A 57,671-nucleotide genomic window follows, 5' to 3' on the forward strand; every position below is an offset into this window, starting at 1 on the left:
CCCCGTAGCGGGTTGTCGTCGACCGGCCAGACACCCGCGGCCACCTGATCGATCTCGCCGCGGATCGCGATCATCGCCTCACAGAACGCGTCGATCTCGTCGAGGTTCTCACTTTCGGTGGGCTCCACCATCAGCGTCCCGGCCACCGGGAAACTCATGGTCGGCGCGTGGAATCCGTAGTCGGCGAGGCGTTTCGCGACGTCGTCGACGGTGACACCGGTGGCCTTGGTCAACCCCCGCAGATCGAGGATGCACTCGTGAGCCACCCATCCGCCGACGCTGCCGGTGTCCCCGGACCCGGCTTCGTGCCCGGTGTAGAGCACCGGGTAGTGATCGGCGAGACGGCGCGCGATGTAGTTGGCCGAGGCGATCGCGGTCAGGGTGGCGCGGCGCAGTCCGGCCGCACCCATCATGGCGATGTAGGCGTAGGTGATCGGCAGGATCGACGCCGAACCATAGGGCGCGGCCGAGATGGTCGGACCGCCGGGCAGCTCGGGTGCCAGCGGGTGGCCGGGCAGGAACGCGGCGAGATGCCGGCGCACCGCCACCGGGCCGACACCCGGACCGCCCCCGCCGTGCGGGATGCAGAAGGTCTTGTGCAGGTTCAGATGGCTGACGTCCCCGCCGAACCGACCCGGACGCGCAACCCCCACCAGGGCATTGAGGTTGGCACCGTCGACGTACACCTGCCCGCCGGCGTCGTGCACCGCGGCGCAGATCTCGGCGATGTCGTGCTCGAACACACCGTGCGTCGACGGGTAGGTGATCATGATCGCGGCCAGACGCTCACCGTGCTTGTCGATTTTCGCGCGCAGGTCGTCGACGTCGACGTCGCCGTTGGTCCGGCACGCCACCACCACGACCCGCATCCCGGCCATCACCGCGGATGCCGCGTTGGTGCCGTGCGCGCTCGACGGGATCAGGCAGACGTCGCGGTCGAGGTCACCGCGACTGCGGTGATAGCCGCGGATGGCCAGCAGTCCCGCGTACTCACCCTGCGATCCGGCATTGGGCTGCAGGCTCACCCGGTCGTATCCGGTGATGGCGACCAGCCAGGACTCCAGGGTCGCGATCAGTTCGCGGATGCCCTCGCCGTCCTCGACGGGAGCGAAAGGATGCAGACCGGCAAAACCCGGCCAGGTGATGGGCTCCATCTCGGCCGTCGCGTTGAGCTTCATGGTGCACGACCCGAGCGGGATCATGCTGCGGTCGAGCGCGATGTCCTTGTCGGACAACGCCCGCAGGTAGCGCAGCATCGACGTCTCGGTGCGATGCCGATTGAACGCCGGGTGGGTCAGATACTCCGTGGTGCGCACCTCGATCGGTTGCGCGAAGTCACGGGGCGTGACCTTGCCGGCGTCGAAGGCGCCGAGAACCGCGGTGACATCGGCGTCGGTGGTCGTCTCGTCACAGGCGATCCGGAGCCGATCGTCGTCCACCTGCCACAGATTGACTCCCGCGTGGTGGGCGGCGTCGACGATCCGGCCGGCCTGACCCGGTGCCCGGACCTCGACGGTGTCGAAGAAATCGGCGTGCTCGACCGCGAATCCGGCCGCGGTCAGGCTGTTGGCGATGAGCGCGGCCCGTTCGTGGACGCGGCGGGCGATCGCACGCAGGCCGCTCGGTCCGTGGTAGGCGGCATACATCGCCGCGACGACCGCCAGCAGCACCTGCGCCGTGCAGATGTTGCTGGTCGCCTTCTCCCGGCGGATGTGTTGTTCACGGGTCTGCAACGACAACCGGTAGGCGAGATTGTCGTCGGCGTCCTTGGACACCCCGACCAAGCGGCCCGGCAACTGCCGCGTGTAGCCGGCACGCACGGCGAGGTAACCGGCATGCGGGCCACCGAATCCCATCGGCACACCGAAGCGTTGCGTGGTCCCGAAGGCGACGTCGGCGTCCTGCTCGCCGGGAGGTGTGATGAGCGTGAGGGCCAGCAGGTCGGCGCCCACGGCCACCAGGGCGCCGGCCCCGTGGGCGGCCGCGATGATCGGCGCGACGTCGCGAATCCGGCCCGACGCACCGGGGACTTGGAGGATGACGCCGAAATAGTCGCCGTCGGGCAGTCCGTGCCCGGGCAGATCCGGGTGCAACGACGCCTCGACGATCTCGATGCCCAGCGGCTCGGCGCGGGTGTCGATGAGCGCACGGGTCTGCGGGAACAGATCGACATCGACGACCAGACGAGACGACTTCGACTTGCCGGCCCGCCGCAGCAGAGTCATGGCCTCGGCCGCGGCGGTGGCCTCGTCGAGCATCGACGCATTCGCGACCTCCAGGCCGGTGAGGTCGGCGACCATCGTCTGGAAGTTCAGCAGCGCCTCGAGGCGGCCCTGGCTGATCTCCGGCTGATACGGGGTGTAGGCGGTGTACCAGGCCGGGTTCTCGATCACGTTGCGCAGGATGACCGGGGGCGTGTGGGTGTCGTAGTACCCGAGACCGATCATCGAGCGACGCACGGTGTTGCGGGCGGCGAGTGAGGTGAGTTCGGCGAGGATCTCGGGCTCGGTCCGGGGTGCGGGCAGTGCGTCGAGTCCGTTGTCGCTGAGTCCGTTCTCGCAGAGGCCATTGTCGCCGACGGGATCGGCGATCACCGACGGAACGACGCGCTCACCGAGTTCGTCGAGTGAGGACACGCCGAGGGCCGAGAGGATGCCGGCGGTCTCGGCGTCGTCGGGGCCGACGTGACGGTCGACGAACGCGAGATGATCTGCTGCGGCAGCGGTCACGGGATGGGCGGAACCGGCGGGACGGGTCATGACGGGAGCGACCTCTCGGGGGATCCGGCGTATGCCGGATCGGCTGGGTCCTCCCCCTCTGTCATGCCCCCCGACCGGGGTCGGGCAGCGCCTGAGAGATTCGGTCCGTCGCGGCGTCACCGACGCGTGGGCCTTTCACCGTGGGCGGACGGGAGAACCCGTCACTTTCCAGAGACGCCGTCTTTCATCACGGTCCGGGTGCCTGAGAGTTTGACGAGGAGGTGTTGCTCCTTCGGCGGCCGCCGCTACCCCTCGGGTCCGGCGACGCTCTCCCGTGATGCAGCGACGCGCACACAGTGTACCTTCTGGCGACCTCACCAGCAGTCACCGTCGGCCCACCGCCCGGTGACCGGACCGGCAGGATTCACCCCGCCCGCGTGAGGTGACTATCCGGTCCGGCGGGCGCGGCTCTTGCGACGCGCGGCGAGTTCGTCCTCCGGGGCGGTCTCGGTGACGCCGCCGTCGGCGCGCTCACCGGGGAAGTCGGAGATCGTCCCGGTCAGCTCCCGCATCGCACCGCTGACCGCAATGCCGAAGACACCCTGGCCACCCTGCAGAAGGTCGACGACCTCCTCGGCCGACGTGCATTCGTAGACGGTGGTGCCGTCGGAGAACAGGGTGATCCGGGCGAGGTCCTCGACGCCGCGTTGCCGGAGGTGATCGACGGCGACACGGATGTTCTGCAGCGAGATGCCGGTGTCGAGGAGTCGTTTGACGATCTTGAGGACGAGGACGTCCTTGAACGAGTAGAGCCGCTGACTGCCCGATCCGGCGGCGCCGCGAATCGACGGAACCACCAGCGAGGTCCGGGCCCAGTAGTCGAGCTGGCGATAGGTGATGCCGGCGATCTGGCATGCACTCGGGCCGCGGTAGCCGACCAATTCGTCCGGAACGGTGTCGTTGGGGAAGAGTCCGGGCGCGATGTCCTCGAGGCTCCCCTGAGTCGCCTGCGCTGGGCGTGTCACGTCGCCGGTGCCGGTCGTCGGGTCGCTGTCCAACGGCTGATCGCCCACTGCAGACTCCTCGCCTGGGTATGAACCGGTGGTCGGACGTCGCTCGTCGACCACCTTCGGTGGTCTACCTTACGCGCCCGGGGACCGGTCGATGTCGTTCTCGTCGCCGGTGTCCGGCGACGTTCTCGATAGCGACGGTATGCCGGGGCCGGACCCCGAATCAACGCGACGCGCCCGGGGACCTCGACCTCTACTCGAGATGGAGGCGGACGGAGATCAGACGGTTGCCGTTCCGTGACGTGTCGCTACCCGACAAAACCGGGGCAACCCGTCACGCACCGCCGCTGGCCTTGAAGTCGTCCGGCGAGACGTTGTCGAGGAATTCTTTGAACTTCTCGACCTCGTCCTCCTTCTCGTCGGGTGCCTCATCGGACTCCTCGTCCGGAATCAGCAGTCCCGCCTCGGCGAGGACCTCCTCGTCGGCGATGATCGGTACCTCGGCGCGCATCGCGACCGCGATCGAGTCCGAGGGCCGCGCCGAGACACGCATGTCGTTGGCGAACACCATCTCCGCGTAGAACGTGCCCTCCTGCATGTCGACGATGCGCACCTCGACCAGCGTCTGCCCGAATTCCTCGATGAGGTTCACGATCAGGTCGTGCGTCAGCGGACGCGGGGGTTCGATCCCCTTCTGCTGCAAGGCAATAGAGGCCGCCTCACTTTGCCCGATCCAGATGGGCAGGTAGCGGGCACCGTCGACCTCGCGAAGCAGGAGAACCGGCTGGCTCTGCGGCGGCTCGACCCGGATACCCACCACGCGCATCTCGCTCATTACCTGACACCTCCACGCCTCGACGTCGGACCTTCATGGTTGGTCTCGACGCTACACCGCGGCACGCCGCGGCGACGGTTGTAGTCAGTCGAGCACGTCGCGAACCGCTGCCTTCACCAGCTGGGTGTGCAGCGTCACCGACAACGCGGCGATCTCGCGGATCAATTCCTCGGCCCGGTCACGCGCACCGGTCCCCTTGCCCTTGGCGATCGGGTTCGCGATCTGGGCGACGAGACCGGCCTCCCGATCGGCGGACACCTTGAACGCGCGCAGGTGCCGGGCCTCCACCCCGTAACTCGCCAGGGCGGCCGCCGCCTCGACCAGACGCACCGCGTCCTCGTCGAAGAACCCCGCCGGACCGGCGGTGAGCAGACCGTTGCGCTGCAGTTCGGTGACGAACGCGGCGTCGACGCCGGTCCGTTCGATCAGCACCTCACGGGAGACCCGGCCGCCCCGAGCGCCGAAGTCGGTGGCCGGCGCGACCGACGACCGCGCGGACGACAACAACCGGGGACCGCCACCCCCACCATCACCGTTGTCGATCGCCTCGAGTTGTTCCTTGATGACCTTGAGCGGCAGGTACCGATCACGTTGCGCGGTCAGCACGAATCGCAGTCGTTCACAGTCGGAGGCGGTGAATCGCCGATACCCCGACGGTGCACGCTCCGGGCTGATCAACCCTTCCGATTCCAGGAATCGGATCTTGGAGATCGTGACGTCGGGGAAGTCCTCGCGCAGCAACGCCAGGACCGTGCCGATCGACATCGGTCCGTCGCCGCGCTGTCCCGCAGAGGATGCCGGCACGTGCCTAGGAAGCCGATCCCTCGCGCGGGCCGCTGAGGAACACCAGCCGGAACTTGCCGATCTGGACCTCGTCACCGTTGCTCAACGTCGCGGTGTCGACCGGTTCCCGGTTCACGTAGGTGCCGTTGAGGCTGCCCACGTCGACAACCTGGAATTCCCCGTCGCCGCGCCGGAATTCGGCGTGCCGACGACTGACGGTCACATCATCGAGGAAGATGTCACTGTCGGGATGCCGGCCCGCGGACGTGGTCGGCTGGTCGAGCAGGAACCGCGAGCCCGCGTTGGGTCCGCGCTTGACGACAAGCAGCGCCGTGCCGGGCTGCAGACGCTCCACCCCGGTGTCGGCGGGCTCACTCGAGGTTGCGGCCGCGTCGAGTTCGTTGATGAACTCCTCGCGGAAGACCGATGTGGTCTCCACGGGCGCCTCGAAGCCGTTGTCGTTATCGCTCACTATCTCTCCTTCGTCGTCCGCAATGCTGTCACCTGTCGATCACGACGCCCTCGGCGCGCTCGGTCACCGATCACCGGATCACCCGGCCCCCGGAAACCGTGCGACTTCTCACCGATCTCGGCGTCGCCGGTCGAAACCCAACGTAGTCGAACCCAAGTAGTCGAACCCAACGTATTCACAGGCCTCGGCCGCACGGGGCCAATCGACCCCAACCGCCCGAGAAGGACACCGGTTGATCATAGCCGCCCGGGCAGGGCCGATACGCGGGTTGGGGGCCGTTTCCCGTTCCCTTCTCCGCGCATGCGGCCCACCCGGAACCGATCAGCCCTCGATGACCTGCCGATATCCGTCGGCGTCGAGGAGATCGGCGAGTTGGGCATCGAGCGCCCCAGCATCATCGACCGAGATCTCGACGAGCCACCCCGAATCGTACGGCTCGGAATTCACCAGATCGGGGGTCGACTCGAGTTCCTCGTTGACCGCGGCGATCGTCCCGTTGAGCGGACCGAAGATATCCGAGACACTCTTCGTCGACTCGACCTCGGCGAACGACTCCCCGTTCTCGACCTCCGAACCCACCTCGGGCAGCTGCACGAACACCACGTCGCCGAGCGCGTCCTGGGCGTAGTCGGTGATGCCGATGCGCACCGTCGTCGGTGCCACCTTGCGCACCCATTCGTGTTCGGGGGTGTAGGTCAACTCGGCCGGCACATTGGTATCGGTCACCGGTGCCCCTTTCGTGTCAGTCGGGAACTTCAGGTCAGTCGGGAACTTCAGGTCAGTCGAGACTCTAGCCCGTCGCATCGGGATGCACGTGGCGCAGGGACGGCATCGTCCGCATCACCATGATGGTCTGCACCCAGTACAGGACGAAGGACCACACATACATTCCGACGCCCCAGATCAGAAAGGCCCAGCCGATCGGGTAGCAGATGGTGCCGATCACCGAATCCAGTTGTCCGGCAAGCAACCACGGGAACGCACTCATCAACGCGAAGGTGGCCGCCTTGCCCACGTAGAGGACAGGGAGCGCCACCAGTCCCCGTGATCGGAGCAGCGGCGCGGTCGCGAACAACAGCACATCACGCGCGATGATCACGCCGATCAGCCACCACGGCACGAAGTCCCGCAGCCCGAAGCAGATCGGGATCACGACCACGTACAGACGGTCGGCGGCCGGGTCCAGCAACTCCCCGATCCGCGACGACTGTCCGAGCAGTCGGGCCAGTTTCCCGTCGAGCCAGTCGGAGAAACCGGAGACCATCAGGATCACGAAGGCCCAGCCCTCTGCCTTGACCACCAGCAACACCCACACGAACACCGGGATCAGCGCGAGCCGGAGCACGCTGAGCGCATTGGGGACGGTGAAGAACCCGGCGTCGGTGGCCGGTGCCGAATCGTCGCGCACTCCCCTGGAGGTCACCGGAAGATGCCGATGATTCCCTGCAGCGTCTTGGCACCACCGGAGGCGAAGAGGTTGTCGTGCACCATGTAGGTCCACGTCATCGTCGACCGATGCAGATCGGAGGCGCCGAGGTCGACGCCGTCGGCGGTGATGACGGCATCGCGGAAGGTGGTGCGGGACTTCTCGATCGCACGCTCCGGCAGTTCCCCGAACTCTTCGAGGATGAGCCGGTGGAATTCGTCGAGCGGGCTCTCCCGGCCGATGGCCCGCAGGTGGATACTCGCCCGCACGTCGGAGACGAAGGCCAGATGATCGGCCCACTCACGGTCGAGGTGATAGAGCATGATCTCGCGCGCGGCCTGTTCGAGGACCTTCTCGTCGATCGGTTCGACCGGGGCCCAGTCGGTGCCCTCGATGGCCTCGGTGTCAGAGGCCGACTCGTCGGCCGAAGTGTCAGGGGCCGACTCGTCGGTCGCGGTGTCCTCCGCGATCGCCGTGTCGCCGGTCGACCCGTCCGCGGTCTTCTCGTCCCCGGCCTTGTTCTCGTCCGCGGTCTTCTTCTCGTCCGCGGTCTTCTTCTCGTCCGCGGTCTTCTTCTCGTCCGCGGTCTTCTTCTCGTCCCCGGTCTTCTTCTCGGCGGTACCGGTCAGGACCGCATATCGCTCGGGTTCGAGATCTCGCAGTTCCTTCACCGCGGTATCGGTGGTCAGGATCTCCATGCGCCGCTTCACCACGATCTCGCGCTGCTGGTTGACCAGCTTGTTGTAGCGCCACGTGTTGGCATGCAGTTCGAGCATCACGCCCTCGGCGACGCGTTGCGCCTGTTCGATCAGGTCGATGCCCTTGGCCCCCATGAAGCCGTCCTCGGACTGTGACACCGGATCCCGTTTGAAGGACAGATTGCGGGTGACGACGGGATCCTCGAGGCTGCTGAAGAACACCGAGGTCCCCGGGTCACCCTGCCGTCCCGCGCGCCCACGCAACTGGTTGTCGAGCCGTTCGGTGTCGTGGCGTCCGGTACCCACCACGCACAGGCCGCCCAGTTCGACGATCTCCTCGCGTGCATCCTCGTCGTCGCTGGAACCGCCGAGCCGGATGTCGGTGCCGCGGCCGGCCATCTGCGTCGACACGGTCACCGCATCGCGGGCGCCGGCCTCGGCGATGATCTTGGCCTCCTCCGCGTCGTTCTTCGCGTTGAGGACCACGCACGACACCCCGGCCTTGTCGAGGAAGTAGGCGAGTTCCTCGGACTCGGCGACGTCGTGGGTGCCGATGAGCACCGGCTGCCCGGTCTCGTGGATCTCCTTGACGTAGGCGACGACGGCCTCGACCTTGTTGGCCTTGGTGTCGTAGACGCGGTCGGGCAGATCCTCGCGGACGTTGGGGGTGTTGGGCGGGATCTGGGAGACGCGCAGATCGTAGAACTGCCGGAACTGCTCGCCCGCGGCGATGGCGGTACCGGTCATGCCGCAGACCTTCGGGTAGCGCCCGATGAGTGCCTGCACCGTGATGGTGTCGATGACCTCACCGGAATCGGTCTGTGCCAGACCTTCTTTGACCTCCACCGCGGCCTGCATGCCGTCGGGCCACCGCTGCAACTGGGCGACCCGGCCGCGGGAGGCGTTGATCAGGTGGACGCCGCCGTCGCGCACGATGTAGTGGACGTCGCGCTCGAGCAGGTAATGCGCATGCATCGCGACATTGACGTGGACGAGGGTGGTGCCGACGTGTTCCTCGTCGTAGAGATTGATCCCGCCGAGTTCCTCCTCGACGAAGGCCGCCCCCTCGTCGGTCAGCGACACATTGCGGCCATCGACGTCGACCTCGTAGTGCTTGTTCTTCATGCGTGCCACCACGTCGTGGATGGCGGCGTCGGGGACCTCGACGTCGGTGGAGCCGGCCAGCACGAGCGGGATCAGCGCCTCGTCGACGAGCACCGAGTCGGCCTCGTCGATGATCGCGACGTCGGGGATCGGCGACACCAGCTGATCGGCGGACACGACGAGCTGATCACGCAGCACGTCGAAGCCGATCTCGTTGACCGAGCCGTAGACGACGTCGCCGTCATAGGCGCGCTTGCGCTCGTCCCGGGACGAGTTCTCCGACACCGCGTTCACCACGATGCCGAATGCGTCGAACAGCGGACCCATCCACTCGGCGTCGCGGGTGGCGAGATAGTCGTTCACGGAGATGACGTGGACGCGATGCCCCTCGAGCACGTAGCCCACGGCCGCGATCGCACCCGCAAGGGTCTTGCCCTCACCGGTGGCCATCTCGATGACGTCACCCTCGAGGAGTCGCAGGGCGCCCTGCAGCTGCACGTCGAAGGGACGCATGTCGAGGGTTCGGTCGGCGGCCTCGCGCGCCAGTGCGAGGAACTTGGCCCGGTCGCCGGCGTCGGACCCGATGTCGAGTTTCTCACCCTCGGACCGGAAGTCGGCACTGTCGAGTTCGGCGGCCCACTCGGTGTGGGCATCGGCATCCTTGAGCAGGCCGAGCGACTTGGACTGATTGCGTGAACTCTGGGCTCCCAGCAAACGCCACATGCTGTTGGTCAGCTTTCCCACCGAGCATCTCTCCTGCCACTTGATCTCGAGAAAGAATCGCCGTCCACGGTACGCGGCACCCCTACGGCGGCGAGAGGCGCCGTATCATCTTCGACACCGGTATCCGTCCGGGACCCTTCTCGACCGCCACGCCGCGACCTGCGAGGACTGCGATGAACCGGATCACGGTGCGTGTCATCCGATCGGCGGTCGCCGGTGCGATCCTCGCCATGGGCATCGGTCTGGGTGCGTTCAACCCGTGGTGGGCCGCTCTCGTCGTCGGCGTTCCCCTCGTGATCGCCGGGGTGGCCCTCATCCCGCGCGCCACCCGGACATCCGAACTGCCACTGTTCCGACGAGGCGTCACCAAGGACGCCGTACCCATCGAGGTCTCGGCACTGACCCGCAGCACCCTCGCCGCCGGCGACGACCAGCCCACGCTGGTGACCGCACACATCACGCCGCGCCACGACACCGCATACGACGCCCGCTGGATCTCGGCGATGTCGCGCGCGCATTTCGACGCGGTCGCCGCCGACCCGACGACGACGCTGCCACCCGAGCAGTTGCCGAACCGCAGCGGTGCGACCCCGGGCTTCGCGTCGTCACCCGGCACCCGCGCCCTCCTCTACCCGGCGGTGGCCGCGACCATCGGCGCCGCGGTGCTGTTCGGCATCCCGACCGCGGTCTGGGATGTCGACGCCCCGATCGGATCACCGGGATCGCTGTTGCGCCTCGGCGACGAGACGACCCTGGATCAGCGCCGCGACCGCTTGCTGTCGGCCGTCGCCGCGTCCGGACCGGCGGCGTCGACCAACATCTTGTCGCTGACCTTCGCCGACGGCTCGGATCGGGCCGAGATCTACGACCCGGGCACCGGTGAATCCGTCGGATTGTGGGTCGACGGCGACACGGTGCGGCAGAGCCGTTCGACCACGACCCTGCGCAGCGGCAGCACCTTCGACGCGACCGAGGTCGCCGCGACGAACATGACCGCGATCGCCGACGAGATGGAGCGTCGCACCGAGGCGTTCGCCGGCTCGGTGGACTTCTCCGATCTGCGGGTGGCCCGACCGAGACCCGACGACGGCGTGCTGCTCACCGGTACCTTCGAGAATCCCGAGCAGATCACCGATGACCACGTCATCGAGGCCACGCCGCAGGGCAACGTCGCGTCGTATTTCGAGCCGGGCGACTTCACCCACGCGTTTTCGGTGTTGCGTGCCGCCCTCGCCGATGCCGGGATCCCGACCGATGGGCCGGTGTTCACGAGGTGGGAGATCCGCGGCATCGCCGACAACACGCCGATCATGTACGCCGGGCAGATTCAGAACAGCGGCGGCGCGCTGGCCGAGTTCGCCACCGGCACCACCGACGGGCAGGTGTCGGCGGTACCCGGGCGATTCCCCGAATTGACCACGCGCCCTTCGGATTACCGGCCTCCGGGGTTCGCGATGGACGACGTGACCGCGGCGACCTTCGACTCCGTGCGGCGCCAGGCCATGGTCCGCGGCCGGGTCGAACCGGTCGACCGCAACGCCCTCGACATCCAGGCCACCACCGACTTCCGCTCCGACGGGGTGCCGGTGATCCTGGTCGCGATGGGCGATTCCGACGGATCCGAGGGCACCTACACCCTGCGCGGCGAGTTCCTCCGCGCCGGGTATCACTGACCGTGCGACGCCGGCGGCGCCGTCGCCGTCACCCCCGCGGTGGCATCGAGTTCGGCGACGGCGGCCTGCGGCGGGTGCAGGCTCCCACGATCGATCAGGTCACCGACGATGGTGCGGACGCGGGTGTAGGCATCCTGCGCGTCCTCGGTGTTCTCGCCCCGGGCGTGCCGGTACAGGCGCAGCGCGGTGGTCATGTCGTCCTGGTCGGCGGCCCGCAGATACCTCGTCCCGATGCGCCGGCCGTCGCGTTCACAGGTGACCCAGGCGCGACGCAGGCTTTCCACCGCCCGCTGGTAGGCACCCGCGCGGTCGCGTGACCCCGGATACCGTTCGGTGCGCAGCGCATCCGCGTTCTCCAGCGCGAGTTGGAAGTTCTGCACCTGATCCAGGGTGACGTCGGTGACGGCGGGATAGGCGAGCATCATCGCGGGGTCGGTCTCGTAGTTCCCGTAGGCACGGAGCACGTCGTCGTGTCGCCGGGTGGTCTCCTCCCACAGTCGCCGGGCCGCGTCCTCGCTCCCGGCGTCGACGATCCGTGGCCCGGAGATCACCTCGGAATCCGACGGGCTCACCGGCGAGGCCGATTCGGCCGGCGTGAGGCCCCCGTCGGCCATCCGCGACGGGGTTCCGGGCGCCGCCACCCGGAGACGTTCGACGGCGCGGGCGGCCGCCGGGTCACTGTCGGCGACCACCACACTCCACCGCTCGATATCCTCGTGGCCATCCCCGTCGGCGTCGATGCCGGTAGTGAAGATCATTGTCAGGTAACGCATTCCACCGATCAGCAGGTTGCGGCCGCCGATCTCGGTGCGAGTGGCCACCGGCCCGAGCGTCGCCGACACCAGCTGCGACAGTCCACGGCTGGTGACACCGTGCTCCTCGGTTCCGAAGTACACGCTGTCACCGTCGACGCTGAGCAGCACCGCGCCGCGGGGCAGCATCCGGCTCAGCGCGGTCGCGGCCAGCGACACCACCACCAGGCCCGCGGTCACCCCCGCGGTCACGAGGCCCGACGCACCGAGAGCGGGCATCATCACCAACGCCACCAGACCCGCGACGAGCGAGGCCGCGGCACCATAGGAGCAGACCTGATGCACCCCGCGGACGTACTCGGTTCGAGCGGTCACCGACACCATCCTCGCCACCTCCCACCGTGTTCGACCGCCGTCACTGGACTACCGTGTGTCCCGTGAGCACCGAGGACCCGAACGCGCCCATCGATCGGACTCCACCCACCCTAAATTCGGACACGTCGCAGCGAAACCCCACGCATGGTTCGCGAGTGGTCGGCGCGACGCTGACGATGGCGGCGATTCTCGCTATCACGGTGGCCGCGGTGTCGATCGCCATCGCCGTGGGACCGGATGCCGGCGAGGAACCGGCGGCACCGACACCCCCGCCCGCCGGCTCGTCCTACAGCTCGGTGTCGGTGACCGGGAGACCGATTCCCGGCGGCGGTCCGTTGACCGTCGCGTTCCCCGACACCGGCCGGATCGCGCTCGGCGCCGGATGCAACCGACACATCGGTGCCGTCGACTTCGGCCCGGATTCGGTGACCATCGGTCAACTCGCGTCGACGATGATGGCCTGCCCGCCACCCCGAGACGGCGCCGACGCCTGGCTCTCGGACTTCGCCCGCGGCCCGCTGACCTGGCGGCGTGACGAGACCACCCTGACGCTGTCCGGCCCCGACTCCACCGTGGTCCTCACCGAGACAACACCCAACTGACACCACCCACCTGACACCACGCGCCTGAACCGACCCACACGCCGACCCGACCGAACCACCGACAACCCGCTGGCCATCACTTTCCACCAGAGAAGGACTTCATCATGGCTGAACTCTCCCCCGCCGTCGTCACCGTCACCGGCGCGGCCGGCAGCATCGGCTACGCGTCGCTGTTCCGGATCGCCGCCGGAGCGATGCTCGGACACGACCGCCCCGTCCGGCTGCGTCTGCTCGAACTCCCGCAGGCCGTCACCGCCGCCGAGGGCACCGCGATGGAACTCGAGGACGGCGCCTTCCCGTTGTTGCAGTCGGTCGACATCTTCGACGACGCGCGATCGGCCTTCGACGGCGCACAGTTCGGGCTGCTCATCGGCGCCAAGCCACGCTCGAAGGGCATGGAGCGAGCCGATCTCCTGGCCGCGAACTCGGCGATCTTCGCCGAGCAGGGCAAGGTGATCAATGAGGTTGCAGCACAAGACATCCGCATCATCGTCGTCGGAAATCCGGCCAACACCAACGCCGCCGTCGCCGCGGCGCACGCCCCGGATGTCCCCGCCGAACGGTTCACCGCCCTGACCCGACTGGACCACAACCGTGCCATCGCCCAACTCGCGCGGCACACCGGTGCCCCGGTGCGTGAGATCAGCCGGGTCTCGATCTGGGGCAATCACTCCGCCACCCAGTACCCCGACATCTTCCATGCCCAGGTGGGTGACGTGTCGGGTGCACAGGTCGCCGAGGACGAACGGTGGCTGGTCGACGAGTTCATCCCGACCGTCGCCAAACGCGGTACCGCCATCATCGAGGCGCGGGGTGCGTCGTCGGCGGCCTCGGCCGCCAACGCCACCATCGATCACGTCCACGACTGGGTCCTGGGAACACCGGACGGCGACTGGACATCGGCCGCGCTGCCGTCCACGGGCGCCTACGGCATCCCGGAGGGCATCGTGAGTTCGGTTCCGGTGCGGGCGGTCGACGGTCGGTGGGAAGTGGTGGAAGGGTTGGAGATCAACGACTTCTCTCGTGCCCGGATCGACGCCTCGGTGGCCGAGTTGCAGTCCGAGCTCGACGCGGTGGCCGCGCTGTCGTCGTAGCCGTGGCCACACCCGTCCGAGTGTGACGGGCACGTCGCGCCGTCCCGCACCCACAGAACCCGCGCGCGGCTTATCCTGTCCCCCATGGCAAAGAAGGAGAAGTCGGACAAGACGAAGATCTCCAACAAGGTCTATGAGGCCGAGTTGTTCCGCCTGCAGACCGAGTTGGTGAAGCTCCAGGAGTGGGTCCGCGAGTCCGGCTCGCGCGTGGTGGTCATCTTCGAGGGCCGCGACGCGGCGGGTAAGGGTGGCACCATCAAGCGCATCACCGAGTATCTGAGTCCCCGCGTGGCGCGGGTGGCGGCGCTGCCCGCGCCCACCGATCGGGAACGGGGACAGTGGTACTACCAGCGATACGTGGCCCACCTCCCGGCCCCCGGTGAGATCGTCCTGTTCGATCGGTCCTGGTACAACCGCGCCGGCGTCGAGAAGGTGATGGGGTTCTGCACCCCGGAGGAGCACACCCGGTTCCTGCGCCAGACCCCGATCTTCGAGCAGATGCTGATCGACGACGGAATCCTGTTGCGCAAGTACTGGTTCTCGGTATCCGACGAGGAGCAGTTGCGTCGATTCCGCGGCCGGATGAACGACCCGGTACGGCAGTGGAAGCTGAGTCCGATGGATCTCGAATCGGTCTACCGGTGGGAGGACTACTCGCGGGCCAAGGACGAGATGATGGTCCACACCGACACCTCGATGAGCCCCTGGTACGTGGTCGAGTCCGACGTCAAGAAACACGCACGGCTGAACATGATGTCGCATCTGCTCTCGACCATCGACTATCACGAGGTTCCGCTGCCCAAGGTGTCGCTACCCAAGAAACCGATCGAGACCGGCAATTATCACCGGCCACCGCGATCGCTGTCGAAGTACGTGCCCAACCATGTCTCGACTCTGATGGGCGATGTCTGAGCCGAGAATGTGGATCGGGTTCGCGGAGTTCGACTATCTCCTCGGCGACGTCGGCTCTCTCAAGCACAAACGGTCGGTGATCCGACCCATCATCGCCGAGATCCGGCAGCGCTTCTCGGTGTCGGTCGCCGAGGTGGATCATCGAGATGTCCATCGCCGCACCGTGATCGGCGTGTCGGTGGTGTCCGGCGACCACGCACACGCGGTGGAAGTCCTCGCGGCGGTGGAGCGTTATGCGGCCGCGCGACCCGACGTCCAGTTGCTGTCGGCGCGCATCCGGGTGATCCGCTCCGACGACGTCGAGTGACCCGCCGAATGCCGCTACGTGCGGTTCAGTCGGGCGAGCGCTCGAGGATTCCGGCCTCGACGGCGACCTCCCGATACGCCCGCGCGAGCGAGTCGACGGTTTCGTGGGCGTTGAGTCCGCTCGGATTGGGAACCACCCAGACCGCAGCTCCGTCCCAGTCCGACGGTTGTCTGCCGAGCCGCGCATGTCGGTCACCGAAGGCGTCGCGGTATGCGGTGATGCCGGCGACGGCCACCACCCGGGGCCGGATGCGACGCACCCGATCCCGCAGCGCCGCACCGCCGCTGCGGAGTTCGGCGCGCGTCAACTCCGCGGCGGTGGCGGTCGCCCGCGCCACGACGTTCGTGATACCGATACCGCGGCCGAGCAGCTGCGCCGCGTCGTCGGGGCTCATACCGTCGGACGCGTCGATGACGTGGTCGACGATCCCCGCCCGGGCCAGTGCCGGGAAGAAGCGGTTACCGGGCCGCGCGAAATGCGCACCGGTCGCCGCACTCCAGAGCCCGGGGTTGATCCCGACGAACAGCAACCGGCAGCCCGGGCCGATCAGGTCGTCGATCTCGACACCGCGGTAGGCGAGCAATTCGGATCTGGTGTAGCCCACACACCGACGGTAGCCGGGTGCTTGGATGACAGCATGGTCGCCGACCCAAATGCCGCTCGCCGGGTGCTCGTCGTGGACGCCGCCAATGTGGTGGGGTCGGTGCCCGACGGCTGGTGGCGGGATCGGCGCGGTGCCACCGAGCGTCTGCGCGACGCGCTGGAACCGGTGGCCGTGACCGGACTCGCAGGACTGGCGGGCCCACTCCACGTCGTGCTGGTGGCCGAGGGCCGCGCACGAGGCGTCCACCCGACCGAGGGCGTGGAGGTGATCGATGCGTCGGGATCCGGTGACGACGCCATCGTCGACGTGGTGCGTGGCAATCCCGACGCGGCCGTCACCGTTGTCACCGCGGATCGCGAATTACGCAGGCGAGTAGGCGAATTGGGAGCCTCGGTCCTCGGTCCCTCGGCGGTGCCCCGCTGAAATCGGACACATCGGCCCACGGCGGATGTCTACAGTGGGAAGCACGCCACACACGGACGACCGACGAAGGACGGACACGACATGGCCCGATACGAACTCCCCACCCTCGCGACGCTGCGCGAACTCGGCACGGACCGAGACCATGCGATCACCATCTACGCGGAGACATCCCCGGCGCCCGACGGTCGTGACGGCAGCTATCTGACGGCGAAAAGTGCGTTCGATCGCGCGGTCCGGACACTGCGCGACGACGGAATTCGCCATGCCGCCGAGGAATCCCTGCGTGACCAGTGGGAGAAGGTGCGTACCGATGAGGCGTGGTCGCGACTTTCCCGGTCGGTGGCGATCTTCCTCACACCCGACACCTGGGAGTTGTTCGTCCTGCCCAATCATCTCGAGAACCAGATGCAGGTGGGCTCCCGCTTCGACCTCGGTCAACTGGTCCGCGCGGTGGTGTCGCCGCAGTCGGCTTACGCGCTGACCCTCTCGGCCAACGGGTGGAACCTGTGGGAGGCCACCGCCACCACGGTCGCCACCGAAATGGAACTGACCGGCGACTACGGTACCGACGCCGCCGACGCCACTCATCGCGCCACGATTCGCGACCGTGGACACGTGCGTCGCCTGGTCGGCGACGAGGGCAAGAAGGTGTTACTCGATCAGTATGCGCGGCGGGTCGCCGACGCCGTGAAAACCGAACTCGCCCAGCGGGATCCCGGACGCACCCAGCCGCTGTTCCTCTTCGCGACCGACCCGTTGCTCGATCTGTATCGCAACGCCGAGAGCGCGCGGAATGTGATCGCCGTTCCCGGTGCACCCGACGAACTCCGCGCCGATCAGGTCGACACGGCGATCCGCGCACAGCTACCCGATCTCAACGCGGCCACGAACAATGCACTGCTCGAACGGATCTCGGACGGCACGTCGGCTGGTCTGGTGGCCACCGACCTCGACGACATCAGCCGGGCCGCGTCGAACGGCGCCGTGGCCACCCTCGTCTACGACTTCACCGTCGACGTGCTCGGCTCCGTCGATCCCACCACCGGCGCCCTCACGCGTGCGGAGAACGGATACGACGTGCTGTCCTCCATCGTGATCACCGTCCTCGATCGCGGAGGTGAGGTCGTCGCCGTGCGCGACGCGGAGATCACGAACTCCCTGTGGAACGGCGTCGCCGTTGCCGCGCTCCGTTATCCGCTCTCCTGAGAGGAATTCGATGGCGTCCACCGTCGCTGACAATCTGGTCGAGACCATCAAGGGCTCCGGGGTGACTCGGGTCTACGGAATCCCCGGCGACTCGCTCAACGGTTTCACCGACGCGCTGCGCCGTGACGGCTCGATCGACTGGGTCCACGTCCGCCACGAGGGGGCGGCCGCTTTCGCGGCCTCCGCCGATGCCGCGCTCACCGGTGAGCTCGCGGTCTGCGCCGGCAGTTGCGGGCCGGGCAATCTCCACCTGATCAACGGACTCTACGACGCGCACCGGTCGCGAGTACCGGTGCTCGCGATCGCCGCGCACATCCCGGCACCGGAGATCGGCAGCGGCTACTTCCAGGAAACCCACCCGGAGCGACTGTTCGCCGAATGCAGTTCGTTCTGTGAGATGGTGTCGACGCCCGAGCAGATGCCTCGACTGCTCGACATCGCGTTGCGCACCGCCGTCGAGACCCGCGGTGTCGCCGTGCTGATCGTGCCAGGCGAGATCTTTCTGGCCAAGTCGTCAGGACGCCGGTCCGGTTCCCCGATCCGCGCCATTCCCACCGTTGTCACCCCACCCGAGAACGAACTACGCAGGGTCGCAGGACTTCTCGATCAATCCGAGCGGGTGACGATCCTCGCCGGCGCCGGGGTGGCGGGGGCCCACACCGCTCTGCTGGATTTTGCCCGGACCCTGCAGGCGCCGATCGTGCATGCGTTGCGCGGCAAGGAGTTCGTCGAGTACGACAATCCCTTCGACGTCGGGATGACCGGGTTGCTCGGCTTCTCCTCGGGGTACCGTGCGATCGAGCGATGCGACACCCTGGTGATGCTGGGCACCGACTTCCCCTATCAGCAGTTCTATCCGTCCGAGGCCACCATCATCCAGCTCGATGTGCGGGGTGAGAAGATCGGCCGACGGACCCCCGTCGACGTCCCTCTCGTCGGCACCGTCGCCGACACACTGCCCGCGTTGACTGCCCTGTTGAGCGGCGCCCGATCGTCCGACCACCTGCAGGCGGCACGCGATCACTACCGCAAAACCCGTGCAGCACTGGATGACCTGGCCGTCGATGATGGCAAGACACCGATCCACCCGCAGTACCTGACCACGTTGCTCAGCCGCCACGCGGCGAACGATGCGGTGTTCATCCCCGACGTCGGGTCACCGGTGGTCTGGGCGGCGCGCTACCTGCAGATGAACGGTTCGCGTCGGCTGATCGGTTCGTTCACGCACGGTTCGATGGCCAACGCCCTCTCGCAGGCCATCGGTGCCCAGGCCGCGTTCCCGGGGCGGCAGGTGATCGCGCTCGCCGGCGACGGCGGCCTGACCATGCTCTTGGGCGAGTTGATCACCCTGACCCAGAACCGGTTGCCGGTCAAGGTCGTCGTCTTCGACAACTCGTCACTGAACTTCGTCGAGGTCGAGATGAAGGCCGCCGGATTCGTCAACTACGGAACCGATTTGGAGAACCCGGATTTCGCTGCGATGGCGACATCGATGGGAATCTTCGGACGACGGGTCGAGCAACCCGGCGATCTCGAGGCCGCCGTCGAGGAGTTCCTCGCCCACGACGGACCGGCCGTACTGAACGTGGCCACCGCGCGTCAGGAACTGTCGATTCCGCCGACGGTCACCGCGGCCCAGGCGAAGGGATTCACTCTGTATGCCATCCGTACCGTGCTGTCCGGCCGGGGCGACGAACTCGTCGACCTCGCCGAAACCAACCTGTTCCGGCGGCTATTCGACTGACGGCGCTATTTCGGCACCTTCGACAGATCGCTCTGGACCAGCATGACGTTGTAGTCGCTCCACCGGGATGCGTTGAAGTACAGTTCTTTTCCCGTACCCTTCAAGGCCGGCGATTGGGGCAGCATCATCGGCCCATACAGCACCACCGCGCCCGGCTCCACCAGGGTGAAGGCCGAACTCCATGGCCCTTCGGGCTTGTCGGCGGTGCGAATCCGAATGCCGTTGTCCCCGTCGAGCATGATGTATTTGTTCAGGTAGGGACTCCACGACACCGAGACCTCGGTGACCGGCGGCGGCACGATCTGCGACGTGCCTTCGGGGATCTCGCGGATCGTGTCCACCCATACGTCGCCAGTGCCCGTCCAGTACTGATACTTGTCCAGGTCGAGAATGTCGTCGGGATGGAACCGTGCCAGGAACGCGGCGCCGAAACGGCCGTTCGGCGTGCCCAATTGGTACACCCATTCGCTGTCGGCTCCATGGCCGCGGAAGTATGCGTTCTGCTGGAACTTGCCGTTGTTGGTATCCAGTGGCCGCCAGCCTTCAGGCAACTCGAAGTCGACCGGCGCGTTGATCAGGATGGTGTCCGTGTCGGTGGTCCACGTCTGACCGTTGTCATCGGAGTAGGCGATCGCCGAGAAGTTGGTCACCCAATTCCCGGCCGAGCCCCACGACCGCACCGACATGTAGTTCATGTACTGCCGGAAACCGGGGCCATCGGGTCTCGGCAGCGAGATGGCCGCGGTGGGGATCGTGGTCACCTCGACGCCCTGGAAGCCGACTGCCGAGATCAGCTGCTGGGCGTAGGTCGGCCGGTCGGCGGTCACCACACTGCCCGACGTCGTGGAAGTCGGGTCCGCGTCGGGCACAGTGATCCCGTCCGTCAGGTTCTTGTCGTCGGTGCGCAGCAACACATTGTGCCGCCACTGCTGACCGCTGACCGAGCAGTCGCCGAACGTGTCGCCGAAGGCCATCAGGGTCTGTCCGTAGCCGTTGTCCCAGCTGACCCCGAGATCGGTGCCCGAAATCGTGAAGCGGCTGAATGTCAGGTTCGGACTGCGGGGGCCGGTGACCCAGGCAACGGTGCGTGAGACATTTGTGGCATATATCGGCAACGCACCCTGCGGACCGGTGCTGGGATTCGACGAACTCCCCGACCCCAGGCCCCCCAGTGAACCCAGGTCCAACGATCCACTGGATCCACTCGACCCGGAGGACGCGTTGCCACACGGGGATGCAGCGGCGGTCCCGGTGCCCAGCAGTGACGCGCCGACCATCGTGGCGGACACGGTCAGCGCACACGCCATCACCCGAGTGGGCCTGATCCGCCGTCGAGTCATCCGGTGTCGTCTCCCAGCCCCGACACAGCGGTAGGCCGTGACGGAAGTGATTGATGTTACTGGTGTGACATCAGATCAGATGGAGAACACCAGCCCCGGTCGACGCGGTCACGATTGTGTCTCAGCTTGGAACCAGCTGTGACGGTGCTGCTCACTCGGCCCGCGAGAACTCCGACGCCCGGGCCACCTGTTCGGCCGTCAACGCGACCCCGGTGTACTTCTCGAATTGGGCCGCGGCCTGCAGCGCGATCACCTCGGCACCGGTGATCACTGCCTTGCCGGCTGCGCGTGCGGCGGCGATCAGCGGAGTCTCGGACGGAAAGGCCACCACGTCGAAGACAACCCGCGCGGCTTCGATGACGTCGCCGTCGAAGGCTTGCACCTCCGCGTCGGCACCCCGCATACCCAGTGGCGTGACGTTGACGACGATGTCGGGTCCGGCGACTGGTGCCGGGATGTACCGGTAGCCGTACTTGTCCGCGAGGGCACTGCCTGCGACCTCGTTGCGGGCGGCGACGGTGACATCGGCGAATCCGGCGTTGCGGAATGCTCCGGTCACTGCTTTGGCCATGCCACCGGAACCCTGAACCAGAACCGATGCGTCGGAATCGAGTTCGTGGTCCACGATGAGCGCGGCAATCGCCTCCACATCGGTGTTCGACGCCGACAGGCGCCCGCCGTCGTTGACGATCGTGTTGACCGACTCGATGACCGATGCCGATTCCGCGATGTCGTCGACGAGCGGGATCACGGCCTCTTTGAACGGCATCGACACCGAACACCCGCGGATGCCCAACGCGCGGACCCCGGTGATCGCGCCGGCGATGTCGTCGGTGGTGAACGCCTTGTAGATGTAGTTCAGCCCCAACTCGTCGTACAGGTAGTTGTGGAACCGGGTGCCGATGTTGGACGGCCGCCCGGCCAGGGAGATGCACAGCGTCATGTCCTTGTTCAGGATTGGCACCGACTCAGGCTATCCCAGGAGCGCCGGCGGAAGTCGTGTCCGCCGGGCCGAGCTTGTCCGCCGGGCCGAGCTTGTCGAGGTCGAGGTCCCGTCCCGGTGGTCGAGCCGACCCATTCCGGTGGTCGAGCCGACCGGAGCGCCAGCCGCCGCGTTGAGCCCCGTCGAAACGGAGGTCGTGTCGAGGCCTCGTAAGGCAAGGCTGGAACTCCCCACGGCCACAACATTTCTGTGGCCGTGCGGCCCGGCCAGTACCGGAGGGCGCGCTGGTTCAGGAGGTGTCGAGCCGGTAGTGGAGCCGGGCGGCCAGGACACGTTCGATCCGGCTGTTACGAGGATTCATGCCGATGGCGGCCAGCTCATCAAGCTCACGTTCGATGTTGACGCGGCTGATACGGAATCCGCCATCACGGATGCGACGTTCGCGTGCTTGTTCTTCGGTGGTCTTGTCGCGGAGGCTGATGCGGGTGTGTGAGGCACGTTCGAGCCCGGCAGCGGTGGCAGGGTCGGCAGGATCGCCGGTGATCGGAACACCGTCCCCGTCGAAGACGACCAGGTCGATGTCCCCGGTGTCGGTGACACCAGGTTCGTCGGGCTGCGCATCGCCCGTGGCGTCGGGCCCATCCCACTGGTCGGGCGGTCGAGGCTCGACGGGATCGGATTGAGCTGCGCCCGACTCATGTTCGTCGACACCTGGGTCAGGCTGCTCAGCGACGCCGGACTCGTGATCGGCGTCCTGGTCGACGCTGTCTGCGATATCGATGCTGTCGTCGTTGGTCGAGGAGTCGGCGTCCGGAGCCTGATCGTCCCTCGAAACCCCACGATCGGAAGGGGTTTCGGCCTCGACGGTCGGTGCCGCGTCCTGGTGATCGCTGTCAGAGTTGGGAGCGGCCGGTTCGTCGATGTGGTTGTCGACCGACTCGGACTCACCCTCCACGTCAGCGACTTCGACATCCACCGCTTCGGCAACGGCGGTGTCGGCATCGAGCACATCGGCGTCACTCACCTCGCTGTGTGCGGGTTCGCTTGCGCCGGCACCACTGTCGGTATCGGTGTCACTGTCGGTATCGGTGCCGCTGCTGCTGTGGTCACGGTGGATCTGATCGCGGATCTGGTCGAGCTTCTGCTCGTAGAGGGCGGTGATATCGGGGCGGTCGTTGACGATCTTCGGGTTTTCCGGCATGCCAGGTGCGGCGTTGAGTTGCCACCAACACCGACCGGCGAGCGGGCCGTCTTCGTAGATGCCGGTGGTGTACTGCCCGGGGTTGGGGCCGACCATCCGGTTGTGCGGCCCGCACGCCGGCGCCAAATCGGAGATGTCGGTTTTCCCGCCATCGGCCCAGTCCTCTTTGGCGTGATGCATCTCCGAATGCGAGGCGGGTTGCCCGCAGCCGGGGAAGGAGCACACTTCGCCACCGGTGCGGGAGAACGACGCGATCCGCTGCTCGGTCGACGCCAGGCGGCGGGACCGTCCGAGATACAGGGGCAGGTCGATGGCGTCGGAGAACACCGCCAGGAACTGCTGCACATCGGTGGGATCTTCGATGTCTCCCAACGCACTGAGCAAATCCGGAATGGGAATGGTCGAACCTGAAGCGGTGGTGGCGTATCCGGCGCCGGCCAGTAGATCCGTCACGAACGCTTTCGCGATCAACGCGACCGGCAGGCCTCGGTGGGTTTTGCCGAGGACGCCTTCTTTCATCGCCGACACCAACAACACGTGCATCGCATCAAGATTGCGTTGGGCTTGGCTGCGGTCGTCGCGTTTGACCGCGGCCGCGAGTTGGTCGGGGTCGGCGTCACCAATAGCACCGGTCGGAGATTCCGGATCGTGAAGATTATTCATTCCAGGTTTGGCCCACGCATCCAACATGGTGTCCCACAGAGCCCGGGTCACCGGCGGCAGGTGCCCGTTGAGTTTCGCCATCCCATCGACCCGGGACTGGTTGATCCACAGATTACGGCGCTGTTGGCGTTCCTTCTCCTCCACCAACTGCCCGTCAGGGTCGAGGTGCGCCAAGATCCGGGCACCCATCTTGGTGATGTCGGCGGGGATGTGTTCGGTGGCTTTCTCACCCAAAGTGGCTTCGGCTGCGGCCTTCTTGTCATGCGGGACGGCGCCCGGGATCTTGTCCAGGGCTTCCAACGCCGCCGACAGGTGGGTGTGACCGATCAAGCCCTGCTCATACGCGGTCGACAGGGTCGGGTATTTCGGTTCTTCGGGTTGTCCGGTCAGTCCGTGGAAGCGGGCGGTGGCTTTCATGTGCGCGATGCGCATGGTGGGTTGCGCGATCCGCAGATCGAAGTTCAGAAAGTTCGACAGGCTGACTTTGCCGACCTTGCGGTGCACACTGCGATCAGAGATTTCCAGGATCGCCCGGTCACCTTGGAAGTGGGTGCGCATGGCGATCTGTTCGGACAGTTTCGCTGCTTCGATGACTTCGGTGTCCGAGCAGGCGGTCATCGGAGTCTGGGCCAACTCGTCGAGCAACGCGTTGATCTGGTGCATCAGCTGCAGTGGTTGCGACATGGGAGTGTCGGTGGTGTCTGCCATGCTGATGTCACCTCCCCCGAGAAGGCCGTTGTGGCGTATGTGTTCTATTATAGCCACTTTTTACAAGACTCGCAAGTGTTTTCTATCCACAGGATGTGCATAGGTCAGTGTGGTTGGGGTGGTTGGGTTTTCGCGTCGGCTTGCGTGGTCTCGACACGGGCTCCGCTAGCGCTCCGCCCGGCTCGACCAACGAATTAGGGGCACGACCGACCGGATTGGGACACGACCGACCGGAGTGGGGGCGCTCGACCAGCGGGATTGGGGCACGACCAGCTGGATGTGGGTCTCGCTATCGCGCCGGCAAGCCCGACCGGCCGGCGACCGCCAACGCGGGCTATCGTCGGCCGGCTTGCCCGCCCGTCGGCGGGTCAGCGCGACCGGAGGAGCGGGAGGACGTGGTCACGCAGCAGCGGCGCGAGCGGTGTCTCGCGGTCGACGGGATCGACGGTCAGCCAACGCACTTCGGCGATCTCGGCACCCGGCTCAGCGTCCGGGATCGCCGGATGGGAGAAGAGACTCGCGCGCACCGCGTAGCCTGCCTCGTTGGCAGCGGCAGCGGTGAACTCGCCGAGTGCGGTGAGTTCCTCGGCGTCGAGCCAGACCCCGATCTCCTCACCGCACTCGCGGACGGCGGTCTGCCGAGGCGTTTCGCCTGGTTCCGGTTTGCCGCCGGGCAGCATGAACAATGTGCTGCCCGCCTTGCGCACCGTCAGCAACGCGCCTGCGGCGTCACGGAGCACCACGGCACTGACGACGATCACCTGGTCGTCGTCAACCGGCTCGGCGGGCATCAGATCAACGGCCGAAACCGGCGTCGCGCAACGCCTGTGCCATCGAACCGTTCGGTGCGGACTCGCGCCGACGATCGTTGCCGCCCTGTCCCCCACGTCCGGACTTGCCGCGCCCGTTGCCGTTTCGCTGATCGCGCCGATTCTGCTGTCGCTCACCGGCAGCCTGATTGCCGGACTGCTTGTCGCGGGACTGCGGCGCACCACCGCGACGCGCCTCGCCCTTACCCCCAGACGGACGCGCATCGTCGTTGAGTCGCAGACTCAGCCCGATTCGTTGCCGCTCGACATCGACGTCGACGACCTTGACGCGCACCACCTGGCCCGACTTCACCACCTCATGCGGATCCGAGACAAATCGGTCGGCCATCGCGGACACGTGCACGAGCCCATCCTGATGCACACCCACATCCACGAAGGCACCGAAGGCGGCGACATTGGTGACGACACCCTCGAGCACCATCCCGGGCTTGAGATCGGCGACCTTCTCGACGCCGTCGGCGAACGTCGCGGTGGTGAAGGCGGGACGCGGATCGCGACCGGGCTTCTCGAGTTCGGCGAGGATGTCGGTCACCGTCGGCACGCCGAAGCGATCGTCGGCGAAGTCGACCGGACGCAGGCCACGCAGCGTCCGCTCGTTCCCGATGAGTTCGGTCAGCGTGACCCCGGAGCGGTCGAGGATGCGGCGCACCACCGGGTATGCCTCGGGATGCACACCCGAGGTGTCCAGCGGGTCGTCTCCCCCGCGGATTCGCAGGAACCCGGCGCACTGTTCGAATGCCTTGGGACCCAACCGCGGAACGTTCAGAAGGGCTTTGCGGTTGCGGAACGCGCCGACGCTGTCCCGGTGGGCGACGATGGCCTCGGCGAGAGTGGTGGTCACCCCCGAGACCCGCGACAGCAGCGGAACCGACGCGGTGTTGAGGTCGACACCGACGGCATTCACCGCATCCTCGACCACTGCGTCGAGGCTGCGGGCCAGGGTGCCCGGGGTGATGTCGTGCTGGTACTGGCCGACGCCGATCGACTTCGGCTCGATCTTGACCAATTCGGCCAGGGGATCCTGCAGTCGCCGGGCGATCGAGACGGCACCGCGGAGTGACACGTCGAGCGCCGGCAGTTCGCGGGAGGCGTACTCCGAAGCCGAATAGACCGATGCGCCGGCCTCACTGACCATCGCCCTGGTGGGCGCAGCTGCGCCTGAGCGCTTGATGTCGGCGATGAGTTCGGTTGCCAGAGCGTCGGTTTCGCGGGACGCGGTGCCGTTGCCGATGGCGATCAGATCGACACCGTGACGCGCGACGAGCGCCCCGAGCGTCGCCTTGGCCTGATCCCACTGCTTCTGCGGCTGATGCGGGTAGATCGCGCAGGTGTCGAGGACCTTCCCCGTCGAATCGACCACGGCGACCTTGACTCCGGTGCGGAAACCCGGGTCCAGGCCCAGGGTGGCGCGCTCGCCGGCCGGCGCGGCCAGCAGCAGGTCTTTGAGGTTGGTGGCGAAGACCGCGACCGCGGCCTCCTCGGCCCGTTGCCGCAGACGCACCCGCGCGTCGACGGCGGTGGACACCATCAGTTTGGTCCGCCAGGCCCAGCGCACGGTCTGCGTCAGCCACGGCGTCCCCGGTCCGGGGTGGGAGGTGTCGACACCCAGTGTCGCGGCAACCATCGCCTGATAGGCGTCGTCCTCGCCGCCGTCGAAATCGAGTGAGAGCACCTCCTCCTTCTCACCGCGCAGCACCGCCAGCACGCGGTGCGACGGCATCGTGTCCAGCGGCTCGGAGAAGTCGAAGTAGTCTCGGAACTTCTGTCCCGCAGGCGACGTGGCGGCCTGATCGGATCGCGGGGTGGTCCGCAGCGCCCCGTCGGCCCAGAACTTCTCGCGCACCGCGCCCACCAACTCTGCGTCCTCGGACGCGCGCTCGATCAGGATGTGACGAGCACCCTCGAGTGCGGCGGCAGCATCGGCGACGTCGTCGGAGAGGAAGGCGGTCGCAGCCTCGTCCGGGACGAGCGCGGGATCGGCGAGCAGCCGGTCGGCCAGCGGTTCCAGACCCGCCTCGCGGGCGATCTGAGCCTTGGTGCGCCGCTTGGGTTTGTACGGAAGATAGATGTCCTCGACGCGGGACTTGGTGTCGGCGGCCACCAAGGCGGCGCGGAGCGCGTCGGTGAGTTTGCCCTGTTCCTCGATCGACGACAGAACGGCCGCCCGGCGCTCGTCGAGTTCGCGGAGATACCGCAGCCGCTCGTCGAGGGTGCGCAACTGCGCGTCATCGAGGCTTCCGGTCACCTCCTTGCGATAGCGCGCGATGAACGGGACGGTCGACCCGTCATCGAGCAACCGCACGGCCGCGGCCACCTGGTTCTCGCCGACCGCCAACTCCTCGGCCAGACGCGCGTTGACTGTTTTCACTCCGGGTACTGCTGGTGCGCTCGAACTCACCCGCAGCACCCTACCGAAGACCACCGACAGGCTCGGCGCCCGGCGAGGTGTGTCGGGTTCTCGGGGTCCCCGCCAGAGACTCGAGATCCGCACCGGGGACTCGAGGTCTCACAGACCGTCGCCACCCAGCGCCGCCCGGAACTCCGGAGAGGAGTAGAAAGGCGCGAACTGACGTCGCAGCAGCGGTTCGAGCATGTCCTGCTCGTCCAGGCGGGCCAGAACCACCGGCCCGAACCGCAGTCCCTCCTCGATCAGATCTGCCCGACCGATCCCCAGGTCGGCCAGCAGGTCGGTGAGCGCTACCTCGCCGTACTTGTCGAAGACGTGATCGATGCCCTCGTCGAGCAGGGACCGGAAATAGTCGGTGTCACGGAACGACTTCCAGAACTCGAACGCCACCACCACCAAATCCTCGACATCGCCGGGTTCGAGCACATCACGGAAACGGCCGATCACCTCATCCGAGCGCTGCCGCCAGACATCCCGCGCCGCGGCACCGAGCACGTCGTCCCCATCGCGTTCGGCCATCATCGCCAGACGACGCACACCGATCCGGGCCACTCGCTCCACGCCCGATTCGAGCACCGGAACCGCCGGTGCGGTCACTCGGGTGACGGCACGGATCACCGCCGCACGCACCCCGTCGGTCTCGCCGCCCGCCCGTCGTTCCTCGATCGCGGCATCGACGGTCTGCGTCACGAGCTCCACGCAGGCGTCCATCGCGGCCGGACTCTCGATGATCTGGGTGGCCACACGCCGGACGAGCCCGGTGTCGGTGATCGCGGTGATCAGTGCGTCGAATTCGGCGGGGTCCGCGATGTCGGCGAGTCGGTACTCGTCGTTGGCCCGGTGCCGGTAGATGCGTCCGCCGATCTCGCCGACCAGCTCCGGGATGGACCCCTCCACCGGCATCTGCACCGTGTACTTGTGCGCGACGAGTTTGATGAGCTCGCGGGTGACCACATTGTCGAGGGTCAGTGTCGCCGCGTCGTCGAGGAATGCGTCGACGACCTCCACCACGAGGCTCCCGTACTCGGCGGGCGTCAGCAATTGGCGTCGGGTGAAGGCGATCTGGGCGTCGAGGAGTCGTTGCGCCACGTCATCGCTCATGGGAATCAGGGTGTCACATCCGTCGGTCTGTCGCGATTGCCCACACGCCACCACACGTGCGGCATACCATTTCCACGCAGGGTCGGCACTTGATCACGGAGGTGTTCGGAGTGGGATTTCTGATCGGCTTCTCCCCGTGGATTGTGTACTGGATTCTGGTGGGCAACATGCCGTTTCGGGGAGCTGTGCTGATCGCCCTGGGACTCTCGGCACTTGCCGTGGTGATCAACCGGGTGCTCCGTCGCCCGTGGCATTCCCTCGAGGTGGGTGCGGTCGCGGTGTTCGTCGTACTCTCGGCACTGTCGTTCTCGGTCAGCGACGCCTTCCTGGAACGCTGGCTGCAGCCACTCGGGAATGCCGGAATCTTCCTCGTCGCCCTGGCCGGTCTGCTCGTCGGGCGACCATTCGTCCGCGAGTACGCAACCGCATCGGTCGATTCGGCGACGGCGGCCACCGACGGCTTCCGCGTCATCACCACCGCCATGACCTGGATGTGGACCGCGGTGTTCGGCCTGATGACCGTTGTCTCGCTCATCCCGCCGATCGTGCAGGGCGACGCCACCATTCGCGACGGCGGATCGACACTGTCGATCATCTGTTACTGGGTCCTTCCGTTCACGCTGATGGGGATCGCCGGTACCGCGTCCGGGGTGTTCCCGGCGTGGTTCGACAAGAAGTCGGCACAGATGGCGCGCCGGGACGCGTCGCTGGCGCCGGGAAGCCCGGTGCCCCAGCCACCGGCGCAGGCGGCATCGATCGACCCGCGCCTCGGGGTGGATGTCCCCGAGGACTCCCGCCACGACGAACCATTGACCATTACCCTCGAATCCACCGGCGAGACCGTCGATCTCACCACGACGACCACCGACCTGTACGGCGGGCTGTGGCGCTGGAACACACATGTGAGTGGTTCGGCCGAGATCACGAACGTCCCGATCTGGGCGATGGAGTTCGACGGACCCGCCGATCACGCCGACCTCTTCATCCCGCCGATCGAACCGTGGCTCCTCCGGGTGGAAGCCCGGGCCGGAGATCACCGCACCGCGGTGACGTGCCGACGGCACCCGGTCGCGGCCGGCGTCGAGATCACCGATGTCGTGGTGGACGGGCGGCCTGGGCTACTCGCCTCACCGGCGTCCGCGACCGGGCCGGCAGTGGTGTGTTTCGGCGGCTCGGAGGGCGGGGTGGACTCCCAGCGTGCGATGATCGGCGCCCTGGCTTCCCGCGGTCACACCGCACTCGCGTACGGCTGGCTCGACGACGACCCCGAGGCCGCCCCGGTCAGCGAGATCCCGCTCGAGCGATTCGCCTCGGCGATCTCGTGGCTGAGCGCTCGCAGTGGTTCATCGGTGGCGGCGGTGGGCCTGTCCCGGGGAGCGGAAGGGCTGACCGCGACCCTCTCCCGCCGCCCGGATCTCGATGTGTCCCAAGTGATCCTGCTGAGTCCCAGCAGTGTCGTCTGGCAGGCCATCGGCCCCGACGGGGAGATACCCGGCACGTCGTCGTGGACCCTCGACGCCCGGCCATGCCCATTTGCCGCGGTGCCCACCGGCGCACTGATGCCACAACTGGTGGGCAATGCGTGGCGATTGTCGCGCGACGTCGGCGCCCAGCGACCGACCGTACTTCGACTGCACCCCGCCTACGACGAGGGGCTGCGCAGAGGCATCGACCCCGAGGCCCAGCCGGCATCCGAGCGGATCGTCGGCCCCATGCTGTGCATCAGCGGCTCCGACGATGCGCTCTGGCCGTCCGAACACATGGCCGATGCCCTCCTCGGCCGACGAAACAATCCCTCGGACAAGCACATCCGGTATGAGGGCGCCGGCCACTTCCTTCGCCCGGGACTATTCCCGACGACCGTGCAGTTGGCCGGCGGGATCGACTTGGGCGGGCGTGCGGCAGAGCACGCCTCGGCATGCCTCGCCCTCACCGACGACATCGTCACATTCATTGCCGGGTGACGCGCGTTCGGTGACCGCGTGACCGCGGACCGTCGGTGTCACACGACGTGTAACACGACAATCGTCAGCGCGATGAAGAGGGGGAACGACCACGAGCACGCGTCACCACCACTCGAGAGGACCGATCTATCTCAGCCCCTACGGCACCGCCGGGATCTACTGCTTCACCATCTCGGGCAACCGGTCGGTGACCTACCTACAGCGCGGACCGTTCGGCGATTGGCATTACATGTACCCCTTCGCGCCGAACGCGTACTACATGGAGCTCATCGCGAGCTACCCACCGTCGACGACGAAGCCGTTGCCGCGCTGACGAATTCGCATCGCACCGCGAAACCCTGAGATCAACTCTTCGGCGTCCAGCCCAGTGCCGGCCCCAATCGCTGCGCCATGTCGGTGATGATCTGCGCGTAGTCCTCGGCGGCGAAGCTGAAGGGTAGGGCGAACGCCACCTCGTCGGCGCGCCGAAAACCGGCGTGCGCGTGCAGGATCTGGGCGATCTCCTCGCTGGGCCCGACGAAGTCGGGGGCGAACATCATGCCGCGGGGTCCCTGTGGGGTGAGTGTGCGTTCGAATCGTGATGCGGCGTAGGCCCGGTACCGATCGATCTGATCGGGTGAGGCGGAGTCCGTGGGGATCACCACGAGCCCCTGCGAGACGCGGGCCGCGGCCGGATTCGGATGATGGGCGAGGTAGGCGTCGATGTGCTCGGCCTGAATCGTCGCGAAATCGCGCGACTCGGTGCCCTCGATCGACACCACCGACGACGTCAGGTAGTTCAGTCCCTGCTGCCCGGTCCAGATCGCCGAATCCCGACCACCGCCGTACCAGACCCGATCGGCGAGCCCCGGCGAGTGGGGCTGGACGCGGCGGGAGAACGATTCGATTCCGACGAGCCCTTCGAAGTCGCTGACCGGCTCCCCGCGCAGGCACGTCAGCAGCCGCTGCACACGGTTCTTGGAGAAGTCCTCGATGTCGAAGGTGTCGGGGTACAGGGCCGCCTTGACGTCGTCGTATCGCATCGGCGTCCCCACCGACACACCCGGATTGATGCGTCCACCGGACAGGAGGTCGACGGTGGCGAGATCCTCGGCCAACCGCAGCGGATTCTCCCAGCCGAGTGGGGTGACGGCGGTACCCAACTCGATGCGACGGGTCCGCACGGCCGCTGCCGCCATCATCGCCACCGGCGAGGAGATCCCGTACTGCAGGTGCCGGTGACGTAACCACACGCTGTCGAATCCGAGGTCCTCTGCGCGTTCGATCACCGACAGTGTCTCGAGATGACCCTCTCGGGGGCGGTCGGGATCGAACGATCCGATGGTGAGGAAGCCGAGCTTGCGCAACGGCCGATCCGGGGTGGGCATGACTACGGGTTCCTCTCGTACCGGCGCGGCGTCGTCCCCAACAGTCTCACACCATCGATACGACTCGGTTGCGCCGTCGCCGATTGTGTGGTGTGAGAGTCTGTTTCGCATGACCCCGACATCGAACGACGCCGGTCGGCACACTTTCGCCGGCGACAATCACGCCGGCGTCCACCCCGATGTGCTCGCCGCCATCACGCGGGCCAACCCCGGACACCAACCCGCCTACGGTGGTGACACCCACACCGCCGCGTTGCGCGCGACGATTCGCGACGTCTTCGGTCCCCGAGCCGAGGTGCTGCCTGGTCTTCAACGGAACCTGGCGCCAACGTGGTCGCCCTCACCGCGCTCACCCCCCGGTGGGGAGCGGTCATCACCACCGACACCGCTCACATCGCGACGTCCGAAGGTGCTGCGCCCGAACAGATCTCCGGTATCAAACTGCTGACGGCCCCGACCGCCGACGGAAAACTCACTCCCGATCAGATCATCGAGAAGGCCGCCGCCCGGGGAGATCCGCAGCGCGCCCAGCCGTCCGCGGTGAGCATCACCCAGGTCACCGAGCTCGGCACGGTGTACGCCGTGGACGAGATCGCCGCGATCTGCGAGACCGCACACCACGTCGGTCTGCCGGTGCACCTCGACGGGTCCCGATTATGGAACGCCGCGGCCGCGCTCGGAGAGTCCTTCCGTGCGTTCACGACCGATGTCGGGGTGGATGTACTCAGCCTGGGCGCAACCAAGAACGGTGCGCTCGGCTCCGAGGCGGTGGTCGTCATCGACCCCGATCGCGTCGCGGGTATCGAGTACGTCCGAAAGGCCGCCGCGCAGTTGCCGAGCAAGATGCGGTTCCTGTCGGCGCAACTCGAGGCCATGTTCACCGACGATCTCGGACTGCGCAACGCCCGCCACGCCAATGCCATGACCCGGCGGCTGCGTACCCATCTCGAGGCCGCCATGGCAGACGGCGCGCTGCCCGGTTTCGGTTTCGCCCAGGACAGCCCGGCCAACGCGATCTTCGCCACGCTCCCCACCGACATCGCCGACGCCATCCGCGAGAAGATCCATTTCCATGACTGGGCGCGCGAGCGGGGTGAGGTGCGCTGGATGACATCGTGGGACACCACTCCCGCGGATGTCGATCAGTTCGCCGAGATCATCCGGCAGCAGTTCGCATCCGGGTCGCCGGTTCGGCGGGGCTGATCGAGTACGCCAGTCCCATTCTGCGCGAGGCGACTCCGGCCACGAACCGGCGCGTCCGGCCGATCGTGTGGTTGATGTCGGCGGGAGTCCACCCCGGCGCATACCGCAGGATCGGATCGCGGTCGGTCACCGGTTCGATCAGCGCGATGTCGGCGGCGACCCCGGCCACCTGCCCTGCGTCCAGGACGGTCGTCCGTCGCCGGCACACCGCGTCACGGGTTCCGGCACCGGGCGCAACCAGTGCCGAGGCCGGGCGTGGCGGGGCGCCGCGTCCCGGTCCGCGCCACAGCATGGCGCTGAGCACGAGCCACCGGTCGTCGAGGCACAACATGTCGACGTTGCGGATCTCGGGAACCATCGTCCAGACGACGGGACGGGCGTGGGCACCGATACCCGAGGCGAACGCCCCCGAACCGACCGCCACCGGTACCAGACCCCAGGCATCGGCGAGAGGATCGGCGGGGATGACCGAGATCGGGTCACGGCGCGCGGCCTCGACGGCGTCCGCGCGCACCGGATAGGCGTAGTAGCGACTTGTCATGTCGCACATGGTTGCTGCCGCCGGTCCACAGATCGGCGCCCTCGGTGCGATCTGTGGACACATCCGCCGATATCCACAAGCCGGGCCGTTTCTCCTCGGCAGGCGTCGTCAGTGCGGGATCCCGGTGCGGCATGCCACAGAGTGATCCTGGCCACTACGAGGACCATCAGGGGCCGGCTTCACGCCCACAAGTGTTGCGGGACAACCACTCGCGTCTCCGAGCACCCGGCCGGGACGCGATCGTGATCGCACCCGCGTCCGCGTAGCATCGCGGGGCGAGTCCGCCCGCCCATCCCTGCTCGTCGTGCCCGAAAGGTGTCATGTCTGCTGTGTCCGCCCAGTCAGCGATGCGGAACCCCTCGGTGCGGCACCACCAACCGGGCCTCGCGGTGGGCGCGACGTGGGCGGTGGGTGCACTGGCCTATCTGGTCGCCATCACCAATCGCACCTCGATGTCGGCTCTGGGAATCGATACCGCCCACCACTTCTCGATCGACCCGGCGACACTGTCGCTGTTCGCGGTGATCCAGCTCGGCGTGTACGGCGTCGCGCAGATCCCGGTGGGCATGGCGTTGGATCGGTACGGGTCGCGGGCGGTGCTGACCGTCGGTGTCGGGCTGATGGCGGTGTCGCAGGTGGTGCTGGCGGCGGCACCGAGCGTGTGGATCGCCATTGCGGCACGCGTGCTCCTCGGCGCGGGCGACGCCGCGGTCTTCCCCTGCGTGCTGCGCATCATCGGGATTCGCTTCCCGCGACGGAGCGCGCCACTGATGGTGCAGATCACCGCGGTCATCGGGCAGTTGGGTCAGGTCGTCAGCATCATCCCCTTCGCCCATCTCGTACACGCCAAGGGCTGGCAGTCAGGCTTCTTGCTCCTGGCCGCGACGGCGGTGTTGGTGGCGGTCCTGTCGGCGGTGTTCGTCAGCGACGGTCGACGGCCCACCACCACCGGCGTATCAGGTTCGGCGGTCGGCGCCCGGCTACGCGCGTCGATCACCGAGCCCGGCACCCGGCTGGCGTTCTGGACACATTTCGTCACCCCGTTCTCCGCCAACACCTTCGGGGTGCTGTGGGGCTTTCCCTTCCTGGTGGCGGGCGAGGGCGTTCCCGAGTCGACCGCACGGACGGTCCTGGTCACTTCGGTGTTGGTGGGTGTGGTCGCCGGCCCCGTCCTCGGCCTGATCTCCGCCCGATTCCCCGCTCGGCGTGTTCACCTCGTGGTCGGGCTCGTCGCCGGTCAGGTGCTGGCGTGGGGCGCGGTTCTGCTCTACCCGGGCACGGCACCGCACTGGGTGCTTTATCTGCTCGCGATGGCGATCGGCGCGGGCGGTCCGGCGTCGATCGTCGCCTTCGACTTCGCCCGTGAATACAATCCGGCCGACCGGCTGAGCACGGCCACCGGCATCGTCAACGCCGGCGGGTTCCTGGCCAGTGTGATCGCGATCCTGTTGATCGGTCTGACGCTGAACCTCACGTCGGATTCGCCGGGCGTCTACGATCCGGCATCGTTCCGGGTGGCAATGCTGTGGCAGATCCCGCTGTGGCTCGTGGGCACGACGATGGTGTGTCGGGAGTACCGACGTACTCGCGCGGCGAGGAGTCCGAGTCGAGTGCCGGGCGACTAATCCGACGGGTCGTGCGCCGGCGAGACGCAGAACTGATTGCCGTCCGGGTCGGCGAGTGTCACCCACGCGAAATCGCCGATCGCGTGCTCGGCGATCCTCGTGGCGCCCGCGCCGACAAGGGAATCGACCTCGGCGTCGACATCGGTGGTGGTGAGATCGAGATGGATGCGGTTCTTGCCGGGCGTCGGATTGTCGACCTTCTGAAAACCCAGAACCGGTGCGCCCGGCGCCACCCCGGACACCATGACGAAGAAACCGTCGTTCTCGGCGATGACGGTGCCGCCGATGCGTTCCGACCACCACCGCGCGAGCGGGATCGGATCGGTGGTGTCGACGGTGATCATGCCCAGGGTCAGAGTCATGAGACCCATTGTGGATGGGTGGCTCGGGGGTGCCCGGAGCGGGCCCGCCGTCATCGCACAACGCGCCACTCCACGACGATCACTCCACGACGGTCACTCCACGACGAAGACGGGTATCAGGCGATCGGTCTTGGTCTGGTACTCCGCGTACGGCGGATACGCCGCCACGGCCAACGTCCACCAGTGCTCACGTTCGTCGCCGTCGATCTCGCGCGCCGTCATCTCCCGCACGGTGTCGCCGTCCTGGACGGTGACCTCCGGGTGCGCCTTGAGGTTGTGGTACCAGGAGGGATGGCTCGGCGCGCCGCCCTTGGACGCGACCATCGCGTAGCGGCCGTTCTCCTCCACCCGCATCAGCGGGACGTACCGCTTCTTACCCGACTTGGCCCCGGTGGTGGTGAACAGCACGATGGGCCGGTCCAGCACCTGCACACCGTCGGTGGTCCCCTGCTCGAGAATCGTCGCGGTCTGGGTGCGGACCCACTCGGTGGGGCTGAGTTCTGGTTGTTCAGTCATACCGGGACACAACACCGGTCAGCCGCCCCTATTCCGGCCGCCGTGTCGCGGCTCGACCGACGGCCCGGCGAATGCGACATTCCTCACGTCGGTAGACGCACACATCGGGCTTGACTTCTTAGGTTAGGCTAAGGCAATCTTCGCGATATGTCGAAGAAGATGATCATCACCATTGCCGCCGGCGCCGGAGCCGTTGTCGCCCTGGCCGCCGGAGCCGGGCATTCTTCCGCCGCGGTCGCCGAGGGAACCTACAACTACTGCGTGCAGACCCAGTACGGCTCCTCGGTGGAAGAACGCTGCAACGAATACCGGGTGGAAGGCGACAAGCTCATCGGGCCCGCCAACACCCCGCTCACCCTCATCAGCACACCCAACGGCGCGTATGCCGACATCGAGCCGGTCAGCCGGGTGACCTTCATCAAGACCGCCGATGGATACAAAGCGATCAATTCCGTGCTCGGCGTTCCCATTGCGACGTCGACCTTCAATCCCGTCACCGACTGATCACACCCGACTGATCACACCCGACTGATCACACCCGACAACGCACGAGGCGCCGACCGCCTCGTGCGTTGTCATCTCCGCGTCACCTCACCTCAGGGCGGGAAGCGACAGGGGCAGCGGAACCGACGGATGCGACACCGGCTGCGCCGATGCGGCCGCGCTCGGTGCCGGTGTGGTGACCACGACCTGCCCGGACACGTCGTGACGCGGCGTCGAGGTGGGTGTGTCGAGGGGTACCTCCCAGCCACGTTGGTATCCCGTTGCCGCACCGACGATTGCGCCGGTCGTCACCGCCGGGATCTCCACCAGCGATGCCACGAGGGCGGTACCGACGAGCGGACCCACCACGAGACCCGTTGGCAGGAACGGTATCCCGAAGACGAGGCCGACCGTTCCGCCGACTACCGCACCGACGGTCGCGGCGACCGGCGCGGCCACCACACCACCGACCACCGCGCCGACCGCGGCGTCGCCGACCATGTGTTCGGCGACCGTGTCCGCACGTTCCGGCCCGACTCCGTTGCTCTGCAGGACGTCGGAAATCCCCTGTACCACTTCCCCTGACGTGGCGGTGACCTCGGCCGCCAGCGCCGGCGAAACCGCTCGTGGACGATGCAGCCGGAGGTGGCCCACCTCGACCGTGTCCGTATCCGCCGCCGGTGTCGACGTGGATGCGGGCACCGCCATTCCGAAGAGACGCGTCTCGGCCGATGTAGAGGGTGACCCCGGCACGACCTGCGATACGCCTACCACGCCACCTGCCGCGGTCCACGGCACCATCCCCGACACGGCGTCTGCGGCCTCGAGCGCGTTCCGAACGACCGGATGGACCGGTGTCGCGTCGCCGCCGATCGGGACCGCGAGCGGAGTCGTCCGGGTCGTGGCCGCGGACGTCGGTGCGTCGGCGAGCACCGGAGCCGCGGCCAGCACCGTGGCCGTCATCGCGGCACCCAGAAGCGTGGCGACCGGAAGATGAGATTGAGGACGGCGGTGCGAGGTCGGGCCGGCGGATTCGCTCATGGGGTACCTCCCTGGTGATCGGGAGACGAGAGCTACTGCACAACAGGAGTTTTCGATACGACGATGCCGTCCGGCCATGTGATCAACCCATCTGTTTGTTGAGGACCGCGGCGATTGCCGCGATCGAGCTGGTGTCCGTCATCGCCAGGTGGTCGACGTCGATGTCGACATTGGCGATCGTCCCGTGAACGTGTGCACGCCACCCGAGATGCCCCGTGGCGTCCGGACGTCGATCCCGCGTCGCGGTGAAGTACCGCACATCGGCGTCCACGACCGGCGGCTGCCAGTCACCCGCGGCCCGGATCATCAGGTTGTAGGCATCGGTGAGCCGTTCGATCGTCGCGGCGTCGATACCCAGGCCGTCCCCGAGGTGGTCGGCGATCGCCGCGGCCGCCTCCGCCGCGGTGGAGTCCGGGTCGACGAAATCTATGCCGAGTACCGGGCCGAGGTTGGCGATCAACTCTCCGGCGGTGACGGTGGTCGCCGACGAGGCATCGATTCCATCCGCTTCGGCGTCGAGCAGTGCCAGCAGGGCGACGTCCTGTCCGTCGGCGCGCAGCTCGGCGGCGACGGCGTGTGCGATGACGCCGCCCAGCGACCAGCCGAGCAGGTGGTAGGGACCCTGGGGCTGTACGGTCCGGATCTCCGCGGCGTACCGCCGAGCGATCTCGAACATCGTTGTCGGACCAGGGTTCTCCCCTCCGATCTGCGGTGCCTGCAGACCGTAGATCGGACGATCGGCACCGAGATGCTGTTCGAGGCCGTGATAGCACCAGGCCAGACCGGAGGCGGGGTGCACACAGAACAGGGGTTCCCGTTCACCGGTCGTGCGGATCGGCAAGAGGACCTCGAGGCCGAGCGCGAGGGGCTCGGTGGCGTCGATTCCCTCCCGCATCCCGGTCTCGATCCGCTTGGCGAGGTCGGCCGGATTCGGGTCGGAGAGCATCCACCGGACCGGGATGTCCACGTGCAGTTCACTGGCGAGCTGATTGACGACCTGCACCGATCGCAGCGAATTGCCACCCAGCGAGTAGAAGTCGTCGTCGGCACCCACCCGCGACAGGCCGAGGACCTCCTCGAAGGTGTGCGCGATCTCGCCTTCGAGCCAGGAGGACGGTTCGCGGAACTCCTCGGCGGCAACAAGCGCCGGCAACGGCAACCGCGCGCGGTCCAGTTTTCCCGACGCGGTGAGCGGCACCGTGTCCAGGACCATCACCATGGTGGGAATCATGTAGCCGGGCAGGGAGGTTGCCGCGAACACCGTCACCTCGGTGGTGTCGACCACGGCCCCGGCCGCCGGAACGAGATAGACGACGAGGTACTCGACGGCGTCGGTGGCCCGCACCGCGGCCACCGCCCGCGCGACGCTGTGATGACCGGCGAACACCGATTCGATCTCACCGAGCTCGATCCGGAGACCACGCAGCTTCACCTGGAAATCGTTGCGGCCGAGATACTCCAACTCTCCGCCCGCGTTCCGGCGGGCCAGGTCGCCGGTGCGGTACATCCGCTCACCGGTGACGAACGGATCGGGGACAAAGCGTTCGGCGGTGAGACCGAACCGCCCGTGGTATCCGCGGGCCACCTGAACTCCCGCCAGGTACAGATCGCCGGCAACGCCTGACGGAACGGGACGCAACCGCGAATCCAGCACGTAGGCACGGGCATTCCACACCGGTGTTCCGATCGGGACGGCCCCGGCGTCGGCGGGCCGCACCTGATGGGCGGTGGCGTGGACGGTGAACTCCGTCGGACCGTAGAGGTTGTGCAGCGCGACGTGCGGCAGCACCCGCCGTGCCGCGCTCACCACATCCGGGCCGAATGCCTCGCCGGCGACCAACAGTGCCCGCAAGGAATCGAGCGACCCGGCGGGGGCCGTCGCGGTGAACAACGCGAGCATCGACGGTACGAAGGAGGTGATCGTGACCTCTTGCGCGGCAATTGTTTCGGCGAGATAGACAGGATCGGTGTGCCCGTCGGGCCGGGCGATCACGAGCCGGGCGCCCACAGCGAGGGTGGCGAACAGTTCCCACACCGAGACGTCGAAGGTGGCCGGCGTCTTCTGCAGCACCACATCGGTGTCGTCCAGGCCGTAGGCCTGCGCGATCCACCGGATTTGATTCACCACCGAACGATGGGATACGGCAACACCTTTCGGCCTGCCTGTGGAACCGGAGGTGAACAGCACGTATGCGATGTCGTCGGGACGTAGCGGTGCGATCCGTTCGTCGTCGGTGACCGGTGCGTCGTCGAACCCGCTCAGGTCGATGGTCTGCAGCGAACTCAGCACCACCACCGGTTCGGCACACTCGAGCATGTAGTCGATGCGTTCGGCCGGGTGATCGGGATCGACGGGAACGTATCCGCCACCGGCCGCGTGGACGGCATACATCGCGGTCAGTTGGTCGACGGAACGCCGCATCCGCAGCGCCACCAGGCGCTCCGGTCCGACCCCCTCGGCGATCAGCCATCGCGCCAGCCGGTTGACCCGGGCGGCGAACTCGCCGTAGGTGCAGGTGACCGCGTCGACGGTGACCGCGGGCGCATCCGCGTGCTCACGTACCGAACGGGCGAATGTCGACGCCAGGGTCTCGTCCCGGTCGATCGGGTGGGTCGTCGAGCCCCACTGCGCCGCGATCTCCTCCCGCTCGGCGGCGTCGAGCAGGTCGATGTCGTGCACGGCCTGCGTGGGGTCGTCGACCAACGCCGACATCAGCCGGATGAGGCGTTCGACGAAGGTGGTGACGGTCGGCGCGTCGAACAGATCGGTGGCGTAGGTGACCCCACCGGTGATGCCGGCCGGCGCGCCCGCGTCGTCGTAGGTGTCCGACACGGTCACCTGCATGTCGAACAGTGAGACGTCGCTCTCGGACTCCACCGCCGACACCGACAGGTCTGGCAGTGCGATATCGGTGGCGGCCAGGTTCTGGAATACCAGCATGACCTGGAACAGCGGATTGTAGGAATGCGAGCGCACCGGGTTGAGTTCCTCCACCAGGCGCTCAAAGGGTACGTCTGCGTGGCCGAACGCGGCCAGATCCGTATCCCGCACGTGCTCGATCAACTCGCGCAACGACATCCCGCCCCGCAAGCGGGTGCGCAGCACCAGCGTGTTGACGAACATCCCGATCAAATCATCCAGTTCGGGAGCACCTCGTCCGGCATACGGCGTTCCGATGGCGACGTCGTCAGTGGCGGCGAGCCGGCCCAACAGCGCCGTCAGCGCGGCGTGGACGACCATGAACAGCGTCGTGTTGTGTTCGCGGGCAACACGCTGCAGCCCGGCGTGCAGGTGGGCGTCGATCGTCAGGGGGATGGTCGCTCCCGCATAGGATTGCGCGGTCGGGCGCGGGCGATCGGTCGGCAGTTCCAGCAGTGCCGGGCTGCCGCTCAATTGCTGTGTCCAGTAGTCGATCTGCGCGCGGAGAAGGGAGTTGGGATCGTCGGCGGAGCCGAGCACCTCGCGCTGCCAGATGGTGTAGTCGGCATACTGCACCTCCAGCGGAACCCAGCCCGGTGCGTCTCCGAGCATCCGGGCCGAGTAGGCGGTCATCATGTCTCCCGCGAGCGGCGCCAGCGATGAACCGTCACCGCAGATGTGATGCAGCACCACGGCCAGCACCCACTCGTCGCCACCGAGCGCGTACAGGTGAATACGTGCGGGTGCCTCGCAGGTCACCTCGAACGGGGTCCGCACCAGATCCGAAATCGATTGGGCAAGATCATCTTCGGCGATGTCGGTGATGACCATCGACGAGCGACGGGCGGCGACCGGGAGGATCACCTGCGTCGGTGCACCCGCCTCGAACGGGTACACCGTCCGGAGGATCTCATGCCGGGCGACGACGTCGTCGATCGCCAACTGCAGGGCGGCGACGTCCAACTCCCCCGACAGACGCACGACGATCGGGATGCTGTAGGCCGGCGAATCCGGCTCGAAGCGGTTGAGGACCCACATCCGTTGCTGTGCATACGACAACGGAATGTGGTCGGGCCGCTGCTGTGCGCGCAACGCCACCCGGCCGGTGCCGGTGTGCGATTCGGCGCGTGCGGCCAACCGCTCGACCGTGGATGCCTCGAAGATCATCGACACCGGGACGTTGGTGTCCAGTGCCGCACCGATCCGCGCCACCACCCGGGTGGCGATGAGGCTGTTCCCGCCGAGATCGAAGAAATCGTCGTCGGCGCCGACGTTGCGTTCGATGCCGAGGACGTCGGCGAACACACCCGCCACGATCTCCTCCACCGGCGTCGACGGGGCGCGAAACGCCCGCGTGGTGATCATCGGTGCGGGCAGCGCCGTGCGGTCGAGTTTGCCGCTCGGGGTCAGCGGAACCTCGTCGATGACCATCACCGCGGCCGGAACCATATACGACGGCAACGCCTCGGCGAGCAGGGCACGCAGCTTCTCCCCCGAGATCACCGCGTCGGCGGCGGGCACCACATACGACACCAGACGGAGCCCGATGGCCTCGTCGCGATGTGGCAGCGTGACGGCGAATCCGACGTCGGATCGTGCACCCAGGGCCGCATCGATCTCACCCAGTTCCACTCGGAAGCCGTTGATCTTGACCTGGAAGTCGTTGCGTCCCAGGAACTCCAGCGTTCCGTCTGCGCCCCAGCGGACCACGTCACCGGTCCGATACAGCCGTTGCCCGGCTTTCCCAAAGGGATGGGCGACGAACCGGGACGCGGAAATCCCGGGCCTGTTCAGGTATCCGCGGGCAAGCGCCGGACCCGCCACGTAGAGTTCCCCGGCGACCCCGGCCGGCACCGGTTGCATCCGCGAATCCAGCACCAGCGCCTGCATTCCCGGCATTGGGTGGCCGATCGTCGACCGTTGCCCGGCGCGCACGGGCTGCGACGCCGTCGCGACGATCGTGGTCTCGGTCGGACCGTAGAGGACCCGGAATTCCCGGGCGTGGGCCGGGTCGGAACCGACCCACCGACGGACCAGGTCGGTGGGTACCTCGTCCCCACCGGACAGCACCACCTGCAGGTCGTCGAGTCCGATGTCGTCCACCGAGGCCAGCGCGGCGGGGGTGACGAAGGCGTGCGTGATCCGCTGTTCGCGGAGGAAGTCGGCGAGTTCGTCGCCACCGCGGACCCCGGTCGGTGCCACCACCAGCGCCGATGCCGCGCTCACCGCCAGCAGGATCTCCAGCAGGGAGGCGTCGAATGACGGTGACGCGAAATGCAATACCCGTGAGGTGGGACCGTCGACCGGATCGACGTGTAGTCCGGCGAGATAGTCGGCGATACCAGCGTGGGTGACGGCGACTCCCTTGGGCACACCGGTCGACCCGGAGGTGAACACCACCCAGGCGGTGTTGGTGATCCGCAGCGGATGGGTCCGCTCGTCCGCGGTGATCGGCGTGTCGGCCGATGCGGCGATCTGCGCGGCGGCGACGGCCGTGTCGATGACCACCCAGTCCACCTCGTCGGGCAGCGCGGGTCGCGCCGCCAGCGTCGTGATGCCCAGTGCCGCTCCCGAATCCGCGACCATCTGATCGATGCGCGCGGTCGGGTAGTGCGGATCCACCGGCACATACGCCGCACCGGATTTGACCACCGCCCACCAGGCGACCAGCGACTCCACCGACCGTTCGATCGACACCACGACGCGCCGTTCGGGACCGGCACCCGACGCCATCAGCCTGCGTGCCAGACGATTCGACCGGCGGTCGAGGTCGGTATAGGTGAGTTCGGTCGATCCGGAGATCACGGCGGGTCCGTCGGGGTTGCGGCGCACGGCCGCGGCGAACACGTCGGTCAGCAGCACCGGCGACCCGGCGGCGCCGGAACCCACCCGGGACAGCAGATGTGCCCGTTCGTCGGCGCCGAGCCACTCGATGGCACCGAGGGGTCGGGCCGCGTCGTCGGCGACGGCCTCGAGAACACGGGTCAACCGATGGACGACGTCGATGACGGTCGAATCATCGAACAGGTCGCGAGCGAACATCATGACGCCCGAAACGCCCTGCGCCGCACCGTCCTGGCCGTACTCGTCGGCGATCACCAGTTGCAGGTCGAACTGGCACATCCCGGTATCGGCCTGTGCGCGTGACACGGTGACCCCGGGCAGTTCCACCCGGACATCGGAGAGATTCTGGAAGGCCAGCGCCACCTGGAACAGAGGGTGATGCGCCGTCGAGCGCTTCGGATTGACCTCCTCCACGATCCGTTCGAAGGGCACATCGGCGTGCTCGAATGCGGCGAGGTCGGTCTCGCGCACCCGATCGAGGAGTTCGGTGAAGGGCTCGGTAGCCACGACGGCGGTGCGCAGTGCCAGGGTGTTGACGAACATACCGACCAGGTCGTCGAGGCCGGGTTCGCCGCGCCCGGCGACCGGGGTGCCGATCACCACGTCGTCGGCGCCACCGAGACGTCCGAGAACTGCCGTCAGCGCCGCATGCATCACCATGAAGAGCGACGCCCCGCGCGAGCGCGCCAACGCCAGCAACTTCCCGTGCAGGTCTGCACCGATCTGCACCGGCACCCGACCGCCGGACAACGATGCGACCGCGGGACGGGGCCGATCCGTCGGCAGGTCCAGCAGGTCGGGCGCGTCGGTCAGCGTCGACGTCCAGAAGCCCAGCTGCGCGTGCATCAGCGACTGCGGGTCGTCGGCGGCGCCGAGGACCTGCCGTTGCCACAATGCGTAGTCGGCGTATTGAACTGTCAGTGGCTCCCACATGGGTTCACGACCGGCCAGTCGCGATGCGTACGCCGACATGACATCCCGTGACAGCGGTCCCATCGACTGACCGTCACCGGCGATGTGATGAACCACGAGTACCAGCAGGTACTCCCCGGCCTCGCCGTCGCGCTCATCGTCGAGTTCGAGCACACCCACCCGGATCGGCACCCGCGAGGTGACGTCGAAACCGGCGCGCACGAGGCCGCCGGCGACCTGCCCGACCTCCGACGCCGACACGTGCCGGACATCCACGTTCAGCGCCAAGTCATCGAGCACCACCTGCCGTGGTTGTCCGTCGGTCTCAGGGTAGATGGTCCGCAGCACCTCATGGCGGCCGATGACGTCGGCGAGCGCCGATTCCAGGGCGCAACGGTCCAGGCGGCCGGACAGCCGCAGCATCACCGGGATGTTGTAGGCCGGGGAGTCCGGTTCCAGCCGGTTGAGGAACCACATCCGTTGCTGCGCCAGCGACAGCGGGATGATGTCCGGCCGCACCGTCGGGGTCAGCGGCAGGCGGCCGCCACCGGTCAGCGAGGTCGCCGCCGCCGCCAGGGCCGCCGGAGTCGGCGCCTCGAAGACCAGGCGTACCGGTATCCGGACACCGAGGGCGGCGCCCACGCGCGCGGCGACCAGCGACGCGCTCAGCGAGTCGCCTCCGAGTCCGAAGAAGTCGTCGTCCACACCGACCTGATCGACCTTCAGGACCTCTTCGTAGGCCCTGACGACCCTTCCTTCGACCCACGTCGACGGCGCCCGGTAGCCGGATGCCTCGAACACCGGCTTCGGCAGCCGGGTGCGATCGAGCTTTCCGGTCGGGGTCAGAGGGATCTCGTCGAGAACGATCACCGCGGCCGGCACCATGTAGACGGGTAACGAATCCGCCAGGGCCGTGCGGAGTTCGACACCGGACACGGTGGTGCCGGGATCGGCCACGACGTACGACACCAGGATCGGCGGACGGCCGTCGTGTTCGGCGCCGACGGTGACCGCATAGGCGACGTTCGCCCGGTTGCCCAGGAGTGCATCGATCTCACCCAGCTCCACCCGGGTACCACGCACCTTAACCTGGAAGTCGTTGCGTCCCAAGAATTCCAGCTGCTTGTGCACGTTCCGGCGCACCAGGTCTCCGGTGCGATACATCCGCCGACCGGGTTCGCCGAAGGGGCAGGCCACAAAGCGCGACCCCGTCGTCGCCGGCTTGCCGATGTATCCGTCGGCCAGGCCCGCCCCGACGAGGTAGAGCTCACCCGCGACATCGTCGGGGACCGGGCGCAGCCAGGTGTCGAGGATCGCGACGCCGACCGCTCCGGCCGGTGTGCCGATCGTGATCGGTGCGGTGGGTTCGAGTGGTTCGCTTGCCGTCGCCCAGATGGTGCCCTCGGTGGGCCCGTACAGGTTGACCATGCTGCGTTCGGGTGCCCACCGATCGACCAATTCGGGTCCGACGGCTTCGCCCGCTGTCGCCAGCACCGCGAGTCCCTCGAGACCGTCGGAGGGCACCGTCGCCAGCGCCGAGGGGGTCAGGACGGCATGCGAGACCTGCTCACCGCGCATCAGTGCCGCGAGTTCCGGGCCGCCGTAGACGTCGGGCGGGGACACCACCAGACGCCCGCCGGAACCGTGCGCCATCAGCAGTTCGAACAGTGATGCGTCGAAGCTCGGCGAGGCCACCTGCAGGACGGTCGACGCGGGCTCGACGCCCAGCGTCCGGCGCTGCGCGGCGATCAGGGGCGCCAGCCCCCGATGACTCACACGCACACCCTTGGGCGTGCCGGTGGACCCGGAGGTGTAGATGACGTACGCGGCGTCATCGACCCCGATCGATGTCGCACGCTCGCCGGCGGTGATCGTTGCGGCACTCTCGGATTCGATGTCGCGGGTCAGGTCGGGGCCGTCGACGATGAGCCAATCCACGATGCCCGGCAGCACCGACCGGGAACCGGCGGTTGCCAGTCCCAGGCTCGCGTTCGAGTCGGCGAGCAGGAATCCGATGCGTTCGGCCGGAAGACTCGGGTCCACCGGCAGGAAGGCGACGCCGGCCTTGGCCGCCGCCCATATCGCCACCACGGCGTCGAGGGATCGCGGAAGCGCGCAGGCCAGCACCCCGTGCGGATCCGCGATGCGCCGGAGCAGGATGCGGGCCAGTCGGTTGGAGCGTTCGTCGAGCCAGCGGTAGGACACCGATGCGCTGCCGCAGGTGACCGCGACCGCGTCGGGCTCACGGTGCGCGGTGCGCTCGAGAATGTCGCACAGCGTGCTCGATCCCGACCGCGCGAGTGCGCCCGCCGGCCACGCGACCTCCGCGCCGCCGGCCGGGATCTCGGCCAGTCGGGTCGCGGGCGCCTCGGCGATGCGGATGAGTCCGCCGACGAATCGATCGAGAATGTCGTGGGCCCGCTCGGTGTCGAAGACGTCGTGCCGGAACCGCAGGGTGATCGACAGTCCGGTCCCGCTCCCCTCGCCGTCAAGGGTCGGTGCGACCACCAGGCTCAGCGGATACGGAGTGGCGTCGACGCCGCTGATCGCCTCCACCCGCAGTCCGGCCGCCTCGACGAGTTGCGCCAGTGCCGCCTCATGCAGGGGGAACGACTGGAAGGCGAGCGCGGTGTCGAACAATTCCGGGACGCCGACACTGCGGTGGATCTCCGGCAGTCCCACGAAGTGATGATCGAGCATCATCGCCTGATGCTCGTGGACGCGGATCAGCAACTCCCGCAACGACAGTCCCGGGTCGAGTGGCACCCGCACCGGCACCGTGTTGAGGAACATCCCGAGCGTCTGATCGACGTGCGGCAGCTCCGGTGGGCGACCCGACACGGCCGAACCGAAGATCACATCGTCCTCACCGGTCAGGGCTTTCAGGTTCAGTGCCCACGCGGCGGCCAAGGCGGCGCCGACGGTGACGGCGGCGTCGGCCGCGACCGTTCGGAGGCGGGTGAACTGGGCGACGGAGATCTCCGCGCGCACCTCCCCTGCGGTGCCCGCCGCCCGGCCAACCCGGCGATCGCTGACGAGGGTGGGTGCGTCGATGTCGGAGTACGCCTGCGCCCAGGCCGAGGTGGCGGCGTCGATGTCCTGTTCGCTCAGCCAGCGCAGGTAGTCACGGTAGGACGACGCCGAGCGGGCCCCGTCGATGCGTTCCGGGGCCCCGTAGTACTCGAGGAGTTCACCCATCAGTAGCGGCATCGACCATCCGTCCAGGATCACGTGGTGATTGGTGATCAACAGGCGGAAGGCGCCGGAACCCACCCGCAGCAAGGTGAATCGGATCAGCGACGGCGCCGACAGATCGAATCCGGCGGCGGTGTCCGCGGCGGCGAGGGCGTCGGCGGCGAGGTCCGGGTGGGCGTCGGGGTCGTCGGTGAGGTCGACCTCCCGGAACCGGACCTCGGCGTCGCCGACCACGATCTGGCACGTGCCGGTGGACGTCTCGACGAATGCGGCCCGGAGGATGTCGTGGCGGTCGACGAGCGCCTGGGCCGCGCGGCGCAGCCGGTCCCCGTCGATCTCGCCGGTGAAGGCGATGGTCGATTGCACCGTGTAGTCGTCCGGGTGGCCATCGGGACGGGTGTCGAGGCCGTCGGTGTCCAACAAGCCGGTGTCGAACAAGCCGGTGTCGAACGTCGAATGGAAATGGATGCCCGATTGCATCGGCGAGAGCGACCACACATCCGAGAGGGACGGATACCGGCGGAGAAGCATGTCGATGTCGGCGTGGGTGAGGTCGACGAGCGGGAAATCCGAGGGACGGAATCCGCGTTCCGGAACGACCCGCCGCGACGGCGGCGAGTAGGGCGGTAACGACGGCTCCGCGGCGCTGTCGTCGGATGCCAGCGCGGCCAGCGCGGCGACCGTCTTGGCCTCGAAGACGTTGCGGGGGGTGATCGACAGTCCCGCGGACTTCGCGAGTGCCACCAGTTGCATCGACACGATGCTGTCGCCACCCAACGCGAAGAAGTTGCTGTCGGCGGAGACGGTGTCGAGGTGGAGAACCTCGGCGAAGAGCGCGGCCATCACCTCTTCTGTCGGTGTCTCCGGTGCCCGGCCGTCGGTGTCGGCGCGGAATTCACGCTCACGCAGCGCCTGGCGGTCGATCTTTCCGGTGCGCGTCAACGGCATCGTGTCCAGTTCGACGATGGCCGTCGGGTTCATGTAGTGCGCCAGGGTGGCCGCGAGGTCGTCATGGAGTGCCGCGATGTCGAGCGGGTGACCGTCGGCGGCGACGACGTAGGACACCAGAATCGGGTGGCCGGCCGGCCCGGGCCGGGCGACGGTGGCGACCTGTGCCACCGCCGGGTGCGCCGCGAGGTGGGCGTCGACATCGCCCGGTTCGATCCGCAGCCCGTGGATCTTGACCTGTTGATCGTTGCGGCCCAGGTACTCCAGCCGGAGCCCGTCGTCGCAGCGCTGCCACCGGACGGAATCTCCTGTGCGATAAAGCCTTTCCGCAGTGGTCGAGTTCGGGTCGGCGACGAATCGGGATGCGGTGGTGCCGGACCGGTCGAAGTAGCCGCGGGCCAGCCCGGGTCCGCCGAGGTAGAGCTCACCGGTGACGCCGATCGGTACCGGGCGCAACCAGGCGTCGAGGACCAGGGCGGACAGGCCGCGGATCGGGCGTCCGATGGTCACCGGCTCCCCCGGCCGCAGCTCGTCGGCACCGGTCGCCCAGATCGTGCATTCGGTGGGACCGTAATGGTTCATCAGTCGACGCCCCGGCGCCCACCGGCCCACCAGGTCGGCGCCGGTGGCCTCACCGACGACTGCGACGGTGGCCAGTGACGGCACCTGGGAGGGATCCATGGTGTTCAGCGCCGACGGGGTGATGATCGCGTGGGTGACCCGGTGCATCCGGACGAGTTCCTCGAGCTCGGAACCGCCGTAGACGTGCGGCGGTGCCACCACGAGGCAGGCCCCGTCGGCGTGGGCGAGCAACACCTCCGACACGCACGCGTCGAAGCCGGGTGAGGCGACCTGCAGGACGGCCGAGCCCGGGCCGGCGGCGAAGGATTCGGCCTGTGCGGCAACCAGATCGGCCAGTCCTCGGTGAGTCACGTGGACGGCCTTGGGCCGACCGGTCGAACCGGAGGTGTAGATCAGGTATGCCGCATTGTCCGGGCGCAGACCGCCGCCGGAGTCGATGGACCAGACGGAGTCGACGGAGTCGCCGGAACATACGGGTTCGCCGGTGGTCGCGGCATCATCGAGCAGGAGCCAGTCGACGGCGCCCGGCAGCCGCGCGGCGAAGGCGTCGACGGTGACCCCGAGCGGGCAGGACGAGTCGGCGAGGAGTTCGGCGAGCCGTTCGGCGGGATTGTCCGGATCGAGCGCGACGAAGGCGGCGCCGGTCTTGGCCACGGCCCACATTCCGACGACGAGTTCGGTCGACCGGGGCACCGCCAGGGCGACGAACGACTCGGGTCGGGCGCCGCGGCGGAGGAGTTCGGCCGCCACGCGGTCCGAGCGGTGATCGAGTTCGCGGTAGGTCAGCTCGTGCCCACCCGCGCGCACCGCGACCGCGTCGGGATGGCGCCGGGCACTCTCACGGAGGATGTCGCGCAACATCCGCTCGGCGACCGGCGCCGGACCGTGCACCGACCGCAGCTCCGCGCGTTCGGAGTCCCGGCAGGTGGCGATCTGGGCGACGGTGCACCCGGGATCGCCGACCATCTGGCGCAGCACCATGACGAATCGGTCGAGCAGTGCGGCGGCCGACCGGTCGTCGAGGCGGTCGGTGGCAAAACGCAGTGTCAGCCCGAAGGTGCTCGGCTCGTCGGTGACCGACGGTCCGGCGCCGGCCGGACGCGGCGGCGTGACCTGCAGGCTGACCGGGTACGGGGTGGCGTCGTGGGCGACGAGATCGACCCAGGACAGGCCGGCGTCGGCCAGTGTCGCCTCGAGGCCGGCCCGATCGAGCGGGTAGGACTCGAGGACCGTGACCGTGTCGAACATGTCGGCGATGCCGGTCGCCCGTTGGAGTTCGGCCAGCCCGACGTCACGGTGATCGAGGGTGGCGGCCTGCTCAGCCTGGGTCCGCGCCAGCAGGTCGGCGACGCTCTCGTCGGGTTCGAGCCGGATCCGGACCGGCACGGTGTTGATGAACAGTCCGATCATCCGCTCGATCCCCGGGATGTGCGGGGGCCGATCGGAGACCGTGTTGCCGAAGACCACGTCACGGCGGCCGGTCATGATCGTGAGCAGCACGGCCCACGCCACCTGAACCGACGTGTTGGCGGTGACCCCGAGCGTGCGCCCGAGTCGCAGGACCGAGTCGGAGGTCGCGATATCGAGATCGAGTGTGACCTCACCGGTCTGGGCCCCGGCCGCGCGCTCGGGCTTGCCGGTCAACAGGGTCGGACTCTCGATCCCGGCGAGGACCTGCCGCCATCCGTCGACGGCCGCCTCGTGGTCGCGCGTGTGCAGCCAGTGCAGATACTCGCGGTAGGACTGAGGAGCGGGGAGTTCCGGTGCCCCTCCGTCGCCCGCGTAACCATCACCGATGTAGAGCATGAGCAACTCACCGATGAGCACCGGCGCCGACCACCCGTCGAGCACGATGTGGTGATTGGTGATGACCAGCGTGAACTCGTCGTCGTCGACCCGGATCAGGTGAAAACGCACCAGCGGCGGACGGGCCAGGTCGAACGGGGCGGCCGATTCCGCGGTCAGGCGCCGCACCTCGCGTGCGCGAGCCGACGAGTCGGTGTCGGCGGTGTCGGCGAAGCCGGTCACGTCGGAGAAGGTCCAGTCCACCGTCGCGTCGCGGAGCAGGATCTGCCGGGGTCCGGAACCCGACTCGACGAAGGACACACGGAGGCTGTCGTGGCGGTCGATGATCGTCTGGGCGGCACGCCGCATGCGTTCGGGGTCGAGTGATCCACGGAGAGTCAGCTCGGCCTGCACGGTGTAGCCGTCGGCGGCCTCGTCGTAGAGCGCGTGGAACATCAACCCGGACTGCAGCGCCGTCAACGGCCACACGTCGGTCATCGACGGGTGCTGCTGAGTCCACCGATCGATGTCGTCCTGTGTCGTCGCGACCAGTGCGAAGTCCGACGGGGTGTGACCGCCCGCGCCTTCGGAGCGCACATGCCCGGCCAACGCGGTCAGGGCCTGTACCCACAGCCCGGCCAGTTCCTCCACGTCGGCGCGATCCAGTGCGAGCGAGGCGAATTCCCATGTCGCGGCCAGCTCCGGACCGTCGGGGCCGGGTTCGGCGATCGCATTGATGTCCAGCAGTGCCGACAGCGTCATCTGCGGGTCGTCGGTGCCGCGCAGCGACGCGAACTCGGCGGCCGGCGCCCACGGTCCCGAATACTCGTGGGAGCCGGCCCGGCCGAGATAGTTCATGCTGATCGCCGGCTCCGCGAGGGGCCCGAGGGCGTCGCGTCCGCGTGGATCGAGGTAGCGCACCAGGCCGTAGCCGATGCCGTTGTCCGGCACCGCTCGCAGTTGCTCCTTGATCCGCTTGATCGCGTGACCGGCGGCAGGACCGCCGGTGAACGCGTCGTCGATGTCGACGTCGTGGAGGTCGAGTCGCACCGGGAATCGTGAGGTGAACCACCCGACCGTCTCGGTCAGGTCGGCACCGGGCAGGACGCCCTCCTCGCGGCCGTGGCCTTCCAGCGAGATCACCTCGGCGTCGCCGGCCATGCCGCGGCGCCGGCGCCACCGGGCCAGCGCCAGTGCCAGCGCCGCGAGCAGGGAATCGTTGGCACCGCCGTGGAATCGTGCGGGGACGGTGGTGAGGACCGCGTCGGTGACCTCCGTCGGGACGCGGACCTCGACCGTTCCGGCGGTGGCACGCACATCGGTGGCGGCGTCGAGCGGGCGCGTACCGAGATGGTGGCCGGGATGATCGAGGACCTCGGTCCAGTGCTCGAGTTCGGCGTCGGTCCGGGCCGGTGCCTGTTCGACGAGACCGTGCGCCCACCGCCGGAACGAGGTGGTCGCGGGACCCGGTCGCACGTGACCACCCTCGCTGATCTGTTGCCACGAGCGGGCCAGGTCGGTGAGGATGATCCGCCACGACACCCCGTCGACGGCGAGATGGTGGAGCACCAGCCACATCAGGTCCGGTGCGCTGCCCCGACGATCCTGCATCCAGACGAATCGCACCAGTCGGCCTGCGCGCGGGTCCAATTCGTCGGCGGCCGCCTGCAGGTGCGCGTCGATCTCGGCGGCGTCGCGCCGTTGCAGCCACACGTGGCGCAGGACCGCATCGGGATCGACCGCGGTGCGCTCGCGAACCTCGACGTGACCATCGAGCGGGTGCTCACCGCACAGGACGCCGCGCAGGATGTCGTGGCGGTCCAGCAGGGCACCGAGCGCGGCCACCAGCGTGGCGCGTTCGATGTGGTCGGGCAGTTCCACCAGCGCCGACTGGGTGAATCGGTCGATGTGTCCGCGGTCGAACATGGCGTGCATGATCGGCGACAGCGGGAGCGTTCCGATGCCACCGCCGGGGAGTTCGGGGAGCATTGCGCCCTGGCCGACGTCGGTGGCCACCGCGGCCAACGCCGCGACCGTCTTGCTCTCGAACACGTCCTGCGTCGAGAAGGCGAGCCCGACGAGTTTGGCCCGCGCGACGAGCTGGATGGACAGGATGCTGTCGCCGCCGAGGACGAAGAAGCTGTCCTCCGCACTGACCTGCGCGACTCCGAGGACCTCGGAGAACAGTTGGGCCAGTTGGCATTCCCGCGGCGTCGCGGGCGACCTTCCGGCTCCGGTGGATTCGAAGACCGGTGCGGGCAGGCCACGCCGGTCGACCTTGCCGAACGCGTTGACCGGTAGCGCGTCCAGCGACGTGATCACCGTCGGCACCATGTGCGGCGGCAGGCAGGCGCGTGCGTACCGGCCGAGTTCGACGGGGTCGATGCGGCGACCGGCGACCGGCGCCACATAGGAGGCCAGGACGGTCGCGCCGGCATTGTTCTCCACCGGCACCGTGATCGACTGGTCGACGTCGTCGTGGCCGACGAGCGCCGCGTCGATCTCGCCGGGTTCGATCCGATAGCCACGGATCTTCAACTGGAAGTCGTTGCGGCCCAACAGTTCCAGGGACTTCGTCGACCCTTCTCCGACCCACCGGGCCAGGTCCCCGGTACGGTACATCCGCTCCCCCGCCGCCCCACCGTACGGGTGGGCGACGAATCGACCGGCCGTCTGGGCCGGCAGGTGTGCGTAGCCGCGGGCCAGCCCGGGTCCGGCGAGATACAGTTCACCTGCCGTGCCCGCGGGCACCGGCTGCAGGGTCGGGTCCAGGATCAACATCGACATGCCACGAATCGGGCCGCCGGCGGTGAGGGCCGCCGCGGGATCGATCCTCGCAGCGGCCGCGGTGATGGTGGCCTCGGTGGGTCCGTACTCGTTGATCATCGACGCCGTCCGCGTCCACCGTTGCACCACATGCGGTGGGCAGGCGTCGCCCCCGACGACGACGGTACGCAGATCGGTCAGCGGCTCGGGATCGACGGTGGCCAGCATGGTCGGCGTCAACGTGAGGTGGCTGACGTGTTCGTCGGCGAGCAGTTCGGTGAGCCGCTCGCCACCGATCACCGCCGGTGGCACGATCACCAACGTCGATCCGGTCGCGAAGCAGGTCAGGAACTGTTCCATCGAGGCGTCGAAACTCGGTGACAGTGCGTAGGACACCCGCGAACCCGCTCCCAGGTGTTGCGCGGCGGTGCGGTCGGCGATGAGATTCGCCAGGCCACCGTGGGTGACCTGCACGCCCTTCGGCACACCCGTGGAGCCGGAGGTGTAGGTCATGTACGCGATGTTGGTGGGGCGCACCGGTCGGATTCGGTCGTCGTCGCCGATCGCGCCGCCATCGATCGCGTCGTCGATTCCCAGCGCCGGGTCGGCGTCGTCGACGATGACCGGAACCACCGGGGAATCCGCGAGGGTGTCGCGGTGATCGTCGATGGTGATCACCACATCGGCGCCGCTGTCGGCGAGGATGTGTTCGATGCGCGCACGCGGATAGTCCGGGTCGATCTGCACGATCGCGGCCCCCGACTTCGCGACCGCCCAGGCGGCCGCCACCGACGCCACCGAACGCCGGAGGAGGATGGCGACCGCCGTGTCGGGACCACAACCCAATCCGATGAGTCGGCGAGCGAGTCGCGACGTCGCGGTGTCCAGTTCCCGATAGCTCAGGGTTCGGCCCTGGGCGGAGATCGCCACGGCGTCGGCGTGGCGGCGGGCGCCGTCGGCGAGGATGTCGGGCAGCAGACGCGGCGGGAGCGGAGAATCGCCGCGCACCGACAGCATCTCGGCGCGTTCCTCCTCGGCGAGCAGCGGAAGCCGCCCGACCGGACAGTCGGGCGCACCGGCGAGGAACTCGTGCAGGAAGCCGACGAAGCGCTGATGGTGGCCGGCGAGTTCGGCGTCGGTGTAGATGTTCGGATTGCCCTGAAAGTCGATGTGCGTACTGCTCTTTCCCGCACCGGGGTAGATGTTGACGAACAGATCCGACGTCGGGCCCGAGGTCAGGACGTGCAGACGCCCGGTGACGTCACCGAGCACCACCTCGTTGTCGATCATCATCAGGTTCACCGCGGGTCCGAAGGACGCCGCCTGATCCCGGGTGAGGCCCATGTCGGCGAAGATGTCCTCCTGGCGATAACGTTGCCGACGCAGAGCGCTCATCAACTCGCCTGCCACGGCCGCGGTCACCTCGGCGAGTGTGCGTCCGGCGACGCCGACGCGCAGCGGCACCACGTTGGCCACCATGCCGCCGGATCGGCGCAGGACCGCGGAGTGCCGGCCCGAGACCGGCAGGCTCAGGAGTACCTCGGGGCTACCGGTCATCCGGGCGAGATAGGCGGCGAACGCGGCGACGATCACCGGGGTCACCCCACCGGCACCCTCGCGTGCCGCCGTTGCGAGCAGCTGTGCGGTGCCATCGGGTAGCGGAGTACTGACCAGCGCCGGATGCAGTGTCGGCTTGCCGAGCCGTCCTGCCAGGCTCACAACCGGTGGGGCATCCGCGAGGTGTTCGCTCCAGTACTTCCGATCGTTGTCGTGGCGCGACGAACCGGGATAGGAGATGTCCTGCGCGATGATGTCGACAAAATCGCTTGCGGTGCAACGCGGAGCCTCCTCGCCGCGGATATCCGCGTTGTAGAGCTCGGTGATCCGGCGCAGCATGGTGACGGCGGCGAACCCGTCGAGGGCGATGTGGTGGGCGCGGACGTACCACAGATAACGATCGGCTCCGACCTGGAATACAACGCTGGTCATGAGAGCGTCGGTGAGCAGGTCGAGCGGACTCGAGTAGTCCAGCCGCATCAACTCGTGTGCCGTCGCGACGGGATCGTCTTCGGCGCGCAGATCGACGGTACTCACCGGAGCGCCGTGCGTCTCGTCCACATACTGACGCGGTTCACCGTCGACCTCGATCAGACGCAGGTTCCCGGAACCGAACTCGAGTCCGGTGGTGCGACACGCGTCCTCGAGTCGGTCGGTATCCAGTACACCGTCGATCTCGACGTACTGGGCCACCGAGATCGGCAGATCACCCGAGACATGCTGGGCAAACCACATGCCGCGCTGTGCCGCAGAGAGCGGCAGGGTCTCGGCCGGCGGGTTGACCGGGGCACCCCCGGGTGGGACAACCGCCGATGTGACCGGGCTGGGATGGCCGAATCGATCTGACGCGTTCGGCGCCTGCGATTGCAGCCGCCGAGGCGGATTCACGAAGTTCTCTTCAGAGAGGGCCATGTGATCTCCAGGCAGATTTCCACACCTCCGAGGTGCCGGCCGGCGCCCGCGGAGTTGATGGAGTTGATTTCGACCGCACATCGTCCACGTCCCTCCGCGTCGTGATGCGAGAAGGGTCGAAGGGGTGAATATGTGGTCTTCTTGTTGTTTGGGTCAGTCGCGTTTTCGATTCGTCACCACGGTCGCGTCAGCATTTACTCCATCACCGACCACCGCCCGCCCGAGCGTCGTGATTGGCGACTTTTTGGCAACTCCTCGACAGAAATGGACGATACCCTCAGCAAACTGTAAGAAACCAGCGATTTCGGATAAAACATCGTCGCCGCACACCAGAAGACTATTCGTTGAGGCCGTAATATATTGCTATGCACCACTTTTGGACTCATACGAGCCCCCACAGAGAGGTAGTGCGAACACACTACGTCCATGTCCTTCGTTTGATTCGGAGCGATTTCTCCGCCTGGCGACGGCACAGAGTCTCAGGAAATCCTTCGCTAATGCGATCGTTCGGAATCCTTACGACGGAACACGTTCGCGCCCGAGCGTCAGAATTGACCGGACCCGTCCAGCACCCGGCCTTGCTTACAATATTTGCGGCGCTATCCCGAAACTTTGCATGGTGCCAATATCATTAGGCTGCCGTGCTAATCATTTCAAATCGCGTCCATTCGGCACCCGGAGAGAACCCTGTTCGATGACGTGATCTGCAGGACCGCAGACGTTTTCACGCCTGTGGTTGCGCTGCAGGCGGTTTCATTCATCGCCGTCGACGATCACGCCATCGGCGGCATGGACCAGATAGTCGATCGGGACGACGTATCCGATCCCGACATCAAAGGGGTTCCACACCCCATTCCTGAAGAGCCGTCACCGTCAGCTCCGCGGCCTCGATCCGAGTGCGTGGACAGACTCGCCACCAGGGTGGCTCGTGCCGCGCAATCGGCGCCCCTCACCCCAACTGTCCCCCGTGCGGTGCCGGTGACGCCGAGAAGACCGAGTGGATGATGGGCACGGCCGTACTCGCCGGCCGAGATGGTCCCGGAGCCGATCAGTCGCTCGAATTCGACACGGTCGCCGTGGTCGGCCGCTTGCCAAAGCACGCCGGACGATCAGCCACCTGTGGATGAGTCCTCGGCACTCCCGAACCGCTGGTCATGAGCGTGGAGATCACCGAGTGGTAGTGGTGGTGAGGAACCATCCACGCGCGGAAGGACCGGCACCATGGCCATCGCCACCATCAACCCGACCACCGGAGAGACCGTCCGGGAGTTCGAGTCGCTGACCCCGACGGAGGTCGACGCCGCCCTCGACCGCGCCGCGTGGCGGTTCGCCGACTACCGCACCACGTCCTTCGACCAGCGGGCCACCTGGCTCCGGGCCACCGCCGACCTCCTCGAGTCCGAGGCCGACGATGTCGCGACGATGATGACCACCGAGATGGGTAAGACCCTCGCCGCGGCCAAGGCGGAGACACTCAAATGCGCCAAGGCCTTTCGGTATGTCGCCGATCACG

At 67.6% G+C, this 57,671-nt stretch carries 34 protein-coding genes, 1 pseudogene and 1 riboswitch (2 of these 36 cut by a window edge); of the genes and pseudogenes, 13 read left to right on the forward strand and 22 right to left on the reverse strand.

Features of this window, described 5'->3' with window-relative positions; genetic code table 11:
• The 8 genes from gcvP to secA2 all read right to left on the reverse strand — a co-directional run.
• Positions 1-2,759: the 5' portion of an aminomethyl-transferring glycine dehydrogenase gene (gcvP, locus tag ABLE92_RS16835; protein ID WP_348805892.1), read on the reverse strand. Its footprint begins 196 nt before the window's first position; only the first 2,759 of its 2,955 coding nucleotides appear in the window; the start codon lies at positions 2,757-2,759; the stop codon falls past the left edge of the window.
• Between the two features lie 180 nt (positions 2,760-2,939).
• Positions 2,940-3,044: riboswitch (glycine riboswitch) on the reverse strand.
• A gap of 101 nt (positions 3,045-3,145) precedes the next feature.
• Entirely contained in the window at positions 3,146-3,772 is a 627-nt protein-coding gene (locus tag ABLE92_RS16840; protein WP_348805893.1) for a MerR family transcriptional regulator, read from the reverse strand.
• Positions 3,773-4,043: 271 nt separating this feature from the next.
• Positions 4,044-4,544: a bifunctional nuclease family protein gene (locus ABLE92_RS16845; protein ID WP_348805894.1), complete on the reverse strand. Its 501-nt coding sequence runs from the start codon at positions 4,542-4,544 to the stop codon at positions 4,044-4,046.
• An 84-nt stretch (positions 4,545-4,628) separates the two neighbouring features.
• On the reverse strand, positions 4,629-5,309 hold the full coding sequence (gene ftsR / locus ABLE92_RS16850) for a transcriptional regulator FtsR (RefSeq protein WP_348805895.1): 681 nt from the start codon (positions 5,307-5,309) through the stop codon (positions 4,629-4,631).
• Positions 5,310-5,352: 43 nt separating this feature from the next.
• On the reverse strand, positions 5,353-5,802 hold the full coding sequence (garA, locus tag ABLE92_RS16855) for a glycogen accumulation regulator GarA (protein ID WP_348805952.1): 450 nt from the start codon (positions 5,800-5,802) through the stop codon (positions 5,353-5,355).
• Between the two features lie 318 nt (positions 5,803-6,120).
• On the reverse strand, positions 6,121-6,525 hold the full coding sequence (gene gcvH, locus ABLE92_RS16860) for a glycine cleavage system protein GcvH (protein ID WP_348805896.1): 405 nt from the start codon (positions 6,523-6,525) through the stop codon (positions 6,121-6,123).
• 64 nt (positions 6,526-6,589) lie between these two features.
• Positions 6,590-7,222 carry a CDP-alcohol phosphatidyltransferase family protein gene (locus ABLE92_RS16865; RefSeq protein WP_348805897.1) on the reverse strand — a complete coding sequence of 211 codons (633 nt, stop codon included), beginning with the start codon at positions 7,220-7,222 and terminating at the stop codon, positions 6,590-6,592.
• Positions 7,219-9,771 (reverse strand): accessory Sec system translocase SecA2, encoded by a 2,553-nt coding sequence (gene secA2, locus ABLE92_RS16870; protein ID WP_348805898.1) that lies wholly within the window; start codon positions 9,769-9,771, stop codon positions 7,219-7,221. Before secA2 ends, ABLE92_RS16865 begins: the two co-directional genes overlap by 4 nt.
• 152 nt (positions 9,772-9,923) lie before the next feature.
• Between secA2 and ABLE92_RS16875 the strand changes: the two genes are divergently transcribed.
• Positions 9,924-11,423: a hypothetical protein gene (locus ABLE92_RS16875; RefSeq protein ID WP_348805899.1), complete on the forward strand. Its 1,500-nt coding sequence runs from the start codon at positions 9,924-9,926 to the stop codon at positions 11,421-11,423.
• Here ABLE92_RS16875 and ABLE92_RS16880 read toward each other — a convergent pair.
• Positions 11,417-12,559, reverse strand: a complete 1,143-nt coding sequence (locus ABLE92_RS16880) for a hypothetical protein (protein ID WP_348805900.1) — start codon at positions 12,557-12,559, stop codon at positions 11,417-11,419. The genes ABLE92_RS16875 and ABLE92_RS16880 overlap by 7 nt on opposite strands.
• Positions 12,560-12,612: 53 nt before the next feature.
• Between ABLE92_RS16880 and ABLE92_RS16885 the strand changes: the two genes are divergently transcribed.
• From ABLE92_RS16885 to ABLE92_RS16900, 4 genes are all read left to right on the forward strand, one after another.
• On the forward strand, positions 12,613-13,152 hold the full coding sequence (locus ABLE92_RS16885; protein ID WP_348805901.1) for an META domain-containing protein: 540 nt from the start codon (positions 12,613-12,615) through the stop codon (positions 13,150-13,152).
• A 104-nt stretch (positions 13,153-13,256) separates the two neighbouring features.
• Positions 13,257-14,246 carry a malate dehydrogenase gene (locus ABLE92_RS16890; RefSeq protein WP_348805902.1) on the forward strand — a complete coding sequence of 330 codons (990 nt, stop codon included), beginning with the start codon at positions 13,257-13,259 and terminating at the stop codon, positions 14,244-14,246.
• Positions 14,247-14,330: 84 nt separating this feature from the next.
• The gene (ppk2, locus tag ABLE92_RS16895; protein WP_348805903.1) at positions 14,331-15,158 is read left to right on the forward strand and encodes a polyphosphate kinase 2; all 828 of its coding nucleotides are present in this window, start codon (positions 14,331-14,333) and stop codon (positions 15,156-15,158) included.
• Between the two features lie 7 nt (positions 15,159-15,165).
• On the forward strand, positions 15,166-15,465 hold the full coding sequence (locus tag ABLE92_RS16900) for a DUF503 domain-containing protein (RefSeq protein WP_348805953.1): 300 nt from the start codon (positions 15,166-15,168) through the stop codon (positions 15,463-15,465).
• Positions 15,466-15,490: 25 nt separating this feature from the next.
• Here ABLE92_RS16900 and mug read toward each other — a convergent pair whose 3' ends face one another.
• The gene (gene mug, locus ABLE92_RS16905; RefSeq protein WP_348805904.1) at positions 15,491-16,069 is read right to left on the reverse strand and encodes a G/U mismatch-specific DNA glycosylase; all 579 of its coding nucleotides are present in this window, start codon (positions 16,067-16,069) and stop codon (positions 15,491-15,493) included.
• A gap of 33 nt (positions 16,070-16,102) precedes the next feature.
• Here mug and ABLE92_RS16910 point away from each other — a divergent pair, with 33 nt between their 5' ends.
• The 3 genes from ABLE92_RS16910 (at position 16,103) to poxB (ending at position 19,442) form a co-directional block, all read left to right on the forward strand.
• On the forward strand, positions 16,103-16,492 hold the full coding sequence (locus ABLE92_RS16910) for a hypothetical protein (protein WP_348805905.1): 390 nt from the start codon (positions 16,103-16,105) through the stop codon (positions 16,490-16,492).
• A gap of 81 nt (positions 16,493-16,573) precedes the next feature.
• A complete protein-coding gene (locus ABLE92_RS16915; protein ID WP_348805906.1) occupies positions 16,574-17,698 on the forward strand; it encodes a baeRF11 domain-containing protein in 1,125 nt (374 codons plus the stop codon).
• A gap of 10 nt (positions 17,699-17,708) precedes the next feature.
• Positions 17,709-19,442: a ubiquinone-dependent pyruvate dehydrogenase gene (gene poxB / locus ABLE92_RS16920; RefSeq protein WP_348805907.1), complete on the forward strand. Its 1,734-nt coding sequence runs from the start codon at positions 17,709-17,711 to the stop codon at positions 19,440-19,442.
• A gap of 5 nt (positions 19,443-19,447) precedes the next feature.
• Here poxB and ABLE92_RS16925 read toward each other — a convergent pair whose 3' ends face one another.
• From ABLE92_RS16925 to ABLE92_RS16950, 6 genes are all read right to left on the reverse strand, one after another.
• Positions 19,448-20,782, reverse strand: a complete 1,335-nt coding sequence (locus ABLE92_RS16925) for a glycoside hydrolase family 183 protein (protein ID WP_425476240.1) — start codon at positions 20,780-20,782, stop codon at positions 19,448-19,450.
• Positions 20,783-20,933: 151 nt separating this feature from the next.
• Positions 20,934-21,746 (reverse strand): shikimate 5-dehydrogenase, encoded by an 813-nt coding sequence (locus tag ABLE92_RS16930; protein ID WP_348805909.1) that lies wholly within the window; start codon positions 21,744-21,746, stop codon positions 20,934-20,936.
• A gap of 268 nt (positions 21,747-22,014) precedes the next feature.
• Positions 22,015-24,297, reverse strand: coding sequence for an HNH endonuclease signature motif containing protein (locus ABLE92_RS16935; protein ID WP_348805910.1), 2,283 nt, complete (start codon positions 24,295-24,297; stop codon positions 22,015-22,017).
• 368 nt (positions 24,298-24,665) lie between these two features.
• Positions 24,666-25,088, reverse strand: coding sequence for an NUDIX hydrolase (locus tag ABLE92_RS16940; RefSeq protein ID WP_348805911.1), 423 nt, complete (start codon positions 25,086-25,088; stop codon positions 24,666-24,668).
• Between the two features lie 4 nt (positions 25,089-25,092).
• Complete coding sequence (locus ABLE92_RS16945; RefSeq protein WP_348805954.1) at positions 25,093-27,534, reverse strand: Tex family protein; 2,442 nt, start codon at positions 27,532-27,534, stop codon at positions 25,093-25,095.
• Positions 27,535-27,633: 99 nt separating this feature from the next.
• Positions 27,634-28,635, reverse strand: coding sequence for a hypothetical protein (locus ABLE92_RS16950; protein ID WP_348805912.1), 1,002 nt, complete (start codon positions 28,633-28,635; stop codon positions 27,634-27,636).
• Positions 28,636-28,745: 110 nt separating this feature from the next.
• Between ABLE92_RS16950 and ABLE92_RS16955 the strand changes: the two genes are divergently transcribed.
• Positions 28,746-30,599, forward strand: coding sequence for an acyl-CoA thioester hydrolase/BAAT C-terminal domain-containing protein (locus ABLE92_RS16955; protein ID WP_348805913.1), 1,854 nt, complete (start codon positions 28,746-28,748; stop codon positions 30,597-30,599).
• Positions 30,600-30,943: 344 nt separating this feature from the next.
• Here ABLE92_RS16955 and ABLE92_RS16960 read toward each other — a convergent pair whose 3' ends face one another.
• Positions 30,944-31,966: an LLM class flavin-dependent oxidoreductase gene (locus tag ABLE92_RS16960; protein WP_348805914.1), complete on the reverse strand. Its 1,023-nt coding sequence runs from the start codon at positions 31,964-31,966 to the stop codon at positions 30,944-30,946.
• Positions 31,967-32,075: 109 nt separating this feature from the next.
• On the opposite strand from ABLE92_RS16960, the pseudogene ABLE92_RS16965 reads away from it, so the two are divergent.
• Positions 32,076-33,169: pseudogene (locus ABLE92_RS16965) on the forward strand (threonine aldolase family protein).
• Here ABLE92_RS16965 and ABLE92_RS16970 read toward each other — a convergent pair.
• Positions 33,123-33,710, reverse strand: coding sequence for a hypothetical protein (locus ABLE92_RS16970; RefSeq protein ID WP_348805915.1), 588 nt, complete (start codon positions 33,708-33,710; stop codon positions 33,123-33,125). The pseudogene ABLE92_RS16965 and the gene ABLE92_RS16970 sit on opposite strands and share 47 nt — an antisense overlap.
• Positions 33,711-34,030: 320 nt before the next feature.
• Between ABLE92_RS16970 and ABLE92_RS16975 the strand changes: the two genes are divergently transcribed.
• Positions 34,031-35,335, forward strand: a complete 1,305-nt coding sequence (locus ABLE92_RS16975; RefSeq protein ID WP_348805916.1) for an MFS transporter — start codon at positions 34,031-34,033, stop codon at positions 35,333-35,335.
• Here the strand turns inward: ABLE92_RS16975 and ABLE92_RS16980 are convergent.
• On the reverse strand, positions 35,332-35,697 hold the full coding sequence (locus tag ABLE92_RS16980) for a VOC family protein (RefSeq protein ID WP_348805917.1): 366 nt from the start codon (positions 35,695-35,697) through the stop codon (positions 35,332-35,334). The genes ABLE92_RS16975 and ABLE92_RS16980 overlap by 4 nt on opposite strands.
• A gap of 93 nt (positions 35,698-35,790) precedes the next feature.
• Positions 35,791-36,213: a nitroreductase family deazaflavin-dependent oxidoreductase gene (locus ABLE92_RS16985; protein ID WP_348805918.1), complete on the reverse strand. Its 423-nt coding sequence runs from the start codon at positions 36,211-36,213 to the stop codon at positions 35,791-35,793.
• Between the two features lie 147 nt (positions 36,214-36,360).
• Between ABLE92_RS16985 and ABLE92_RS16990 the strand changes: the two genes are divergently transcribed.
• Positions 36,361-36,717 (forward strand): hypothetical protein, encoded by a 357-nt coding sequence (locus ABLE92_RS16990; RefSeq protein WP_348805919.1) that lies wholly within the window; start codon positions 36,361-36,363, stop codon positions 36,715-36,717.
• Positions 36,718-36,804: 87 nt separating this feature from the next.
• Here the strand turns inward: ABLE92_RS16990 and ABLE92_RS16995 are convergent, their stop codons facing one another.
• Positions 36,805-37,737, reverse strand: coding sequence for a hypothetical protein (locus ABLE92_RS16995; RefSeq protein ID WP_348805920.1), 933 nt, complete (start codon positions 37,735-37,737; stop codon positions 36,805-36,807).
• Positions 37,738-37,819: 82 nt separating this feature from the next.
• Positions 37,820-56,158, reverse strand: a complete 18,339-nt coding sequence (locus tag ABLE92_RS17000; protein WP_348805921.1) for a non-ribosomal peptide synthetase — start codon at positions 56,156-56,158, stop codon at positions 37,820-37,822.
• A 1,221-nt stretch (positions 56,159-57,379) separates the two neighbouring features.
• On the opposite strand from ABLE92_RS17000, the gene ABLE92_RS17005 reads away from it, so the two are divergent.
• A protein-coding gene (locus tag ABLE92_RS17005; RefSeq protein WP_348805922.1) for an NADP-dependent succinic semialdehyde dehydrogenase crosses the window boundary here: on the forward strand, positions 57,380-57,671 show its beginning. It continues 1,082 nt past the right edge of the window; only the first 292 of its 1,374 coding nucleotides appear in the window; it begins with the start codon at positions 57,380-57,382; its stop codon lies beyond the right edge, outside the window.

Source organism: Gordonia oleivorans (genome assembly GCF_040044975.1).
Classification (GTDB): Bacteria; Actinomycetota; Actinomycetes; order Mycobacteriales; family Mycobacteriaceae; genus Gordonia; species Gordonia oleivorans.

What these genes read in the sequence shown, in the direction of transcription:
- ABLE92_RS16845 (WP_348805894.1), bottom strand. Translation starts at nt 4,544, where the DNA reads ATGAGCGAGATGCGCGTGGTGGGTATCCGGGTCGAGCCGCCGCAGAGC.
- ftsR (WP_348805895.1), bottom strand. Translation starts at nt 5,309, where the DNA reads ATGTCGATCGGCACGGTCCTGGCGTTGCTGCGCGAGGACTTCCCCGAC.
- ABLE92_RS16875 (WP_348805899.1), top strand. Translation starts at nt 9,924, where the DNA reads ATGAACCGGATCACGGTGCGTGTCATCCGATCGGCGGTCGCCGGTGCG.
- ABLE92_RS16880 (WP_348805900.1), bottom strand. Translation starts at nt 12,559, where the DNA reads ATGGTGTCGGTGACCGCTCGAACCGAGTACGTCCGCGGGGTGCATCAG.
- ABLE92_RS16890 (WP_348805902.1), top strand. Translation starts at nt 13,257, where the DNA reads ATGGCTGAACTCTCCCCCGCCGTCGTCACCGTCACCGGCGCGGCCGGC.
- ppk2 (WP_348805903.1), top strand. Translation starts at nt 14,331, where the DNA reads ATGGCAAAGAAGGAGAAGTCGGACAAGACGAAGATCTCCAACAAGGTC.
- ABLE92_RS16900 (WP_348805953.1), top strand. Translation starts at nt 15,166, where the DNA reads ATGTGGATCGGGTTCGCGGAGTTCGACTATCTCCTCGGCGACGTCGGC.
- ABLE92_RS16910 (WP_348805905.1), top strand. Translation starts at nt 16,103, where the DNA reads ATGGTCGCCGACCCAAATGCCGCTCGCCGGGTGCTCGTCGTGGACGCC.
- ABLE92_RS16915 (WP_348805906.1), top strand. Translation starts at nt 16,574, where the DNA reads ATGGCCCGATACGAACTCCCCACCCTCGCGACGCTGCGCGAACTCGGC.
- poxB (WP_348805907.1), top strand. Translation starts at nt 17,709, where the DNA reads ATGGCGTCCACCGTCGCTGACAATCTGGTCGAGACCATCAAGGGCTCC.
- ABLE92_RS16925 (WP_425476240.1), bottom strand. Translation starts at nt 20,782, where the DNA reads ATGACTCGACGGCGGATCAGGCCCACTCGGGTGATGGCGTGTGCGCTG.
- ABLE92_RS16935 (WP_348805910.1), bottom strand. Translation starts at nt 24,297, where the DNA reads ATGGCAGACACCACCGACACTCCCATGTCGCAACCACTGCAGCTGATG.
- ABLE92_RS16940 (WP_348805911.1), bottom strand. Translation starts at nt 25,088, where the DNA reads ATGCCCGCCGAGCCGGTTGACGACGACCAGGTGATCGTCGTCAGTGCC.
- ABLE92_RS16950 (WP_348805912.1), bottom strand. Translation starts at nt 28,635, where the DNA reads ATGAGCGATGACGTGGCGCAACGACTCCTCGACGCCCAGATCGCCTTC.
- ABLE92_RS16960 (WP_348805914.1), bottom strand. Translation starts at nt 31,966, where the DNA reads ATGCCCACCCCGGATCGGCCGTTGCGCAAGCTCGGCTTCCTCACCATC.
- ABLE92_RS16970 (WP_348805915.1), bottom strand. Translation starts at nt 33,710, where the DNA reads ATGACAAGTCGCTACTACGCCTATCCGGTGCGCGCGGACGCCGTCGAG.
- ABLE92_RS16975 (WP_348805916.1), top strand. Translation starts at nt 34,031, where the DNA reads ATGTCTGCTGTGTCCGCCCAGTCAGCGATGCGGAACCCCTCGGTGCGG.
- ABLE92_RS16980 (WP_348805917.1), bottom strand. Translation starts at nt 35,697, where the DNA reads ATGACTCTGACCCTGGGCATGATCACCGTCGACACCACCGATCCGATC.
- ABLE92_RS16985 (WP_348805918.1), bottom strand. Translation starts at nt 36,213, where the DNA reads ATGACTGAACAACCAGAACTCAGCCCCACCGAGTGGGTCCGCACCCAG.
- ABLE92_RS16990 (WP_348805919.1), top strand. Translation starts at nt 36,361, where the DNA reads ATGTCGAAGAAGATGATCATCACCATTGCCGCCGGCGCCGGAGCCGTT.
- ABLE92_RS16995 (WP_348805920.1), bottom strand. Translation starts at nt 37,737, where the DNA reads ATGAGCGAATCCGCCGGCCCGACCTCGCACCGCCGTCCTCAATCTCAT.
- ABLE92_RS17000 (WP_348805921.1), bottom strand. Translation starts at nt 56,158, where the DNA reads ATGGCCCTCTCTGAAGAGAACTTCGTGAATCCGCCTCGGCGGCTGCAA.